The sequence below is a fragment of the Pseudomonas pharyngis genome, from assembly GCF_021602345.1.
In the GTDB taxonomy this organism is placed as follows: domain Bacteria; phylum Pseudomonadota; class Gammaproteobacteria; order Pseudomonadales; family Pseudomonadaceae; genus Aquipseudomonas; species Aquipseudomonas pharyngis.
Genome location: NZ_BQID01000014.1, coordinates 1 through 57,671, shown reverse-complemented (window position 1 = coordinate 57,671; position 57,671 = coordinate 1). Strand labels below are relative to the sequence as shown.

Annotated in this window: 49 protein-coding genes and 2 pseudogenes (1 of these 51 running past the window's edge); 24 read left to right on the top strand and 27 right to left on the bottom strand. The window is 61.2% G+C overall.

Features of this window, described 5'->3' with window-relative positions; translation table 11 throughout:
• A protein-coding gene (locus L6D74_RS24160; protein ID WP_236190744.1) for a hydrolase crosses the window boundary here: on the top strand, window positions 1-166 show its 3' portion. The gene continues 482 nt to the left of window position 1, outside the view; the window shows 166 of its 648 coding nt (coding positions 483-648); its start codon lies beyond the left edge, outside the window; it ends in the stop codon at window positions 164-166.
• 297 nt (window positions 167-463) lie between these two features.
• Entirely contained in the window at window positions 464-1,870 is a 1,407-nt protein-coding gene (gene gabP, locus L6D74_RS24155; RefSeq protein WP_236190743.1) for a GABA permease, read from the top strand.
• Between the two features lie 58 nt (window positions 1,871-1,928).
• Here gabP and L6D74_RS24150 read toward each other — a convergent pair whose 3' ends face one another.
• The 4 genes from L6D74_RS24150 to L6D74_RS24135 form a co-directional block, all read right to left on the bottom strand.
• Window positions 1,929-2,501 (bottom strand): eCIS core domain-containing protein, encoded by a 573-nt coding sequence (locus L6D74_RS24150; protein WP_373874488.1) that lies wholly within the window; start codon window positions 2,499-2,501, stop codon window positions 1,929-1,931.
• 25 nt (window positions 2,502-2,526) lie between these two features.
• The gene (locus tag L6D74_RS24145) at window positions 2,527-2,961 is read right to left on the bottom strand and encodes a DUF6130 family protein (protein WP_236190742.1); all 435 of its coding nucleotides are present in this window, start codon (window positions 2,959-2,961) and stop codon (window positions 2,527-2,529) included.
• 134 nt (window positions 2,962-3,095) lie between these two features.
• Window positions 3,096-3,602, bottom strand: coding sequence for a peptide-methionine (S)-S-oxide reductase MsrA (gene msrA / locus L6D74_RS24140; protein WP_011333723.1), 507 nt, complete (start codon window positions 3,600-3,602; stop codon window positions 3,096-3,098).
• 478 nt (window positions 3,603-4,080) lie between these two features.
• A complete protein-coding gene (locus L6D74_RS24135; protein ID WP_236190741.1) occupies window positions 4,081-5,682 on the bottom strand; it encodes a sensor domain-containing diguanylate cyclase in 1,602 nt (533 codons plus the stop codon).
• A gap of 219 nt (window positions 5,683-5,901) precedes the next feature.
• Between L6D74_RS24135 and ycaC the strand changes: the two genes are divergently transcribed.
• The gene (ycaC, locus tag L6D74_RS24130) at window positions 5,902-6,534 is read left to right on the top strand and encodes an isochorismate family cysteine hydrolase YcaC (RefSeq protein WP_007958138.1); all 633 of its coding nucleotides are present in this window, start codon (window positions 5,902-5,904) and stop codon (window positions 6,532-6,534) included.
• 88 nt (window positions 6,535-6,622) lie between these two features.
• Here ycaC and L6D74_RS24125 read toward each other — a convergent pair whose 3' ends face one another.
• From L6D74_RS24125 to xylA, 5 genes are all read right to left on the bottom strand, one after another.
• Complete coding sequence (locus tag L6D74_RS24125) at window positions 6,623-7,612, bottom strand: zinc-dependent alcohol dehydrogenase family protein (protein ID WP_236190740.1); 990 nt, start codon at window positions 7,610-7,612, stop codon at window positions 6,623-6,625.
• Window positions 7,613-7,721: 109 nt separating this feature from the next.
• On the bottom strand, window positions 7,722-8,858 hold the full coding sequence (locus L6D74_RS24120; protein WP_085649129.1) for a sugar ABC transporter permease: 1,137 nt from the start codon (window positions 8,856-8,858) through the stop codon (window positions 7,722-7,724).
• Window positions 8,859-10,415 carry a D-xylose ABC transporter ATP-binding protein gene (gene xylG / locus L6D74_RS24115; RefSeq protein WP_236190739.1) on the bottom strand — a complete coding sequence of 519 codons (1,557 nt, stop codon included), beginning with the start codon at window positions 10,413-10,415 and terminating at the stop codon, window positions 8,859-8,861.
• A 166-nt stretch (window positions 10,416-10,581) separates the two neighbouring features.
• Window positions 10,582-11,583, bottom strand: coding sequence for a D-xylose ABC transporter substrate-binding protein (gene xylF, locus L6D74_RS24110; protein ID WP_236190738.1), 1,002 nt, complete (start codon window positions 11,581-11,583; stop codon window positions 10,582-10,584).
• A gap of 142 nt (window positions 11,584-11,725) precedes the next feature.
• Window positions 11,726-13,042, bottom strand: a complete 1,317-nt coding sequence (gene xylA, locus L6D74_RS24105) for a xylose isomerase (protein ID WP_236190736.1) — start codon at window positions 13,040-13,042, stop codon at window positions 11,726-11,728.
• A gap of 188 nt (window positions 13,043-13,230) precedes the next feature.
• Here xylA and L6D74_RS24100 point away from each other — a divergent pair, with 188 nt between their 5' ends.
• Window positions 13,231-14,406 carry a XylR family transcriptional regulator gene (locus L6D74_RS24100; RefSeq protein ID WP_236190734.1) on the top strand — a complete coding sequence of 392 codons (1,176 nt, stop codon included), beginning with the start codon at window positions 13,231-13,233 and terminating at the stop codon, window positions 14,404-14,406.
• Between the two features lie 8 nt (window positions 14,407-14,414).
• On the opposite strand, the gene L6D74_RS24095 is transcribed toward L6D74_RS24100, so the two are convergent.
• The 5 genes from L6D74_RS24095 to L6D74_RS24075 form a co-directional block, all read right to left on the bottom strand.
• On the bottom strand, window positions 14,415-15,677 hold the full coding sequence (locus L6D74_RS24095; protein WP_236190732.1) for an NAD(P)/FAD-dependent oxidoreductase: 1,263 nt from the start codon (window positions 15,675-15,677) through the stop codon (window positions 14,415-14,417).
• Entirely contained in the window at window positions 15,667-17,259 is a 1,593-nt protein-coding gene (locus L6D74_RS24090) for an aldehyde dehydrogenase (NADP(+)) (protein ID WP_236190731.1), read from the bottom strand. Before L6D74_RS24090 ends, L6D74_RS24095 begins: the two co-directional genes overlap by 11 nt.
• An 80-nt stretch (window positions 17,260-17,339) precedes the next feature.
• On the bottom strand, window positions 17,340-18,287 hold the full coding sequence (locus tag L6D74_RS24085; protein ID WP_085649123.1) for a dihydrodipicolinate synthase family protein: 948 nt from the start codon (window positions 18,285-18,287) through the stop codon (window positions 17,340-17,342).
• 54 nt (window positions 18,288-18,341) lie between these two features.
• Entirely contained in the window at window positions 18,342-19,268 is a 927-nt protein-coding gene (locus tag L6D74_RS24080) for a 4-hydroxyproline epimerase (protein ID WP_236190730.1), read from the bottom strand.
• 22 nt (window positions 19,269-19,290) lie between these two features.
• The gene (locus L6D74_RS24075; RefSeq protein ID WP_236190729.1) at window positions 19,291-20,922 is read right to left on the bottom strand and encodes an APC family permease; all 1,632 of its coding nucleotides are present in this window, start codon (window positions 20,920-20,922) and stop codon (window positions 19,291-19,293) included.
• Window positions 20,923-21,145: 223 nt separating this feature from the next.
• On the opposite strand from L6D74_RS24075, the gene L6D74_RS24070 reads away from it, so the two are divergent.
• Entirely contained in the window at window positions 21,146-21,913 is a 768-nt protein-coding gene (locus L6D74_RS24070) for an AraC family transcriptional regulator (protein WP_236190728.1), read from the top strand.
• A 21-nt stretch (window positions 21,914-21,934) separates the two neighbouring features.
• Here L6D74_RS24070 and L6D74_RS24065 read toward each other — a convergent pair whose 3' ends face one another.
• Window positions 21,935-22,258, bottom strand: coding sequence for a hypothetical protein (locus L6D74_RS24065; RefSeq protein WP_082934460.1), 324 nt, complete (start codon window positions 22,256-22,258; stop codon window positions 21,935-21,937).
• A gap of 142 nt (window positions 22,259-22,400) precedes the next feature.
• On the opposite strand from L6D74_RS24065, the gene L6D74_RS24060 reads away from it, so the two are divergent.
• The 3 genes from L6D74_RS24060 to L6D74_RS24050 are packed head-to-tail and all read left to right on the top strand — an operon-like array spanning window position 22,401 to window position 25,552.
• Window positions 22,401-24,527, top strand: a complete 2,127-nt coding sequence (locus L6D74_RS24060; protein WP_236190727.1) for a TonB-dependent receptor family protein — start codon at window positions 22,401-22,403, stop codon at window positions 24,525-24,527.
• A 60-nt stretch (window positions 24,528-24,587) separates the two neighbouring features.
• Window positions 24,588-24,974, top strand: coding sequence for a hypothetical protein (locus L6D74_RS24055; RefSeq protein ID WP_236190726.1), 387 nt, complete (start codon window positions 24,588-24,590; stop codon window positions 24,972-24,974).
• A gap of 50 nt (window positions 24,975-25,024) precedes the next feature.
• Complete coding sequence (locus L6D74_RS24050) at window positions 25,025-25,552, top strand: hypothetical protein (protein ID WP_236190725.1); 528 nt, start codon at window positions 25,025-25,027, stop codon at window positions 25,550-25,552.
• Window positions 25,553-25,592: 40 nt separating this feature from the next.
• On the opposite strand, the gene L6D74_RS24045 is transcribed toward L6D74_RS24050, so the two are convergent.
• The 12 genes from L6D74_RS24045 to L6D74_RS23990 all read right to left on the bottom strand — a co-directional run bounded on the left by L6D74_RS24045 (window position 25,593) and on the right by L6D74_RS23990 (window position 40,722).
• Window positions 25,593-26,348 (bottom strand): ABC transporter ATP-binding protein, encoded by a 756-nt coding sequence (locus L6D74_RS24045; protein ID WP_085649118.1) that lies wholly within the window; start codon window positions 26,346-26,348, stop codon window positions 25,593-25,595.
• Complete coding sequence (locus L6D74_RS24040) at window positions 26,342-27,403, bottom strand: FecCD family ABC transporter permease (RefSeq protein ID WP_064595757.1); 1,062 nt, start codon at window positions 27,401-27,403, stop codon at window positions 26,342-26,344. The genes L6D74_RS24045 and L6D74_RS24040 overlap by 7 nt, the downstream gene beginning before the upstream one ends.
• On the bottom strand, window positions 27,400-28,587 hold the full coding sequence (locus L6D74_RS24035; protein ID WP_085667219.1) for an ABC transporter substrate-binding protein: 1,188 nt from the start codon (window positions 28,585-28,587) through the stop codon (window positions 27,400-27,402). Before L6D74_RS24035 ends, L6D74_RS24040 begins: the two co-directional genes overlap by 4 nt.
• 64 nt (window positions 28,588-28,651) lie before the next feature.
• Window positions 28,652-31,066 carry a TonB-dependent receptor gene (locus tag L6D74_RS24030; RefSeq protein ID WP_236190723.1) on the bottom strand — a complete coding sequence of 805 codons (2,415 nt, stop codon included), beginning with the start codon at window positions 31,064-31,066 and terminating at the stop codon, window positions 28,652-28,654.
• Window positions 31,067-31,159: 93 nt separating this feature from the next.
• Window positions 31,160-32,137, bottom strand: coding sequence for a FecR domain-containing protein (locus tag L6D74_RS24025; RefSeq protein WP_236190721.1), 978 nt, complete (start codon window positions 32,135-32,137; stop codon window positions 31,160-31,162).
• The gene (locus L6D74_RS24020; protein WP_039771138.1) at window positions 32,138-32,653 is read right to left on the bottom strand and encodes a sigma-70 family RNA polymerase sigma factor; all 516 of its coding nucleotides are present in this window, start codon (window positions 32,651-32,653) and stop codon (window positions 32,138-32,140) included.
• A gap of 83 nt (window positions 32,654-32,736) precedes the next feature.
• Window positions 32,737-33,921 (bottom strand): aminotransferase class V-fold PLP-dependent enzyme, encoded by a 1,185-nt coding sequence (locus L6D74_RS24015; protein WP_236190719.1) that lies wholly within the window; start codon window positions 33,919-33,921, stop codon window positions 32,737-32,739.
• A gap of 14 nt (window positions 33,922-33,935) precedes the next feature.
• The gene (locus L6D74_RS24010) at window positions 33,936-35,180 is read right to left on the bottom strand and encodes an MFS transporter (RefSeq protein ID WP_074690762.1); all 1,245 of its coding nucleotides are present in this window, start codon (window positions 35,178-35,180) and stop codon (window positions 33,936-33,938) included.
• Window positions 35,181-35,193: 13 nt separating this feature from the next.
• Complete coding sequence (locus L6D74_RS24005; protein WP_236190717.1) at window positions 35,194-37,047, bottom strand: IucA/IucC family protein; 1,854 nt, start codon at window positions 37,045-37,047, stop codon at window positions 35,194-35,196.
• Window positions 37,048-37,092: 45 nt separating this feature from the next.
• Window positions 37,093-38,241 (bottom strand): NAD/NADP-dependent octopine/nopaline dehydrogenase family protein, encoded by a 1,149-nt coding sequence (locus L6D74_RS24000; protein ID WP_236190715.1) that lies wholly within the window; start codon window positions 38,239-38,241, stop codon window positions 37,093-37,095.
• Between the two features lie 28 nt (window positions 38,242-38,269).
• Window positions 38,270-39,313 carry a PLP-dependent cysteine synthase family protein gene (locus L6D74_RS23995; protein ID WP_276574955.1) on the bottom strand — a complete coding sequence of 348 codons (1,044 nt, stop codon included), beginning with the start codon at window positions 39,311-39,313 and terminating at the stop codon, window positions 38,270-38,272.
• A 14-nt stretch (window positions 39,314-39,327) separates the two neighbouring features.
• The gene (locus L6D74_RS23990; protein WP_236190712.1) at window positions 39,328-40,722 is read right to left on the bottom strand and encodes a Y4yA family PLP-dependent enzyme; all 1,395 of its coding nucleotides are present in this window, start codon (window positions 40,720-40,722) and stop codon (window positions 39,328-39,330) included.
• Window positions 40,723-41,309: 587 nt separating this feature from the next.
• On the opposite strand from L6D74_RS23990, the gene L6D74_RS23985 reads away from it, so the two are divergent.
• From L6D74_RS23985 to L6D74_RS23915, 16 genes and pseudogenes are all read left to right on the top strand, one after another.
• The gene (locus L6D74_RS23985) at window positions 41,310-42,197 is read left to right on the top strand and encodes an HpcH/HpaI aldolase/citrate lyase family protein (RefSeq protein WP_236190710.1); all 888 of its coding nucleotides are present in this window, start codon (window positions 41,310-41,312) and stop codon (window positions 42,195-42,197) included.
• Window positions 42,198-42,212: 15 nt separating this feature from the next.
• Window positions 42,213-42,614: a ParB N-terminal domain-containing protein gene (locus L6D74_RS23980; protein ID WP_039771147.1), complete on the top strand. Its 402-nt coding sequence runs from the start codon at window positions 42,213-42,215 to the stop codon at window positions 42,612-42,614.
• Between the two features lie 160 nt (window positions 42,615-42,774).
• Window positions 42,775-44,979: a TonB-dependent receptor gene (locus L6D74_RS23975; RefSeq protein WP_236190708.1), complete on the top strand. Its 2,205-nt coding sequence runs from the start codon at window positions 42,775-42,777 to the stop codon at window positions 44,977-44,979.
• An 89-nt stretch (window positions 44,980-45,068) separates the two neighbouring features.
• Complete coding sequence (locus L6D74_RS23970; protein WP_064595782.1) at window positions 45,069-45,440, top strand: hypothetical protein; 372 nt, start codon at window positions 45,069-45,071, stop codon at window positions 45,438-45,440.
• Window positions 45,441-45,451: 11 nt separating this feature from the next.
• Window positions 45,452-45,583, top strand: a pseudogene (locus L6D74_RS30360) (dioxygenase family protein); the annotation flags it as partial.
• Window positions 45,570-45,680 (top strand): annotated as a pseudogene (locus L6D74_RS23965) (PAAR domain-containing protein); the annotation flags it as partial. The pseudogenes L6D74_RS30360 and L6D74_RS23965, both read left to right, overlap by 14 nt.
• Window positions 45,681-45,862: 182 nt before the next feature.
• Window positions 45,863-46,915, top strand: a complete 1,053-nt coding sequence (locus L6D74_RS23960; protein WP_236190707.1) for an isopenicillin N synthase family dioxygenase — start codon at window positions 45,863-45,865, stop codon at window positions 46,913-46,915.
• A gap of 58 nt (window positions 46,916-46,973) precedes the next feature.
• A complete protein-coding gene (locus tag L6D74_RS23955; protein ID WP_039771213.1) occupies window positions 46,974-47,783 on the top strand; it encodes a MetQ/NlpA family ABC transporter substrate-binding protein in 810 nt (269 codons plus the stop codon).
• Complete coding sequence (locus L6D74_RS23950; protein WP_085611878.1) at window positions 47,780-48,580, top strand: methionine ABC transporter ATP-binding protein; 801 nt, start codon at window positions 47,780-47,782, stop codon at window positions 48,578-48,580. Before L6D74_RS23955 ends, L6D74_RS23950 begins: the two co-directional genes overlap by 4 nt.
• Entirely contained in the window at window positions 48,577-49,248 is a 672-nt protein-coding gene (locus tag L6D74_RS23945; RefSeq protein WP_236190705.1) for a methionine ABC transporter permease, read from the top strand. The genes L6D74_RS23950 and L6D74_RS23945 overlap by 4 nt, the downstream gene beginning before the upstream one ends.
• An 8-nt stretch (window positions 49,249-49,256) precedes the next feature.
• The gene (locus tag L6D74_RS23940) at window positions 49,257-50,813 is read left to right on the top strand and encodes a sugar ABC transporter ATP-binding protein (protein ID WP_236190703.1); all 1,557 of its coding nucleotides are present in this window, start codon (window positions 49,257-49,259) and stop codon (window positions 50,811-50,813) included.
• Window positions 50,806-51,831 carry an ABC transporter permease gene (locus tag L6D74_RS23935; protein ID WP_236190701.1) on the top strand — a complete coding sequence of 342 codons (1,026 nt, stop codon included), beginning with the start codon at window positions 50,806-50,808 and terminating at the stop codon, window positions 51,829-51,831. The genes L6D74_RS23940 and L6D74_RS23935 overlap by 8 nt, the downstream gene beginning before the upstream one ends.
• A gap of 31 nt (window positions 51,832-51,862) precedes the next feature.
• Window positions 51,863-52,918 carry a substrate-binding domain-containing protein gene (locus L6D74_RS23930; protein ID WP_064595792.1) on the top strand — a complete coding sequence of 352 codons (1,056 nt, stop codon included), beginning with the start codon at window positions 51,863-51,865 and terminating at the stop codon, window positions 52,916-52,918.
• A 9-nt stretch (window positions 52,919-52,927) separates the two neighbouring features.
• Window positions 52,928-53,593: a sulfite oxidase-like oxidoreductase gene (locus L6D74_RS23925; protein WP_236190700.1), complete on the top strand. Its 666-nt coding sequence runs from the start codon at window positions 52,928-52,930 to the stop codon at window positions 53,591-53,593.
• Window positions 53,594-53,979: 386 nt separating this feature from the next.
• Complete coding sequence (locus tag L6D74_RS23920; protein ID WP_236190699.1) at window positions 53,980-56,367, top strand: TonB-dependent receptor plug domain-containing protein; 2,388 nt, start codon at window positions 53,980-53,982, stop codon at window positions 56,365-56,367.
• A gap of 42 nt (window positions 56,368-56,409) precedes the next feature.
• Window positions 56,410-57,671 (top strand): APC family permease (locus L6D74_RS23915; protein WP_236190698.1); only part of this gene is annotated, 1,262 nt, incomplete at its 3' end.

Genomic DNA, 57,671 nt, shown 5'->3' with positions numbered 1-57,671 from the left:
AATGGAGCAGGCGGGCGCAAAGCTCATCAGCCGCGTGCAGATGTACTGCGAACTGCAGCGCGACTGGGCGCGAGCAGTGACCGTGCCGGGCTTTATGGGCGTGTTCGAGAACTTCGACGGGTTCAATGCTGAAAAGGCTCTGGAAGAAGCAGGCAACAAGGCCTGATGAGCGGCAATTGATGAAGGTGGCACCTCGCGAAAGCGGGTGCTGCCTTTGTTTTTTGCGCGAGGTCGACTCATGTCGAAATCAGACTCGTCCATGCCGCTCCCAGGCTATTTGCGATCAACGCCGGGCACGTAAGGTGACGCATCATTTCATCGCCCTGCGTCGTCGTCCGACCGATTTGTAACGCTGCAGCGCTTGAGGTGCGCCGCTCTGGAGCAGGGCAAGAGGAAGAAATGATGATCGCCTGACACGTCGTCAGTACGCCCAAACGTCGATCACCAGAGAACAACAAAAACAATGAATAGCTTGAACTCGAAGGACTCGAACGGTCAGTTGGCGCAGGGCTTCAAGCCGCGTCACGTCACCATGCTTTCCATTGCCGGCATCATCGGTGCGGGGCTGTTTGTCGGCTCCGGCCACGCCATTGCCGCCGCCGGCCCGGCAGTCTTGCTCGCTTATCTGTTTTCCGGCCTGCTGGTTGTGCTGGTCATGCGCATGCTCGGTGAAATGGCCGTGGCCCATCCGGACACGGGATCGTTTTCCACCTACGCCGATCAGGCCATCGGCCGTTGGGCGGGGTTCACCATCGGGTGGTTGTATTGGTGGTTCTGGGTGCTGGTGATTCCGATTGAAGCGCTGGCCGCCGGGCATGTCTTGAATCAGTGGTTTCCCCAGGTCGATGCGTGGTTGTTCGCGTTGTTGTCGATCATTTTGCTGGTGGTGACCAACCTGTTCAGCGTGTCCAAGTACGGTGAGTTCGAGTTCTGGTTCGCGATGGCCAAGGTGGTGGCGATCATCGGGTTCATCGGGCTGGGTTTTGCGGTCTTGATGGGCTGGATTCCGGAGCGTGAGGCCAGCGGGTTGAGCCGCTTGATGGAAGAGCACGGCGGGTTTGCGCCCAATGGCCTGTCGGCGGTGGTTGGCGCCTTCATCACCATCATGTTCAGTTTTATCGGGACGGAGGCGGTAACCATCGCGGCAGCCGAATCGAGCAACCCGGCGCAGAACATCGCCAAGGCCACGCGCTCGGTGATCTGGCGCATTGGCGTGTTTTATCTGCTGTCGATTTTCGTGGTGATTTCCGTGGTGCCCTGGAACGATCCGCTGCTGGCGTCCGTTGGCTCTTACCAGCGCGCGCTGGAGCTGATGAACGTTCCCAACGCCAAATTCCTGGTCGATGTAGTGGTGCTGATCGCGGTGGCCAGTTGCATGAATTCCTCGATCTACATTTCTTCACGAATGCTGTTCTCGCTGGGTCGACGCGGCGATGCTCCGCAACCGCTGAAAGTGACCTCCGCGGCGGGCGTGCCGAGGGCGGCGGTGATCGCCAGCACCGTGATCGGTGCCGGGGTGACGCTGTTCAGCTATTTCATGCCGGCCGGATTGTTCCAGTTTCTGCTCGCCAGCTCCGGCGCAATTGCGCTGCTGGTTTATCTGGTGATCGCGGTTTCGCAATTGCGCATGCGCCGGATGCTGCGTCGGCAGAACGTCGAGCTGACGTTTCGCATGTGGCTGTTTCCATGGCTGACGTGGCTGGTAATCGCGTTCATCTGCGCCGCGCTCGCGGTGATGATGGTGACGCCCGAGCATCGTCTGGAAGTGACGTCGACCATTGGCCTGGCGCTGGCGATTTCCTTTATCGGGCTGGTGACCACGCGGCAGCACGGGCAGGCGAGGGCAGGGGTTGCGGCGGGCAAGGCCTAGGTTTTTCTGGTGCTTGAACGGTGGGGCTGGCCCCGGCATGGACGCAGGGGATGTCCGATCACCGGGCTTCGGCTCGCAGCCAACGTCTGACTTCGCCCTGTATCGCATACGCCGGTGCCTCGACCGCATTGAAATCCTGCGTGTAGCGCTGCGCAAACCCGTCGACTCCCCATTGCTGAAACTGCTGCACGTGCTTCAGTTCGTGCGCCCAGAGCGTGACGTTGTGTTCTGCGGTTTCAGCGTCGCGGAACAGGATGATGTCGATCAGCGTCACTGCACCGACATCCGGGTTCTGCAGGATGGCCGTGGCGGCGTTGTATTGGCCGTCGTTGGTGACCTTGTAATGCACGGCATCGAGGACGCCGGGGTCATACCAGCGCAGCAGTTGCTCCCGGATGTGCGGGGGAATCGGTTTGATCTCGGTTCTGGCGGCTTCGGCGCGGGCCTGAGTCAATCCCATGGCCAGAGCTGGAGCCGCGATCCGGAAGAGGCCTTCCGACAGTCGCCCCGGGTCCGGCAGGCAAATGCAGCTGTCGAGACACACTTGTTTTTCGCCGGCAGGGCAGGTGTCAGCCTGGGCAGGCGTTACAAGGGCAAGCCAGGTGACGAGGCTGATGAGCGTGGATGGCATGGGCGCTATTCGATGTATGGCCTCTTCAGGGCGTTTTCTCGGGAACGACAAAATCCACTGTCGCACGGGTGAGAATCCGGTGAGTCGGGTCCGCCACTTCAACCAGAACCTTGTGTTTGCCCGGTGTCAGCCCCACCAGGATGATCGGATCTTCACTGGTGTGCGCCCACGTGCCTTTCCAGTCGTCGACCGTGACATGCAGGTGACCGAGACGAGGTGACACATCCGCTGCCACTTTGCCAAACACCGGCATGATCCGGGCGTGTTCGGTTCGGTACTGAATGATGACAACGCCGCGCGCGAGCGGCTCGGGGAGCGGCGGGTAGGCGATGAGTTGCGGCGCCGATTCGGATGGCAGGGGAAGGATGGCTGGCGGCTGAAGCGGATCTGCGCCTTGAGCCTGCGCTGCCATGCAGACAAGAGTCAGCAGGACGAGCAGGTTTCGGGGAACGAGGGGCATGGTGTTCTACTCCCGCGTGATGTCCTTCAAGGCTAGATCAAGCTGGGAGGTTGTCTACGTATTACATGTCTGGCGAAGAAAGGGATCAGGCACAACGCGACGAACACCGCGTTGCGCACCGACCCCGCTGCACCTCAACCGCGTTTCGGCAGCTTCCAGTTCGGGCGAATGAAGTGGCAGGTGTAGCCATTCGGAATGCGCTCGAGGTAATCCTGATGCTCCGGCTCCGCTTCCCAGAACGGCCCCGCCGGTTCAATTTCGGTAACCACACGACCTGGCCACAGGCCTGATGCGTCGACGTCGGCCGCAGTGTCTTCGGCGATATCGCGTTGCTGCTCGTTCAGGTAATAGATCGCCGAACGATAGCTCGGACCGAGGTCGTTGCCCTGGCGGTTGGGCGTGCTGGGGTCGTGGATCTGGAAGAAGAACTCGAGGATCTGCCGATAACTGATCACGGCGGGGTCGAAGACGATTTCGATGGCTTCGGCGTGGTTGCCATGATTGCGGTAAGTGGCGTTCGGCACATCGCCGCCGGTGTAACCGACCCGCGTCTGCAGCACGCCGGGGTAGCGGCGCAACAGATCCTGCATGCCCCAGAAGCAGCCGCCGGCGAGAATCGCAGTTTCGGTTTGAGTGGTCATGGCATGTCCTTCCTCTCGAATGGGTCGCAGATGTTCCTTGATATGAGGGAGTGTGGGCCGATTCCAAGGTTGAGCCGGTAAATAAATCGTTACGGTGTCTTCCCGCAACCGGCGAGCCAACCATCAGGCTCCATTTCTTTGCCACACGTTGCGGCTACTTTCAAAAAAATGCGGCTGACTAGCGGAAACCCTGATGGGCAAACCGGGCTCTTCGGCACGAAGTCTGGAAGCAAGCGCTGGTTGAGCTTTTGGCTTCTTGTGTTTCATGGACACCTCTCGTGCCTGGTTGCTTGAGTCGATCTTATGGGGGGTCCAGTGGAAAGACGCCTTTTCTTCGCATCGTCTGTGTTCTGTCCGGAGCAGGCAGCAGACGGTATCGAAGGCGAGGGCGCCCACGTAATCAGGCGTTAGGGACGGCTGCTGTAGGACGCTGCTTATGTGAGTGAAGGACGCTGGAATTGGCTGGTTTTAGTCACACTCAGCGATCCGTCCGCGGCATCGCCGCAATCGGCTGGATTTGCCGGGAGGCCTGCGCCGAGCACCAGCGATTCCGCCCTTGCTGCTTGGCCTGATACAGACAAGTATCGGCGGATTTTAGCAAAGTGGCCGGGGTCACCGCATCGTCAACCGGATAGCGCGTGGTGATCCCCGCACTCGCGGTGACGTATCCCAGTGGATGCCCGGCATGTTCAAGCTCCAGTGAACGAATGGTCTGCAGAATGTCTTCGGCCACCTGAATCGCCCCGGCGTTGTCGGTGTTGGGCAACAGCACGGTGAACTCTTCGCCGCCGTAGCGCACGGCCAGGTCTGAGGGCCGCTTGAGCGCTTTGCGGATACCGTCGCCGACCGCGATCAGGCAGTCGTCGCCGGCAGCGTGACCGTACTGGTCGTTGTAGCGCTTGAAGTAGTCGACATCGAGCATGATCAACGACAGCGGCGAACCCTGACGCCGGGCCAGGCGAATCTCGTCCGTCAGCGCCGCGTCCAGGCGTCGGCGATTGCCGAGGCCTGTGAGGCTGTCGGTCAGCGCCATGTCGCGCATGGTCTTGTGCGCGGAACGGATCTCCCGTTCCATCGCCATCCGCTGACGCAGCTGGCTCAGGACGATAAGCCCGAAACAGGCCAGCACCAGAATCAGGAACACCAGCACGAAGCCGTTTTTCAGCAGGTCCTGGCGCCACGGCGCGATGATGGAGTCACGGGACAAACCGGCTTCGACCACCAGCGGGTAGGTGGTCAGCGCGCGATAGCCATAAAGGCGCTCGGTGTCGTCGACCACCGCCCTGATCTGGACAATGCCCTGGTTGGCGTTGGGCAGGTAGGTCTTGAAGATCTCGCTGTTCGCCAGGCTTTTGCCGACTACGGAAGCAATGAACGGCCGGCGCACGAGGATCGTGCCGTCGCGCATCGCCAGCACCAGCGCGCCTTTGTCATCGATGCGGAAGTCACCGTAGTAATCGACAAAATAGCTGACCTTGACCGTCCCCAATAGCACACCGGCGAACGAGCCGTCGGGATTGTTCAAACGTCGTGAGATCGGAATGATCAGGTCGTGGGTGGAACGGCTCTCCACCACCTGACCGATGCGCACGCGCCGGTCTTCATGGGTGCGGTGGTACTGAAAATAATCGCGGTCGGCGTTGTTGGCGGTTTCGGGCGTGACCTCCTTGTCGGTCACGATCCACTGGCCGTCCGGGCCGTAGATGAACAAGCCATGCAGCTGCGGCATGATTTTCGACTGCTGGATGAGCAGCTTGTGAATCCGTGCCACATCCAGGTTCTGCAGCCCATCGCCTTCAACCCGCTCGGCCAGCCCGGCGGTCAGCACATCGACCTGGCGGATGGTGTCCTCGGCGTGTTGCGCCGTGGCGCGGGCGAGGTTGGTCACCGAATCGCGTGCGGAAGCAAACACCGAACGGTAATCGCGCCACGTCCTCCAGCTCTCGACGGTCAGAAAAGCCACGACCACCATCAGCATGAAACTGACGGTCAGGCGAAAGGTCGAGCCGGCCTTCACGCCTTGGCGAGGCGCGCGCGGTTTTTCATCTGGCGTGGGCGCTTGCGTGTTGCGTCCGGGCATCAACATTCCCTGGCTGTCGTTGTGAGCGAGTGAACAGTATGACAAGGATCGGGGGGAAGGTCGGGCTGGCTGTGTGATCTGCCCGGCAGTTTGAACGAATTGTCCGTTTTGAGTTGACGGTGAAACGCTTTTCAGACGATTTATCGCTTTCAGGCGAGTCAGTAATCTGTGCCCATCTTGAACGCAAACGCACTTCCACAACTAAAAAGGGATTCACACATGAGCACTCCAACCTACAACCGCCTGAACAAAGACGACGCCGTAGTACTGCTGGTTGACCACCAGACCGGCCTGATTTCTCTGGTTCAGGACTTCTCGCCAAACGAGTTCAAGAACAACGTGCTGGCGCTGGCCGATCTGGCCAAATTCTTCGAATTGCCGACCATCCTCACCACCAGTTTTGAACAAGGCCCGAACGGCCCGCTGGTGCCGGAACTCAAGGAAATGTTCCCGGACGCGCCATACATCGCCCGTCCAGGCCAGATCAACGCCTGGGACAACGAAGACTTCGTCAAGGCGATCAAGGCCACCGGCCGCAAGCAGATCATCATTGCCGGTGTCGTGACCGATGTGTGCGTAGCGTTCCCGACCTTGTCGGCGCTGGCGGAAGGGTTTGACGTGTTCGTGGTGACCGACGCCTCCGGCACCTTCAACACCACCGTGCAACAAGCCGCATGGAATCGCATGACCCAGGCCGGCGCGCAGATGATGAACTGGTTCTCGGTGGCCTGCGAATTGCACCGCGACTGGCGCAACGACATCGAAGGCTTGGGCAACCTGCTGTCCCAGCGCATTCCGAACTACCGCAACTTGATGAACGGCTATGCCGCACTGACGGCGCATCAGAAATAACCGGATGCCGGATAGACGAAAGCCTGCTTTTTTCAAAGCAGGCTTTCGTCGTTTCTACCGCAAACAGAAGAGCAGGGGACTCGTCAACTCAAACCGTGACGACAATTTTCCCGACCTGCTGATTGGCCTCAAGAAAACGATGCGCTTCCTGAATGTCATCCAGACCAAATGTCCTGGCAATGATCGGTTGCAGCGCACCTGACGCCAGCCCATCGCCGATGAAAGTCTTGGCACGTGCCAGGGTGGCCGGGTCGGAGACGACCTCCGAGTAGAGGTAACCCTTGAGGGTCAGGCATTTTCCCAACACGGTGAACAGCGGGAACGGCGTTGGCTCAGGGCTCAGGGCACCGTACTCCAGCAGGATGCCGCCGCGCGCCATGCTTTGGGTCAGCGGTTCGAACGACGGGCCGCCCACCGGATCGAACACCACCCGTGCGCCTTTGCCGTCGGTCAGCGCCATGACGGCTGCAACCATGTCTTCTTCATCGCTGACGATCACGTGCGCGGCGCCGGCGTCGAGCAAAGCCTGTTTCTTGGCGCGGGTGCGGGTGACGGCAATCGAGGTGGCGCCGACCATTTTCGCGATCTGGAAGGCTGCCAGGCCGACGCTGCTGGAGGCGGCGGTGACGATCACGAAATCGTCCTTTTGCAATCTGGCCTGTTCGACTAGCGCACCCCACGCGGTGACGTATTGCATCCAGGACGCCGCCGCTTGTTCAAACGACAGGTTTTGCGGGTGTTTGACGGTGAGGTGGGCGGGCACGTTGGCCAGTTCGCCGTAAGTACCCCAGCGCGCGATGTCCAGCGGCGGAATCAGGCTGACGGCATCACCGATCTTGAATTCACTGACGTTGGCGCCAACCGCGACCACCACACCGGCGGCTTCGTAGCCGAGACGGCTGGGGAACTCCGCTTCCTGCAGATAAGCGTGGTTGCGGAACATCACTTCGGCGCGATTCAGGCCAAAGGCTTTGACCTCGATCTGCACTTCGTCCGCAGCGGGCGCCGGGACGTCGACGTTTTCCAGTTTCAGGACGCTCGCGTCACCGTATTCATGAATCCTGACAATGCGTGCCATCTGTACTTCCTCGGTTATCGATGAAATTGCACCGACTTGATCCGGTGCCATGGACGCTAATTTAGGCTTTGGTCTGCTCCGGATAAAGGCCTGTGACGGCAGCAGCCTGTCAACGCCGCCCAGTCCGCGTACTCACATCCACCCAGACAGCCAACACCAGAATGCTGCCCTTGACGATCATCTGCCAGTAACTGTCGACGTCGAGCATGGACATGCCGTTGTCCAGGCTGGTGATGACCAGGGCGCCGAGGAGGGCGCCGTAGACTGTGCCGGAACCGCCGCGCATCGAGGTGCCGCCGATGAAGCAGGCGGCGATGGCGTCGAGTTCGCCCATGCTGCCGGCCGAGGGTGAGCCGGCGGCCAGACGTGCGGTATTGACCACGCCGGCGAGGGCGCACATCACGCCCATGATCCCGAAGATCCACAGCTTCACGGCCTGCACATTGATACCGGACAGGCGCGTCGCTTCCATGTTGCTGCCCACCGAATACACGCGTCGGCCAAACACGGTCTGGCTGGTCACGTAACTGAAGCCGCCCAGCAGGATCAGCAAAAGCAGGACCGGCACGGGAATGCCGTCATAGCTGTTGAGGGTCTGGACGAAACCGGCCAGCACCGCGCCGATCAGCAACACGCGTGCCACGTCACGCACCAATGAATGCGCTGCCAGACCGTGAAGGGCGCGATTGCGCCGTTGTTTCCAGGTCAGGAACAACGTCAGTGCGAACAGCAGGATGCCCAGACCTGCGCCAACCGCATGTGGCAGATAACCCTGGCCGATGTAGACGAGTTCCGGCGACACCGGCGCAATGGTCGTGCCGCCGGTTATTCCCAGCAAAATCCCCCGAAAAGCCAGCATGCCCCCCAGCCCCACGATGAACGACGGAATACGCAGGTAGGCCGCCATGTAGCCGTTGGCGAGGCCGATCAGCAATCCGCACACCACCACAAGACTGAGATTCGCCAGCAGCGGTATGTGATAGACAACATCGAGAATGGCTGCCACGCCACCGAGCAGGCCCAGCAATGAGCCGACCGACAGATCGATCTCGCCGCTGATGATCACCAGCACCATGCCGCAGGCGAGAATCCCGGTAATCGACATCTGGCGCAGCAGGTTGGAGAGGTTGCGTGGTGTCAGGAATCCGCCCTCGGTCTGCCAACTGAAGAACAGCCAGATCAACGCCACGGCAAACACCAGTGCGAGCATCTTGTAGCGGGTGAAAAGTTGTTTGACCTGATTCATTTACGCGGATTTCCGATCTTTATTGTTATGGCTGTCAGGCTGGCTGAGTGCGGCGGCGAGCACCTGTTCCTGGGTGAGTTCATGGTTGATGAAATCGCCCTGCAACCGGCCTTCGCCGATGACCAGGACGCGGTCGGAAACGCCGAGCACCTCGGCCAGTTCCGAAGACACCATGATGATCGACACGCCTTCGGCGGCCAGCATCCCCATCAACTTGTAGATCTCATACTTGGCGCCGACGTCCACCCCTCGGGTCGGCTCGTCGAGAATCAGCACCCGGGGCCGGGTCAGCAGCATCTTCGCCAACACGGCTTTTTGTTGATTGCCCCCGGACAGGCTGGTGATCGGCAGGAACGGGCTCGCGGTCTTGAGGTGCAGGCGGGAAATTTCCCGATCGATGCTGCCCAGTTCGGCTTCGGCGTCGATGCGGGTCAGTTTCGAGAAACTGTCCAGCACGGCCAGGGTGATGTTCTGGCCGACACCCAGGTCGGGAATGATCCCCTGACGCTTGCGGTCCTCGGGCACCAGGCACACGCCGGCGCGGATTGATTTGAGCGGCGTGCAGGTGTCGATGAGTTGGCCGTCCAGCCAGACTTCGCCTTCGTGGCGACCGGGGTAGGCGCCGAACAGCGCGGTCACCAGCTCCGTGCGGCCGGCACCGACCAGCCCGGCGATGCCGAGGATTTCCCCGCGTTTGAGGCTGAAGGAAACGTCGTCGACCCGTTTGCGTTTGGGGTTGTCGACGTCGTAGCAGGTGATGTGGCGCGCCTCGAAAATCACCTCGCCGATGTCGTGGGGTTCGGTGGGGTAGAGGTTGCTCATTTCCCGGCCGACCATCTGGGTGATGATCTGTGGAATATCCATGTTTTCCATGGCGGTCGTGGCGATGTGTTGACCGTCGCGGATCACCGAAATGGTGTCACACACGGCGGCCACTTCATCGAGCTTGTGCGAGATGTAAACGCAGGCGACGCCCTTGGCCTTGAGGTCGCGGATGATGTCCAGCAGCACCTCGATTTCCGAACGGGTCAGGGCCGACGAAGGTTCATCGAGGATCAGCAGGCGCGCCTGTTTGTTCAGCGCCTTGGCGATTTCCACCAGTTGCTGATAACCGCCACCGTACTGCGAAACCGGCAGCGAAACGTTCATGTCCGGCACTTTCAGTTCACGCATCAGGGCTTCGGCGCGGTGGATCATCGCCGGGTAATTCATCCGCCCACCCGGCAGCGTCAGCTCATGGCCCATGAAAATGTTTTCGGCCACTGACAGGTCGGGAACCAGCGTCAGTTCCTGGTGAATGATGACGATGCCGGCGGCTTCCGTTTCGCTGATCGATTGCGCCTTGAGCGGTTGACCGTCCCAGAGGATTTCACCGTCCCAGGTGCCATGGGGATAAACCGCAGACAGGATTTTCATCAGCGTGGACTTGCCGGCGCCATTCTCGCCGCACAGCCCGACGCACTCACCCGGCCGGACCTTGAGGTCGATGCCGTTGAGCGCTTTGACACCGCCGAAGGTTTTGACGATGCCGTTCATTTGCAGCAGGTAGTCGGACATGGAGAGGGCTCGCATAGCAAAGACTCACATGGCACTGATCTTTGTGGGAGCGAGCCTGCTCGCGAAGGCGTCAGCACATTCAATCGTGATGCAGGCTGAACCACCGTCTTCGCGAGCAGGCTCGCTCCCACAAGAGGTTTCGCATAACCAGGGATTGATGCCTTGGTTACTGACCAGCGATCTGCGCCTTGGTGTAGAAGCCGTCCTGTTCCAGCAGGTCGATGTTGTCCTTGGTCAACGGGGTCGGGGTGAGCAGGATGGTGTCGACTTTTTTGCTGCCATTGTCGTACTGCGAGCTGTAGACAGGTTTCTCGTTACGCGCCAGTTGCACCGAGAGTTTGGCGGCTTCGGAGGCAATCAGTTTCAGCGGCTTGTACACCGTCATGGTTTGCGTGCCGGCGATGACCCGCTTGACCGCTGCCAGGTCCGCGTCCTGTCCGGAGATCGGCACCTTGCCGGCCAGTTGCTGAGCGGCCAGGGCCTGAATGGCGCCGCCCGCCGTGGCGTCGTTGGAGGCGACAATGCCGTCGATTTTGTTGTCGTTGCGGGTCAGGGCGTTCTCAACAATGCTCAGCGCTTCGGTCGGGTTCCATTCCTTCACCCATTGCTGGCCGACGATCTTGATATCACCCTTGTCGATGGCCGGTTGCAGCACCTTCATCTGACCTTCGCGCAGGACTTTCGCGTTGTTGTCGGTGGGCGCACCACCCAGCAGGAAGTAATTGCCCTTGGGCGCTGCGTGCAGTACGCCGCTGGCCTGCATCTCGCCGACCTTTTCGTTATCGAAGGAAATGTAGGCGTCGATATCGGCGTTGAGTATCAGACGGTCATAGGACACGACCTTGATCCCGGCTTTCTTCGCTTCGGCCACCGCATTGGTCAGCACGGTGGCGTTGAACGGCACGATGACGATGACATCGACGCCACGGGAAATCAGGTTTTCGATTTGCGAAATCTGCTTCTGCTCGTTGGCATCGGCCGACTGCACGAAGACCTTGGCGTCCATTTTTTCCGCTGCCGCAACGAAGTAATCCCGGTCACGGGACCAGCGTTCCAGCCGCAGGTCGTCAATGGAGAAACCGATTTTCGGGTGGGCAGCGTCGGCCATAACCGGCAGCGACAGCAACGCCAGGGCGCCGGCAAACAGCGTGCGTTTTACGTTCTTCATGGTGGTGCGTCCTTTTATTTTTGTTTGAAAGACACGGCCTGACGATGAATATCGGGCTGGTGGAACTGTAGAGAATCAGCTGACGCAACGGACTACAGATTTGTCGCGCAAATGTCACAGCGCCTGCATTCCCGTTTTGCGTTCAGCGATAGATAAACCGGTTCACGACGTTTTCGAGCATTTCCTGCCGCCCGCTGACGGCCTGCGGGTTCAGCTCGTTGGCGAAGGCGTGCTCGGCCAATGTCTGGAGGTTGAACTCACCTTCCAGAACCGACTGGCCGAACGGCTGCTGCCAGCCGGCATAGCGTTGGTCCTTGAGCCGCTGAAGCTGATCGTTCTGGACCATGGCGGCGGCCCGCTCGAGCGACAGGGCGAGGACGTCCATGGCACCGACGTGGCCGTGAAACAGATCGACCTCGTCGAGGCTCTGGCGGCGCACCTTGGAGTCGAAGTTGAACCCGCCATTGCCGAAGCCGCCGGCCTTGAGGATTTCATAGGTGACCAGGGTCATTTCCTCGACGCTGTTGGGGAATTGATCGGTGTCCCAGCCGTTTTGCGGATCGCCCCGGTTGGCGTCGATGCTGCCGAAAATCCCCAGCGAGACGGCCGTCGCCACCTCATGATGAAAACTATGGCCGGCCAGGGTCGCGTGGTTGGCTTCGATGTTGACCTTTATTTCCTTTTCCAGACCGAACTGCTGGAGAAAGCCGAACACCGTGGCGCTGTCGTAATCGTACTGGTGCTTGGTCGGCTCCTGCGGTTTGGGCTCGATCAGCAGGTCACCTTTGAAGCCGATCTTGTACTTGTGCTCGACCACCATGCGCATGAAGCGACCCAGTTGTTCGCGCTCGCGCTTCAAGTCGGTATTGAGCAGGGTTTCGTAGCCCTCGCGACCGCCCCACAACACATAGTTGGAGCCCTTGAGGCGTTGAGTCGCGTTCATGGCGCTGAAGACCTGGGCCGCGGCGCAGGCGAACACTTCAGGATCCGGGTTGCTGGCGGCGCCGGCGGCGAAGCGCGGATTGCTGAAGCAGTTGGCGGTGCCCCACAGCAGCTTGATTCCGCTTTCTTCCTGATGGCGTTCCAGGTGATCGACCATTTGGGCGAAGTGGTTGCGGTACTCCTTCAGCGAGTGGCCTTCGGGGGCGACATCCGTGTCGTGAAAGCAGTAGTAGTCGATACCCAGCTTGGAGAAAAATTCGAACGCGGCCTGCGCTTTGCCAATGGCCAGCTCCATCGGGTCACCGGCGTGTTGCCACGGGCGTTTGAACGTCCCTGCGCCGAACACGTCGGAGCCCGGCCAGACAAAGGTGTGCCAATAACAGGCGGCCATGCGCAGGTGTTCGCGCATGGGCTTGCCGAGGATGATTTTGTCGGCGTCGTAGTGACGGAAGGCAAGGGGAGAATCGCTGGCAGGACCTTCGTAGCGAATCCGGTCGACATCGGGGAAGTACGGCATTGGCAATGTCCTTGTTGTTCTTGGTTGTTGTTCTTGGGCGTGTCCCGATACTAGCAACGGCCCTGTGCCTGCCGATTACGAAAATCACCAACACGCAGTGCGATTTTGCGTATTGAGATTCGCCCTCTGCGCGCCTAGTCTGTGCAGACCGCCTCTACGGCAAGGGGCCCGGAACAAGCCTGAAAACAATGAAAACCGTACCGCCTGTTCACCGTATCGCCCTGTTGTTCAACGGGAGCAAGATCTATGACCGCGGCATCATCAGCGGCATCGGCAACTACCTGAGCAGCACGCGCGCGTCTTGGGATCTGTTTCTGGAAGAGGATTTTCTCTGCCGCTTGAAGGGCATCGAGCGCTGGCAGGGCGACGGCATCATTGCCGACTTCGACGACCCGTTGATCGGCGAGGCGCTGGCCGATATCAAGCTGCCCGTGGTGGCGGTGGGTGGTTCTTATCAGGATGAGCGGGCTTATCCGAAAGGAATCCCGTACGTCGCCACCGACAACAACGCACTGATCACACTGGCTTACGAACACTTGGTCGAGGCCGGGCTGCAACGGTTCGCCTGCTTCAGCCTGCCTGAGGCGCAGGCCAATCGTTGGGCTCAGGAGCGCGAAAAAGCCTTTCTACGATTGATGCAACGGGACGGCTTGCACGCCGAGGTCTATCGCGGCATGGGCACCAGTGCACCGCTGTGGGACAGCGCCGTCGAACAGTTGATCGCCTGGCTGCAAAGCCTGCCCAAGCCCATTGGCATCATCGCGGTCAGTGACGCCCGCGCCCGGCAGTTGCTGCAAGCCTGCCTGACCGCCGGCATCGCCGTGCCAGAGCAGGTGGCGCTGATCGGCATCGACAATGACCCGCTGACCCGCAGCCTGACCCGAGTGCCCCTGAGTTCAGTGATACAGGGCACCGAAACCATGGGCCGCACCGCCGCGCAACTGCTGCACCAGATGCTGCACGGCAAACCGTCAACGGGCGCGCATGTCCTGATCCCGCCTGAAGCGATCAACGTGCAGGTGTCGAGCCTGCATCAACCGTTGGGCAACCCCTACGTGATGCAGGCGCTGCTGTTCATCCGCCAATATGCCTGCCAGGGCATCAAGACCGCGCAAGTGGCGGCTTATGTCGGCGTGTCGCGTTCCTCGCTGGAGTCGCATTTTCGTGCGGTGCGTGGTTGCAGCGTGCATGACGAGATTCTGCGTTTCAAACTGGCGGCGGCCACCCGCGGGCTGGAAAAAACCGACACGGCGATTGCGGACGTTGCCCGCAGTTGCGGTTTCAAATCCGCGCAGTACCTGCACACGGTGTTTCGCCGAGAGTTCGGGTGTACGCCCCGTGAATACCAGCAGGGCGCCCGATAGACGGCCACTCAAAAGCGATCCAGTCGATAGGGCTCGCGCACCGGCAGAATGCGCGCCGTGTCCTGCGCCGATGGTGAAACCATCTCTTCAACCATCTCCGCCGTCACCGCCGCCTGCGTCAGCCCCAGATGCTGATGCCCGAACGCAAGCAACACCCTCCCGTCACACACCCGATCGATCACCGGCAGCGAGTCCGGCAGCGACGGCCGAAACCCCATCCACGGTGTGGCTGCTTCGACACTCAACTCATCACGAAACAAGCCCTTGCTCAACCGATGCAACTGCCAGGCGCGGGCCATGGTGGGTGGGGTTTCGAGGCCGGCGAATTCGACGGTGCCGGCCAGGCGCAGCCCGTCGGACATCGGGGTCATGATGAATTTGCGTTCCAGCGAGGTGACGGGGAAGGGCAGTCGGTTATGTTCGTGAGGCAGCATGAGGTGGTAGCCGCGCTCGGTGTCCAGCGGGACTTTTTTGCCGGTCAGTGCAGCGGTGAGTTTTGCCGAGTGGGCGCCGCAGGCGATCAGTACCTGGCGAGCGGACAGGGTGCCGCTTCCGGTCATCAGATTGACGCCATGCTCGTGCAGTTTTCCGCCCTGAACCGCCTGCTTCACAAACTGCACGCCGCTGGCTTTCGCCGCTTCCACCAACTCACGCACGACGCGGTAGGGGTCGATGAAATGCCCGGTGTTCGGGAAAAACAGTCCGCCCTGAATCTGTTCGCTGAGTTGCGGCGCGGTCTCGCGTACCGCTCCGGCCTGCCACCAATCGACTGGCACTTGTTGCTGTTGCATGCGTCGCTGCAGTGCTTCGAGTGCCGGGCGTGAGCCGGGTCGTTCGAACACCAGCAGCGAGCCTTCCATCTTCAACAGCTCGGGGCGCTGAATGTCATTCAGCGAGCGGTGCCAGGCACCCAGCGAGCTTTCATTCAGCGCGCGCAATCCGGCAACAGTGCGCTGGAACGGCGCCGAGCGCAGGTTCAGCAATAGCCGCGTAAACCAGGGCAGGGCGCGGGGCAGGTATTTCCAGTCCAGGCGCAGTGGCCCCATCGGGTCCATGAGCATGGCCGGCAGGCGCTTGAGGATCGAGCTGTCGGCAATCGGGAACACTTGCTCGGTCGCCAGATGCCCGGCGTTGCCGAACGAGGCGCCGTGGCCCGGTTCCTGCGGGTCGATCACCACCACCCGCAAACCCTGACGGGCAAGGCGCAGGGCACTCGCGACGCCGATGATGCCGGCGCCGACCACGGCGATGTCGTGCGGGTTATTCGGCATTTTTCGCGGTTTCCCTTTGGCCATCGAGCAAGCGACGCAGCGACAGTGGATTGGCGTGTTTGAGCGCGATCGGCAGCAAGCTGTCGGGAAAATCCTGATAGCAGACCGGGCGCAGGAAACGCAGGATCGCCGCCGTGCCCACCGACGTAGTGCGTGAATCGGAAGTCGCCGGGAACGGCCCGCCGTGCACCATCGCGTCGCAGACTTCAACGCCGGTCGGCCAGCCGTTGACCAGCAGGCGCCCGGCCTTGCGCTCCAGGGTTGGCAGAAATGCGCGGGCCTGTTGCAGATCCTCGTCATCGAGATGCAGCGTGGCGGTCAGTTGGCCTTCCAGCTGTTCGAGCACATGACGGATTTCAGCGTCGCTGGCGCATTGCACGATCACGGACGCGGCGCCGAAGGCTTCGGCCTGCAACGAATGATCGGCGAGGAAGTCGGCGGCGTCGGTGATGAACACATGAGCCTGGCCCTGATTCGGTTCCGTCGCGCGCTGGCCGACGGCGGCAATACGCGCTCGGTGGTTTTCCGCGAGGGCATTCACGCTGGATTCGTAGGCATTGAAAATTCCCGGCGTCAGCATGGTCTGCGCGGGGCTGCGCTGGATCAGTTCACTGGTGGCTGCAATAAAGGCGTCCAACGCCGGCCCCTTACGGGCGAGCACTAAGCCGGGATTGGTGCAGAACTGACCGGCGCCCAGCGTCAGCGAAGCCACAAACCCTTGGGCCAACGCCTCGGCGCGATTTTGCAACGCTGCCGGAAACAGCAAAACCGGGTTGATCGAACTCATTTCCGCGTACACCGGAATCGGCTCTGGCCGGGCTTGTGCCGCTTTAATCAGCGCGAGCCCGCCACTGCGCGAACCGGTGAAACCGACGGCCTTGATCCGTGGATCGCTGACCAGCGCGATCCCCACTTCACGACCGGAGCCGTACAACAACGAGAACACACCTTCCGGCAAATCACAGGCCTTGACCGCCCGCGCAACGGCGCGGCCAACCAGTTCGCTGGTGCCGGGGTGCGCGCCGTGGGCCTTGACGATCACCGGGCAACCGGCGGCCAGTGCCGAAGCGTTATCGCCACCGGCTACCGAGAACGCCAGTGGGAAGTTGCTCGCGCCAAACACGGCCACAGGGCCCAGTGGAATCTGCCGCTGACGCAGATCCGAACGCGGCATCGGCTGGCGCTGCGGTTGCGCGGTGTCGACTCGCACATCCAGCCATTCACCGGCCCGTACGGTGCGGGCAAACAAGCGCAGTTGCTGGCAGGTGCGGCCTCGCTCACCCAGCAGGCGTGGGCGTGGCAGGCCGGTTTCGGCCAGGGCGCGGTCGATCAGTTCGTCGCCGAGGGCTTCGATTTCGCTCGCGATGGTTTCAATGAACTTGGCCCGTGCCTCGAGCGATGTCTCGCGATAACGGTCGAGCGCCGCCCAGGCCAGTGCGCAGGCCTGCTCGACATGTTCGGCAGAGCCGCCGGCGTAGCCCGGCTCCAAAGGCAAGTTGGTGGCGGGGTTGATCCCGTGGATGACGTCGCGGTCGCCGGTGAGGGTTTGCTGACCGATCAGCAGTTGGCCCGTCAGGGTCATGGCGCATTCCTTATCAATAAAGCAGGTCACGAATAAGGCCCGCCGCCGTGGGTGGCGGCGGGCTTGAGCGCAGCGGCAGGTCAGGCGAAGTTTTGCTCCGCCGACCAGTTTTCGTACCAGTGACGGAACAGCGCGTACTGGGCTTCTGCGTAACGACGCTGTGAGTCGCTGAGGGCATCGGTTTCGTTGAAATGCAGGGTGTATTCCTTGTCGCCGTTGAGCACCATCAGGTGTTTGTAATACAGCACCAGATCCGTGCCTTCGTCGAAGGACGACAGCACCGCCAACGCTGATTCCAGCTCGCGGGCCTGACGCCGGGCCTTGGCGTCCCCCTTGGCGGCCTGCTTGCTCAGGGCCACCAGTTGCAGCACTTCGCGGGGCAGGGCGTTGCCGATGCCGGTGATGGCGCCGGTGGCGTTGCAGTTGACGAAACCGTGCACGACCTGGGTGTCGACACCGACCATCAGGGTCACGTCATCATCCTTGGAGGTGATGTTTTCAGCGGCGTAGCGCAGATCGGCGCCACCGCCGAATTCCTTGAAACCGATCAGGTTCGGGTATTCACGGCGCAGCTCGAAGAACAGATCGGCGCGGGTGGCGAAGCCGTAGTAAGGGCTGTTGTAGATCACCGCCGGCAGGTTCGGCGCGGCTTGCAGAATTGCCGCGAAGTGGGCTTTTTGCGCCGCCGCCGAAGCGCCACGGGACAGCACCCGAGGAATCACCATCAAGCCCTGCGCGCCGACTTTCGCCGCGTGTGCAGCGTGGGACACTGCTTCACGGGTGTTGACCGCGCCGGTGCCGACGATGGTCGGAATCCCGGCGGCCACCAGCCGCGCCACGCCTTCCTGACGCTCGGCTTCGGTGAGTAGCGGCCAGTCGCCCATGGAGCCGCAATACACGACCGCGCTCATGCCGATGTCGATCAGCTCGCGACCCTTGGCCACCAAGGCGTCGAAGTCCGGTTTGCGCGCGGCGGTGCACGGGGTCATCAGGGCGGGCATGCAGCCGGTGAAGATGTTGTCGCTCATTATTGTTCTCCTTGGAACGGTCATTCAGAGGGGTTTGAAGTGCAGCGCAGCGGCTCAGATGCCCCACGCGAACGGATCGGTTTCGTCGATCAGCAGCGTGCTGTCGGCGGTCATGTGGGCGCGGCCGGTGATGTAGGGGCGGATGCGCTCGCCTTCCCATTCAAAGCGGCTTTCGAACTGGCTGCCGGTGATGCTCGCCTGCACCCAGCGCTCGCCGGGCGCGAGTTTTTCGTCGGCGGCCAGGCACGCCAGTTTGGCGCTGGTGCCGGTGCCGCAAGGGGAGCGGTCGTAAGCCTTGCCGGGGCACATCACGAAATTGCGGCTGTCGGCCTCGGCGTCATCGGCGAACAGTTCGATGTGGTCGATGAGCGCGCCGTCCTCGCCATGGATGCCTTGCTCTTCGAGGGCCCTGAGCATTTTCCAGGTGAGGTCGGTCAGGGTATCGACGTTGTCCATCGTCAGTGTCTGGCCGTGTTCGGAGACCAGGAAAAACCAGTTTCCGCCGTAGGCCACGTCACCGAGGAAGCGACCGTATCCCGGCACTTCCACCGCCACCTGCTTGCGTGAGCGATAGGCGGGCACGTTGCCGAGCGTTACGGCGCCGTCTTCATGCAACGTTGCGCTGACCGGGCCGACCGGCGTGTCGATCTTGTGCACCCCCGGTGCGATCAGCCCCAGGTGCTGCAACGATGCAACGAGGCCGATGGTGCCGTGGCCGCACATGCCGAGGTAACCGGCATTGTTGAAGAAAATCACCCCGCAGGTGGCGTCCGGCGACACCGGCTCGCAATACAGCGCGCCCACCAGCACATCGTTGCCACGCGGTTCCAGCAGGCAGGCGCGGCGCCACTGGTCATGCTGATTGCGCAGGGCATCGCGCTTCTCGGCCATGGTGCGCCCGGGCAGATCGGGAAAACCTTTCATCACCAGACGCGTGGGTTCGCCGCCGGTGTGGGAATCAATGACGTGTACTCGTTTCATGGACAGGTCCCGTTGAGTGATTTCAGTAAGCGCCGGCAGCGCGAGGATTGGCGGCGTAGGCGGGGGACGGCGAAGCGACTTCGCTTTCATCCTCTTCCGATTCCAGACGCAGCAGGTGTGCCGGTACGCCGGTGGCGGCGCCCCAGTAATAGATGCCCATCGCACAGGCTGCGACGACCAGGGTGTCGAACGGATGGGTGAGGACGCCCAGGCCGCCGAAGGTGCCGAGTTTCGACAGGACGATGGTCACGGCGTAGAAGGCGATCAGCCACGCGGACGAGCGCACTTGGCGGGATAGGCTGAGGTGGGCGGTCGGCACGAAGCGGCCGCAGAGCAGGTAGACGACGAACATCAGGATTTGCAGGCCGAGCAGCCAGGACACGGTGTTCCAGCCCGACCAGTAAACGATCAGCGCAGCGATGATGAACGACACCGGCCCCAGCACGCTCATGCACTTGACCCGGAACGGGCGTGGCATGTCGGGGGCATTGCGACGCAGCGCGGCGACGGTCACCGGGGCGACGGCATAGCTCAGCACCAGCGCGGCGGACACCACGTTGATCAGCGCTTCCCAGGACGGGAATGGCAGGGTCCAGAATACCGACAGGGCGAAGGTCAGCCACAACGCCGGACGCGGGATGCCGGACTTCGCGTCGATGTGGGTGAAGACCTTGAAGAAGGTGCCGGTCTGCGCCCAGCCGTAGATCACCCGAGGGGTGGCGTTCATGTAGATGTTGCCGCAGCCGCTGGGGGAGATCACCGCGTCCGCGACGACCAGATACGCCAGCCAGCCCACGCCCAGTGCCAGGGCGATGTCGCGATACGGCAGGGCGAACTCCTTGGAAACCCCGGCCCAGCCATTGGCGAGCAGTTCGGTCGGGATGCCGCCGAGGAAGGCCGTTTGCAGCAATACGTAGATCGCGGTGGACAGCAGCACCGACAGGATCAGCGCAATCGGGATGGTGCGTTGCGGGTTCTTCACTTCGCTGGCCACCGAAATGATCGGGGTCAGTCCCAGATAGGCGAAGATCACACCGCCGGCGGAGACGGCCATCTCGATACCCGAGAGTCCGAATGGGGCGAAGCCCTGAACCTGAAAGTTTTCCGGTTTGAAGAAGGTGAACAGCACGCCGATCACCAGCAGCGGCACGATGAACTTGAACACGCTGACCAGATTGTTGGCCTTGGCGAAGGTCTTCACGCTGCGGTAGTTGAGCAGGAAGAACACGCACAGCAGGCCGAACTGCACCAGCCAGCCGAGCAGGGTCGGATCACCGCTGCCGGCCTTGGTCAGGCTCGGAAACCAGGCTGCCGCGTATTGGCGCGAAGCGACCACCTCGATCGCCACCAGACTGGAAAACGCGATCAGCGTAATAAAACCCATCAGGTAACCGAGCAGCGGCCCGTGGCTGTAAACCGGGTAGCGCACCACACCGCCAGCGCGGGGTAATGCCGCGCCCAGTTCGCAGTAGACGATGCCCAGCAGCAACACGGCGAACCCGCCCAGCAACCAGGAAAAAATCCCCGCCGGCCCGGCAATCGCCGACACGTGACTGGCCGCGAACAACCAGCCGGAACCGAAGATCGCCCCCAGTCCGATAAAGGTGAGGTCGATCAATGAAAGTTGTTTTTTGAACTTGCCTTGGCCTGACATGGCATCGCCTTCTTGTGAGTTATTGGATAGGCAGGTATGAGTCACTGGAACGGCTAAACAGTGAACTCATCGGGCGTCGGGCGATTGATGTTTTGCGCAGCTCCGGATGACGAATTCGGCACAGTTGCGAAGAAAGCCAGCGGCGCTCGACACGCTTCGAACGTTGCTGCAATCTGCACGCGAACGCCTCAGCCCGTTCCACTCACCGGGGAAAACCGTCACCATGCAGAACGCATTTGCGATCCTGAGCCAGGGCGATGCGCACAATCGTCCCTACACCCTCGAGGCGCTGCTGGCGGGAGTGGCGCCGCTGTTGCCGATGCTCGACGTGATTCCGAACGCGGCGATCTTCATCAAGGACGTGCAGGCGCGGTACGTCCTGGCCAATCGCACGCTGGTGCAGCGCTGCGGCCTGAAAGACCTGAAACCGCTACTCGGCAAAACCAGTGCGCAGGTGTTTCCGGCGCAACTGGGGCCGGGTTATACCGAGCAGGATCGGCGGGTGCTGGAAGAGGGATTGGTGCTGGAGGATCAGCTGGAGTTGCATCTGTACGGCAGTCGCGAACCGGGCTGGTGCCTGACGCACAAGCGTCCGCTGTACAACCGCGACGGCGATATCATCGGCCTCGCGGGGATTTCGGTGGACCTGCAATCGGCCAGCGAAACCCACCCGGCGTTTCAGCGCCTGGCGGCGGTCGACGAACACATCCGCGCGCATTTCAATCGTCGGGTGACGCTGGGCGAGCTGACCCGGATCGCCGGCATTTCGGTGGCGCAGCTGGAGCGCTACTGCAAACGGGTCTTTCACCTTACGCCGAGGCAGATGATTCAGAAAGTGCGGCTGGAACATGCCCATCGCTTGTTGCATACCGAACTGCCGATCACCGAGGTGGCGCTGCAATGCGGCTACACCGATCACAGCGCGTTCACCCGCCAGTTCAAGGCGTCGACCGGTTTCACCCCGCGTCAGTACCGGCAGGCGACAGAGTGATGAGCGGGTTTCGGTGGGCGATCAGCCCGCTCGTTTCAGCGTGTGTGCGACGTACAGTTTTGTGATCAGCCCGGCCATTGCCTTCGCTCCGAAACAACGGAAGTAAACGTAACCGTTGTCGGTCTCCAGACTGACGATCCGGGTAATGAATCCCCCCTCCAGAGTGACCTTGCGAATCGTGGCTATCGGGACTTCAACGTCCAGAACTCCGCCGGGCACCGCGCGGTTCATGGCATTGGCACTCATACGAATCCCGGACGGCGTGATCACCACTTTCCCACCCACCCAGAGTCCGCCGGGCACGAGAAAATTGGCCAGCCTGGACTTCAGCACTTCTTCAGCCACCTCAGACGCTCCCTTGTTTGATTGCTGTTGGAAAACCACAGGCCTGTTTACCTGACAAAAAACCAAATCGCCATGTGTTTCCTTCGTTCTTTCATGCGTCGCAGTTGTCACTGCCCGTTCCCGCCTGTCTGGAGTTCACCCGATGCCTTCGCTCAAAACCCTGCCCGCCGCCTTGCTGGGGCTGGCCCTTGTCTGTCCGGTCAAGGCGCAATCCCAGGGGCTGGAACTGGGGCAAGTGCTGATCGGGGCCGAGGATCAGAGCGGTGACGATCTGTCGGTGGAAGAGGCGAAGGCTCGTCTGGCCCAGGTGCCGGGTGGCAGCAACGTGGTCGATATGCGCCAGCCATTGCAGGGCCGGGTCGCGAGCAATCAGGACGTGCTGGCGTATCAACCGGGTGTCTATGCCCAGTCAGCGGGCAACGAAGGGACGAAAATCTCGATCCGTGGCTCGGGCATCAATCGCGCTCCCGGCGCCCACGCCTCGGGGCTGTACACGATGCTCGACGGCCTGCCGCTGACCGGCCCGGGCGGCACGCCTTATGAACTGCTGGAGCCGCTGTGGCTGGATCATGTGGAAGTGCTACGCGGTGCCAACGGTTTTGATCGCGGTGCGCTGGCCCTTGGCGGCGCCGTCGATTACGTCAGCCACACGGGCTACAACGCGCCGCTGCTGAATGTGCGGTACGTCATGGGCAGCCACGGTTACACTCAGCGACAAGTCAGCTCCGGCCAGGTGCTGGGCGATTTCGATTACTACCTGTCGATGACCAACGCGCATTCCGACGGTTATCAGGATCACACCGCGAGCAAGAGCCAGGGTGTGATCGCCAACTTCGGCTATCGCTTCAATCCGAATCTGGAAACCCGCTTCTACATCCGTCACCGCGAGACCGACAACGACCTCGCCGGGCGGGTGACCAAACATTCCATCGAGCACGATCCGCGCGCAGCCAACCCGGCGTACGTGACGCGCAACGACAGCCGCGACCAGCCCGGCAGCACCTTCATCGGCAACAAGACCACGTACTACATCGACGACGATTCGAGCATTCAGACCGGTCTGGTCTATCACGATTACCCGATGGACCTGCGCGAAGGCCCCAATCGCCTGAAGGTCGCCTACACCGATGTCAGCGGCACGTTCGACTACAAGCGCCGCGACACGCTCTGGGGGATGGAGAGCAACAGCACCGTGGGCCTGCGAGTCACCAAGCACCTGCCCAATGACGGTGCCAGCGAACTGGTGCGGACTCCCACCGGCAACACCGCCGGTTACGCGCCGGGCACCCACATGCGCAACTTCAGTTATCAGGGCTCGGATTCTGTCCTGCACGTGGGCAACGACCTGGAAATCGCCGATGACCTGTGGCTGACCACCGGCCTCGCCGCGATCTACACCCGCCGCGAAAGCGCCGTGACCTACCCGGAAGGTGGCGGCAAAACCAGCCTCGGCGACTGGGATTACGCGCCGCGCCTGGGCCTGCGCTATCAGGTGACGCCGGACCTGCAACTGTTCGGCAACCTGAGCCGTTCGGTCGAAGCGCCGCATCCGTGGTCGCTGATCTACAGCTCCAACGTACGGTTCCCGGCCGGCAGCGGCGCCGCCACCGGCACCCAGCGCGACCCGGTCAAGCTGCAGAATCAGACCGCGACCACCCTGGAACTCGGCGGCCGTGGCGACAGTGCGCTCGGTGAATGGAGCCTGGCCTGGTACTACGCTCAGGTGCGCCACGAATTGCTCTCGGTATTGCCGGACGCCAACGCGACCACGCCTTACGAACTCAACGCCAGCCCGACCGTGCACCAAGGTATTGAAGCCAGCCTGAACAGCAACCTGTGGTCAGCAAACGATGGCGGCAAGTTGAGCCTGCGTCAGGCCTACACCTTCAGCGATTTCCACTACCGCGACGACGACCGCTTCGGCGACAACCGCCTGCCGGGCTTGCCGATGCATTACTACCAGGGCGAACTGCGCTACGACTTTCCGCAGGGTTTCTTCGCGGCGGTCAACACGCAACTGGTCTCGAAAACCGCAGTGGATTATGCCAACAGTTATTACGCCGATCCTTACGCCACCTTCGGCGCGACCCTCGGTTACAACGCCCCCAAGGGCGACTGGCAGACCTGGCTGGACATGCGCAACCTGACCGACAAGCACTACGCCGCTACAGTTACGCCGGGCTATGACGATAAAGGACTGGACGCCGCACGTTCCACACCGGGTGAGGGCATGGCGATGTATGTCGGGGTGTCGTGGAGTCTGCTCTGACGCTGGTGTGTGAGTGTCGAACCCTATCGATCAGTTTCCTCTGGTGCATGGAACCAATAAATGAAATTGCGATTCTCCTGGGAAGAAGCGTTCGGCGACTTGTTTCCGCACTGTAGTTCAGACGTCGTGAACGAGGATGGCACGAGCCTTTTGTCCTGCATCCTGACCGATGATGGCGGCTGCCAGCTCATACATTCGCTGGAGTGGATAGACGTGGGTTTGGCGCGGATCAAATCGGTGAAGGAGTCAAAGGTCGAATTCGATCACTGGGATCGTGAAGATTGGGCTGCAGATTTTTCAAAGGACTGCGTGAAGCTCCATTTTCGGATGGAAGAAGATTATTGTGAATTTCTCAGTCTGGAATCCTTTGAAAAAGCCTTGATGGCATGGCGTGATTTTATTGGGTTGCCACCCGACAAAGCGGTGACACGAGAGCTGGAAATTTGAGCCTTCGTGGCAAGCAGTTCCCCTAATTCAAACGTTCTAAGGAAGGATTGATGTTCGGTAAATACAAGTTCGGTTGGTGCGCACTGCTGGCCGGATCGTTTGCACTCAGTGGTTGCACGTCACTGTTCATGGGCAAACAGTACGAGTTTCCCCGCCCGGATGAGCCTTCTGCGACCGTTCGCCTTAAATATGATCGTGGCACAACGCTGGACGCGATGACGTTCAACGAAAAAAGTTGTTATGCCGGCTTTACGCCGCTTTCCTATAACGGCGACTTCATCGAGTCCAAAGTCGCCGTCGGTAAAGAGCTGGTGCTGACTTACCGCGATGTAGTGGGCGGTACTCAGTGCCAGATACCTTTTTCCTTCACGCCTCAGGAAGGCGCTGTCTACACCATAAAGACCGGTTTCTGGAGCGAGACCAAGCCCGGCATCATTCCGGTGTTCAAGTACGACCAGTATCACTGCGGGATCGGTGTAGTGAAAAAGGTCGGCGATCAGGAAAGTGTCCAGCCCATCCAACAATTGCGTATCAAGACCGGTTTCGCCTGCCTGAAATTTCTACCCGTCACGAAATAGCTCTCGGCATCCCTGCGTTTGCGGTTTGACGGTGCAACCCTCAAACAATGTCATCGATCAGAATATGGTGCTGCCCGCGACTGCATTGCTCGATCCGCGCCTCGACCTTGTAGACCGTGCGCAGCATCGGCTCGGTGATGACTTCATGGCTGGGTCCGCTGCCATGGGCCGTGCCACCCGCGATGACCAGCACCTGATCGGCAAAACGCAGCGCCTGATTCAGGTCGTGGATGGCGATGAACACGATCACTTCGCGACGGCGCGCGAGGGCTTTCATGAAGTTCAAAACCTGAACCTGCCGGTGCATGTCGAGTGCGCTGGTGGGTTCGTCCATCAGCAGGATTTCCGGTTCGCGCACCAGCGTCTGGGCGATTGACACCAATTGCTGCTGGCCGCCGCTCAGCTCACCGAGGTTGCGAAACGACAGTTCAGTGATCCCGAGCGCTTCGAGAATCTCGTCCACCAGTTTCAGTTCATCATCGTGAACCGCCCAGTTGGGCGTCAGTTGCTTGCGCGCCAGCAGCACCGATTCGTACACCGTGAGCCGGGCGCTGGCGTTCAAGCCCTGGGGCATGTAGCTGATGCCTTGAGTGCCTTTTTTCGAGCCTTCCAGAATCACTTCGCCCGGCCCGTCGATCAGCCCGGCCATGCGCTTGAACAGCGTCGATTTGCCTGCCGCGTTGGGGCCGACGACGGCCACGACCTGGCCGCCGGTAAACGTTGCGGTACTGACGCCGGAAATGATCTCGCGCTGACCGTAGCGGGCGCCGAGGTTGTCGAGCCGGATCTTCACCATGAGTTTTTCTTACCGTTGAGAATCAGAGAAATGAAGAACGGCACGCCAATCAGTGACGTGACCACACCGATGGGGAATATCGCTCCCGGGATCAGGGTCTTGCTGACCACCGAACTGGCGGACAGGATCAGCGCACCGGTCAGCAACGAGGCCGGCAGGAAAAACCGCTGATCCTCGCCGATCAGCATCCGCGCGATGTGCGGCCCAACCAGCCCGATGAAGCCGATCGTGCCAACGAACGCCACCGGAAACGAAGCGAGCAGACTGACCATGATCAGCGTTTGAAAGCGCAGGCTGCGCACGTTGATGCCGAAACTCGCAGCCTTGTCGTCGCCCAGGCGCAGGGCCGTCATCGCCCACGCACGTTTGGCGAAGATCGGCAGGGTGATGAGGATCACCACGCAGATCACCCCGAGTTTCGGCCATGTGGCCTTGGTCAGGCTGCCCATGGTCCAGAACACCACGGCTGCCACGGCTTGTTCGGTGGCGAAAAACTGCACCAGCGCCAGTAACGCATTGAAGGTAAACACCAGGGCGATGCCGAGCAGCACGATGGTTTCGGCGGTCACGCCACGACGCATGCTCATGAAGTGAATCAACAGCGCCGAGAGCATTGCCATGATGAACGCGTTGAGCGGCACCATGTATTGCGCCGCCAGCGGAAACAGCGCCACGCCGAAGGCCAGCCCCAGCGCTGCGCCGAAACCGGCCGCCGCCGAAATACCGAGGGTGAACGGGCTGGCGAGCGGGTTGTTGAGGATGGTCTGCATCTGCGCCCCGGCGAGCGAAAGCGCCGCGCCGACAGCGACCGCCATCAACGCCACCGGCAGGCGGATGTCCCACATGACCACCCGCACTTGTGCCGATGCGGTTTCCGGCGAGAACAAAGCACCGAGCACTTCGCTGAGGCTGTAACGGGCCGGGCCCAGTGCCAGATCGAGCAACACGCTGAAGATCAGCAGCACGGCCAGCCCCAACAGAATCAGCCGTTTACGCAGCACCAGCCGCCGGTAGGTGACGCTCTGCACAATCGGTGCTTCGCCCAGCGAACTCATGGCTTGACCTCGGTTTTTTGCAGGCTGACGAAATAGCCCGGTTCATACGGCACCGGCAGGAAGCGCTCGTGCATCTCGCGAAATGCCGCATCGGGATCAAGATCGGCGAACAGTTCCGGGTGGAACCATTTGGCCAATTGCTGAATGGCCACGAACTGGTAAGGGCTGTTGTAAAACTGGTGCCAGATCGCATGAAACGCCTGAGTGTTTTGCGCCTTGATGCCGGCGTAGGCCGGGCGCTGGGTGTACCAGGCCAGTTTGCGCCGGGCTTCGGTCAGGTCTGCGCCCGGGCCGACGCCGACCCAATGGCCCCCCGGTGCAAAGGCTTCCCAGTCGGCGCTGGTAACCACCACATGGTCGGGATTGGCGACGATCACTTGCTCAGGGTTCAGTTGCCCGAAGGTGCTCGGAATGATCCGACGGGCGATGTTATTGCCACCGGCCATGTCGACGAACAGACCAAAGTTCTCGTTGCCGAAACTCAGGCAGCAATCATCGGTATAGCCACCGATGCGCTCGATGAACACGTTGGGACGGGCAGGATGGTATTTCTCGATCACGTCGGTGACGCGGTGGATCTGCTGGTTACGAAAATCGATGAACGCTTCGGCGCGCTCTTCCTTGCCGAACAACTTGCCGAACAGACGCATGGTCGGCTCGGTGTTCTGCATGGGGTTGTTGCGAAAGTCGACGTACACCACCGGGATGCCCAGGGCATCGAGTTTCTCGATGTAGCGGGCATCCTCGGTTGCGTGCTGCGCTTCGATGTTGAGGATGATCACGTCAGGCTTCTGCGAGATCGCCTGCTCGATGTCGAAGGTGCCGCTCTCGAAACCGCCGAAGGTCGGGATTTTCGCGATGTCGGGGAATTTGCGCAGGTAGGCGTTATAGGTGTCCGGGTCGGACTGGATCAAATCCTTGCGCCAGCCGACGATGCGTTCGATAGGGTTCTGCGTATCCAGCGCGGCCACCAGATACAGCTGGCGACCTTCACCCAGAATGACCCGGCGCACCGGCAGGTGAACCTTGACCGTGCGGCCCTGCAAGTCAGTCACGGTGCCCAGTGCCGGATCCGCTTCGCCAGCCTGTACGCGGCTTGGCATCAAGGAAGAAATCGACAAACCCAGCAGCCCGGCGATCAGCAGGGCGGCGAAGGTCTGGCGGCGGCGAAAAACATTAACCATGGTGTATGCCTTTGCAAAAGCCGGATCGGACCACGACGCCAGGCGCCGCTCCGGGCCGGACGTTTCAGAAATCGACAGTGGCCGAGAGCAATAAGGTTCGAGGCGCGCCCTGGGAGAACGCGCCGTAGGAGGCGACGCCCGACCAGTATTCACGGTCAAACACGTTCTGCACGGTGGCCCGCAAAGTGGTCGGCCGTTCGGCGATGCGAGTGGCGTAGCGCGCGCCGACATCGAAGCGGGTCCAGGCGTCCAGTTGTTGGGTGTTGGCCTGATTGACGTACTGGCTGCCGGTGTAGATCGCGCCGCTGGTCAATGTCAGGCCTTCGACTTGCGGCACGTCCCATTCGGCCCAGAGGTTGGCTTGCACTTCGGGAACCCCGACCGGTTTGTTGCCACGGTTGGCAGCGACACCGGTTCGGGTCAGTTCGCCGTCGAGCAGCGTCACTCCCCCGATCAGGCGTGTGCCTGTTGCAATCTCGCCCGCCATGTTCAGTTCGACGCCCCGGTTGCGCTGTTCGCCATTGACCGAGAACACCCCGGATGCCAGTTCACCGCTGGGCTTTTCAAGCTGGAACAGGGCGATGGTGGACATGAAACGGCCGTAGTCGAGCTTGACCCCGACTTCCTGCTGGCGCGACACATAAGGGGAAAAGATCTCGCCCGCGTTGGCAGCGGCGGACGGCGCGATGTCACCCTTGCTCAGGCCTTCGACGTAGTTGTAGTAGAACGAGACATGGTCCCAGGGCTTGGCGACGATCCCGAACAGCGGCGTGGATTTGCTTTTGTCGTAGGACGTGGTGATTGAGCCGGCCGTGTTGTAGTTATCCGACTTGATGTTCTGCTGGCGCACGCCGAGCGTGACCTGGAGGCGTTCATCGAGCACCGACAGGGTGTCGGCGAGGGCCACGCCCGACAGCTCGCTTTCGGAAACCTTCGGGGTATCCGGCTTGGCGATCGCGGGTTTCGGGCGATCGAGCGGGTGATAGATGTTCGACAGGATCGCCGGGCCGGAAATAATCCCCCGGGACAAGTTATCGCGGTAGCGGGTGACTTGTAGCGCCGTGCTATGACTGATCGGCCCGGTGTCGAACCGCAGCCGCGCACCGGCATCGACGGTGTAGCGCTGGACTTCGAATTTGTAATAGCCGGGGATCGACGAGGTGTCGCCCGCTTCGTTGATGATGGTCGGCGTCTGGTCGGACATGCGCGCGACATCCGATCGGCCACCGCCGGCGTGGGCGAACACTGTCAGGTTGTCGTTGAGGTCGTATTCGCCGCCGAGCAACGCCGATTTGTCGCGGGTTTCCGACCAGCCCCATTCCTGGCTGACGCTGGTGCGGCCGTTGGCTGCGGACGGAATCTCCACGCCGGAGGCAATCAGGAAGGGGCGGGATGCGGCGTCGAAACTCTCTTTCTGATTGATCAGGTCCAGGGTGGTACGCAGGCGTTCGCCCTGGTAGTCGAGGGACATCGCGCCGATACCGACCTCTCGGGATTGCTTGTCGATAGCCGTATCGCCTTGCTGGACGCTGCTGTTGATCCGCACGCCGAAGCGGCGTTCTTCACCGAAGCGTCGGCTGACATCGAGGTGGCCGCCGAGCTGGGTATTCAAGGCGTAACTGGTGGTGAAACGAGTCAGGTCTTCGTCCAGTGAACGCTTGGGTACCACGTTGATCACGCCGCCGACACCGCTGTTGGGCGACATGCCGTAGAGCAGGGCGCCGGGGCCTTTGACCAGTTCGATCCGTTCGGCGTACTCGGTGAACACCCGGTAGTTGGAGGCCACGCCGTACACGCCGTCGAACGCCAGTTCACCGAGGTTGCCTTCGCCGACCGGAAAACCACGGATGAAGAACGAGTCGACAATCCCCCCTGTCTGCCCTGTGGAACGCACCGATGAGTCGCGCTCCAGCAAGTCGCCGACGGTGACAGCCTGCTGGTCCTTGATCAGTGTCGAGGTGTAGCTGCTGACACTGAACGGAGCGTCCATCGCATCGCGGTTGCCCAGAATGCCAAGGCGTCCGCCGCGGGCGACCTGACCGCCCGCAAGCACCGGCGGCAAGCTGTCGGTGCGCGTGTCGATGCCTTCGACCGTGGTGTCCGCCAACGTGACCCGGCGCACTACCAGCGTCCAGGTCCCGTCGCTGCGAGCGACCATCTCCAGGCCACTGCCTTCGAGCAGTCGAGACACCGCTTCCTGCACCGAGTAGCTGCCGGACAATCCAGGGCTGACGAGGCCTTCGGTGATCGACGGCTGAAACGACAAGGCGATACCGGCGTCCACGGCAAAGCTCGAGAGGGTCACGCCAAGCGGGCCGGGCCCGATGTTGTAGGCTCGCACAGTGACCGCGTCCAGCTGCTCCGGCCTGGCTGCCTCGGCGAGGGCGCTGCTGGCCAGGCCCAGCACAACGCTGAGCAACACGCCGCGCATAACGGGCTTTAGCAGACGATCCGCAAGCAAGGGTCGTGCAACGAGCATGAAGGGATGACCCTATGGACGAGGTGGAATGGTTGTTCCTTTCATAGCCAGCCGAGATCAAAAAAAGTATCACCCGTGCGGTGATTTTTTTGCTCAGGCGGGTGAGAGCGTCACCCAGTAACCACTCAAGTGCCCGGAGACGCGCACGGGATAGGTCTGCGCCAGCATGTTCAGCGAGCGTTGGGTATCACTGATGGGAAAGGCCCCGGAAATGCGCAGGTCGGCAATGGCTGGATCGCACCGCACAAAGCCTCGGCGATAGCGCGCCAGTTCGACAACGAAATCCGCCAGCCGCATCTTGTCGGCCATCAGCATGCCCTCGGTCCAGGCGCCAACGTTGCGGTCGGTCGGGTTCAGCGAGCCAAAGGCCTGTGATGAAAAGTCGGTACGTTGCCCGGCGTTGACGATGATCGGCGCGCTCTGTGGGCTGTCGGCCAGCTCGACTTGCACAGCGCCTTCGAGCACTGCGAGTTGGGTGTGCGGCTGCCATTCACGAACGGTGAAGCGCGTGCCCAGCGCCTGCATCCCGCCCTGACGGGTGCTGACCAGAAAAGGTCGAGGCTGCGCGGCGTTGTCCGGCGCAGTCTGCACCAGGATTTCGCCTTCGCGTAAATGGATCAGCCGCTGTCGGGTGTCGAACAGAACGTCGATGGCCGTGTCGGTGTTCAGGGTGAGTTGCGAGCCGTCGGCCAGGGTCAGTTCGCGGCGCTGCCCGACGGCGGTGTGGTAATCGGCGGACCATTGCTGCGACTGCGCCAGTTTCCAGCTGCCCCAACCGGCGGGTATCGCCGCCAGCAGCAAGGCCAGTTTGCCCAGGGCTGCGCGGCGTTCCGGGTTACTCGGGCGATCCAGCGCCGACATCGCCAGCGACGGCGGCAGGCCGCCGAACTTGCTTTGCAGCAACTGCGCGCGGGCCCACGCCCGGTTGCGCTCGGGGCTGCTGACTTTCCAGTACTCCCACTCCGCACGCTCGGTTTCGCTGAGGTCGTTTTCGCTCAGACGCATCAGCCACTCGGCGGCTTCTTCGAGTATTTTCGGATCGAGCGGCGGTTCACTGCGGCGCGTAAGCATTCATTCCACCAGCATCAGGCACTGCACGAAAGCCTGTTTCATGTAGCGCTTGACGGTGATCAGCGAGACGTCCAGCTGCTCGGCAATGTCGGCGTATTTCAAGCCGCCGATCTGCGACAGCAGGAACGCGCGTTTGACCAGTGGCGGCAGGGTGTCGAGCATCGCGTCGATTTCGTGCAGGGTTTCCAGCACCACGAAGCGCAACTCGGGGGAGGGCACTTCCGGTGCGGGCAAATGCGCAAGGGCATCAAGGTAGGCGCGTTCCAGAGCCTTGCGCTGATACCAGTTGATGAGGATGCCCTTCGCCACGCAACTCAGGTAGGCCCGGGGTTGCTCGATGGTCGTGACCTGAGAAGCGAGGATCCGAGTGAAAGTATCCTGCGCCAGATCTGCCGCATCCATGGCGTTACCCAGTTTTTTCTTCAGCGTGGCGTACAGCCAGCCGTGATGGCCGCTGTACAGCGCTTCGATCACGCGCAGATGATTGTCGTTGTTCGCGGGAAGGGTTTCGCTCATGGCTGCAGTGTTTTGCAATTGAGAAGTATTCCCAATGCTAGTTTACAAAGAGCCTGCGACGCAAGCGCGATTCGTATCCGTTTTCAGGCGCGTGACATTCTCATCAACGCGTCCGCCATGGCATCGATTTCCGCCTCGGTGTTGTAGGCGTGCAGTGATGCCCGGCTGACTTCCAGCAGCTCCCGCTGCTGCATGTCGAGCAGCGTCGAGCGGAAAGTCGAGGTGGTGACATTGACGCGTTTTTCCTGCTGCGCCAGCCATGTCTGAACTTGCGCCGCGCTGGCGCCCTGGCAGGTGAAGGTGACGATGCCTGACTTGACCGCCCCTCGATCCTGCGGCGTCACCCCGGGCAGGTCTGTCAGGCGATTGCGCAAGTGTGCCGACAATCGTTGAATGCGCTGCCACATCGGTTCGATGCCTTGCGCCAGGGCGTAACGGGCCGCCGCCCCCATGCCCAGTTTCGCGGCAACGTTGCATTCCCAGTTTTCAAATCGTCGGGCATCGCCTCGGATCTTGAAGGTATCCGGGGTCAGCAATGAGGCCGCGTGCAGGTCGAGAAACGTCGGTTCGAGGTTTTCGCACAAGGTTTTTTCGACGTAGAGAAACCCCATGCCCCGAGGGCCACGAAGGTATTTGCGGCTGGTGGCCGCCAGCATATGACAGCCGATTTTCTGCACATCGATCGGCATCTGCCCGACGCCCTGGCAGGCATCCAGCAGAAACAGAACCCCGGCCGCGCGGGCGAGGGCGCCGATCTGCTCGATAGGCTGCACCGGGCCGCCGTTGGTGGCGATCACCGGCAGCGACACCAGGGCGACACGATCATCGCCGAGCATGTCCCGCAGCGCCGGCACTGACACCTGACCCTGTTCGTCGTTGGGAATCACCCTGATCTCGATGCCGCGCTGCTGCTTGAGTTGCAGGTAGGGAATGTAGTTGCCGGCGTATTCGGTGGTCGATGTCAGCACCACATCGCCAGGCCGCAGCGGCAATGAATAGAAGGCCATGTCCCAAGCGCGGGTCGCGTTTTCAATCACCGCGATTTCTTCGGGACGCGCGTTGATCAGTTGACCGATGGCGTCGTAAACGTCTTCCACTTCCCGGGCCTGTTGCCCGGCGGCTTCGTAACCGCCGATCCGGGTTTCAAGTTGCAAGTGACGGGTCACCGCTTCGATGACTGGATTGGGCATCAGCGCCGCGCCCGCATTGTTGAAGTGAATCAGTTGCTCGACACCAGGGGTGTCGGCGCGCAGTTGTTCAATGTTCAACGAAAACTCCTTGGTCAGTCGCCCGGCGGCATCTGGCTCGGTTGCATGACCATCGGCCGGTAACGCAAGGCAACGATGGGCATCAGCGCGAGCATGTAGGCGAGGCAGACAAACAGGTAGGTGTACTGCAAACCATAGACCTGGCTGAGTAACCCACCGGCCGAAATGCCGGCGATGGACGCGAATTGCGCAGTGCTTTGGGCAATGCCCAGCACGTAGCCCTGGCGCGAGCTGTCGGCGGTTTTGGAAATCAGGGCCATCAGCACCGGCGTGGTGGCCCCCAGCAATACGCCCCAGATGAAATAGGCACCGACGAACACGATCGGGTTGCGCGTGTAGCCGGCAAGGGCCGTCAGCGCAATACAGCCGAGGACGACATAAGTGATGCGTTGCAGGGTGTCCTGCTGGGTACGGTGCTCGAAGTAACGCGACCACGCGGTTGCCGACAGAATGAAACCCAGCGCCAGCAAGCCATAACACAGCCCGACCACCGAGTTGCTGACCTCGAACACCGAGCTGACGTACAGCGAGAACGACGTCTGCGGCAGCATCCGCGCCAGCAGCAGGATGCCCATGACGCCCAGCAGCGACAGCAGGGGCGTGCCTTGCCAGACGCTGGTGTTATGGCTGGCAGGAGCCGCTTTATCAGCGACCGGCGCTTTCTTCACTGGCGGTACATCCGGCAACGTCACGGCTGCGACCACGGTGCAGATGGCGCATAACACAGCGGCGATCATGTTGATCCAGAAGAATGTCGCGTAATCGAGGATCAGTCCGCCGACCACTGCGCCGAGCAACGAGCCGACGTTGGTGGAGATCTGCAGGATCGCGAACAGCCGTGCCCGCCGCGAAGGTGCTTCAATGCTCACGCCGTACGCCTGGGCCGGGGCGATGTAGCCGGCGAAGGCGCCTTGCAGGAAGCGCAGGATCAGGATCACCCAGATGTCACTGCACAGGGCCAGCCCAAGCTGGGTCAATGACAGGCCGGCGAGGGCGCGGATCATCATCAACTTGTGGCCGTAGCGGTCGCCGATACGGCCCCAGAATGCGCTGGTCAGAATAATGCCCAGCATCGGCCCGACGTACACGGCGATGCTGGCGAAGCTGAAAAGCGAGTCTGACGAGGTCAGCCCGCGCAGGTGGACAGGCCAGAATGGCCCGCTCATTTCCATCGCGCCCATCGAAATGAGCTGGATCGCGAACAGAAGATAAATCAGGACTCTTACGCGCGAACCCGCGATGGCACCTGCTTGGGTCATGAGTCAGCCTCGGTTATTGAACGACATTGAGCGGGTTGGTCAGCGTGTGCTGAATCCGGTAGTTGGAATACTGCATCATGTGCATGCGCAGCAACGAACGGGTCGGCCATGGATCATTGAGGAAGGCCTTGCGTTCGACTTCCCATAGATCCGGCGCGACACGCTCGCGCACCGCTGCGAACGCCTGCTCGGTTTCTTCACGCAGAATGCCCCACATCCGGTTGTTGTCCAGCGCGTACTCCTTGGTCAGCCACAGGGCCATTTCATGCAGGTGCGTGAGGAAGGCTGCGTCGAGCACGAACATGCGCACCGGCTCGATATCGCCCTCGAACACCGTTGGCAGAATGCCCGGCTGCACATGCGGTTGCAGGGTGTAGCCGCGTCCCTCCAATAATGGCGCGTAGGTCCTGCCATCGCCGAAATCGCGGATCAGCAGACTACGTGCTTTGCCATCCGGGGAAAACAGCACCATCGTGTTCTGCTGGTGCGCTTCGAGCCCGATCCCGTACATCAGGTAGATCGCCACTACCGGATGAGTGACCACTTTGGCGTACTGACGGAACCAGTCTTCCACCTGAGCGGCATTGGCCCGAACGCCGTCGCGCTCGATCAGCTCGGTGAACAGTGGTCGACCGTTGCCCGGCAAGCGAGTGAACAGAGACGCCACAGTGATCGGCAGACACTCGTCGTTACGCTCGAACGCTTGCTGGCTGGCACGGAACACCACCGACAGATGCCGGCCGGGATGGTCGTCCTGAGTGATCGCGTGCTTGTAACGCACGCCGATCTCCTCCGGGAAGATTTCCAGGCGTTGCTCGAAACCGTTTTCGACCTCGAGGATCTTCGTGATGACGGTGCTGATGCGTGGCCCCATGTGAATCGACTTGGCTTGCAGGCTGCGCAGTTCGCTGGTCATCCACACGGCAATCGGCAACTTGATCAGCGGCGCGCTCTCATTGAGCACCGGCATCATCGTGCGGTAGGACATGGTCGGCAGGGTCTGGATGTCCGGACCGTCGGTGATGAGAATGCCTTCTGCAATTTCCGCCGCAAAGTTTTTCAGCACGTAAGCCTGCAAATGCCATGAGTGAATCGGTAGCGGCAACCACTGGGATTCGTCCAGGCCCTTGTCGTTGAGCGACGCCTTCCATTGCGCCCATTGCGTTGGGAAGTTACTGGCGAACCAGCTGTGGTAATCGCTGACGTGAGGCATGCTTTCGCTTTTCGCCATGTCGGCCCGCAGCGCGGCAATGCGCAGCGGCACCTGGGCGTTAAACTCCGGTGACAGTTGCTCGACTTCCTCATCGCTGAGGCCCGGGCGGGCTTTCCAGGTTGGATAGTAGGGGTGACCTTCCAGCGAGCCCCACTGGTCGAGAAGGATCGCGGCGTCCTTGGTGCTGGCGTGCTGGCGCAGGTAATCGGTCAGGCTGTCGAGGCCCTGTTCCCGGGCGGCGGCGGCCAGTCGAGCGTTCCATTGCTGGCGATGCTGACGCGCGTGGGCGTCGTTCATCAGGCTGTTTTCCATGTCCGACTTGAGCCCGGCGATGCCTTCATCGGTGGGTTCGAAATCGAAGCTGTCGCGCAGCACATCCAGCAGGTCATGATGGGTGTAGATCACCTGGCGTACGCCTTCATCGGTCATCAGGATCACGTCGCCGTCATTGACTACGGTATCGGCCGGGCCCTTGGCGATGTTGGAAAAGAACACATGGGAACGACCGTCTTTCAGCGCGTACGTGGCCTCGTTACCGGCCTCAGAGAAGCGCAGGCCCGCGCGATCCAGAATGTTTTCGGCAAACAGGCAACGGATCATCCGTCGCAGGGCGTTCTTGCGGGAGTAGGCGATGAGTGTCTTGAAGTCATCCATATCAGCTATCTGCTCGTCGAGAAGTTAATGAAAAGTTGAACCCGCTCACGCGGTGCGCGGCCATTGGCTGGGGAAGTAGTCGAGCGCCGAGTCGCGCAGGCCCTGCATGTAGGAAACGCTCCATTGCAGGACTTCTTCGATGTAGGGGACTTTCAGTTCGAAGCGCCGGGCCATTTCCACCAGCAGCACGAGGCCGTAGGCAACGTCTTCGTTGAAGGCGCGGCTTTCGCGCTCGATCACGTAGCCGGCGCGGTTGTCGTCGGCCGGAATCATTGGCGCGAGGATGTCGTTGTAGGCCTGGTTGGTGCGCAGGATCGACAGCATGCTGCTCTGATCGCGGATCTGCTCGCCATAGGCCTCGACGATTTCCTGCTTGAGGGATTTGACCGATGACAGGTCGATGCCCATGCGCTGGCTGATCACGCTGCACAGTTCCTGACTTTCCTGATCCATGCGCTCCAGAAAATAGGCGCCCAGCTCGGGGCATTCGGTCCACCAGCACATTCGTTGCGGGAAGTTCTTGCGATGCCATTGGCCGTAAGGACCGATCAAACCGTAGATCACCGAGCTGTGCATGATCGGGTTGCCTGGTGTCAGGGTGATTTCCAGGTAGTGGTCGAGCATCGTCACGCAGGGGCCATAAAGCGTGGTGAGGATTTTTTCCAGGTGCTGCCGTGATTGCGCTGATTCGCGGTCGTGCAGCGCGACATACAACTGGCTCTTGCCGCCGCCCATCTTGACCGACACCCCTGGCTTCAGATTGAACGCGGTGTGCGGCACATCCTTCATGCCCCAGATCACCACGTTCGAACGTTCGCCCAGCGAAGCTTCGGCCAGCCAGTCGAAGCCGCAGAAACCCGGGATTGCGCCGACGTACACCGGTTTGCCTGAACTCAAATGCGGTGCGATGGCTTGCAGGGTTTGCGGTCGTGCGTGGGCCGGAACCGTAATGATCACGATGTCAGCGTCAGCAACTACAACACTCGCATCGCTGCTGACCTGGTCCGGTCGCGCGCTCAGCGTCGAGCCGTCCGGCATCAGCGCCAGCATCGGCAGATTGGCGAGGTGACGATCAACCACCTCTTGATTATTGGTGAGTATCGAAACGTGAACATTGGGCAACTGTTTAAACAGGATGGCATTCAGATGCCCGGTCCGGCCTGCGCCGCAGATGGCGACTTTCAGCGGTTTCATACAAAGACTTTCCTGTGTGGGAGACGCGTCAGGCGACGCTCAATTGCAAGGGAGTAGCGTCGGATTCCAGCCAGCGGGTCTTGCCCAGCCAGCGATCCAGTTGCGGTGCGACGTCCGGGTCCAGCAGATCCCGCTCTTGCAGCCATTTGTCGTCGAATACGGTGTGCAAGTACTTCTCGCCGCCGTCGGCAATTGGCACCACAACGTTGCCGGTCAACGTGCCTTTGTGAATCAGCTCCAGCGCCTTGAAGATCGCTCCGCCGGTGGAGCCGCCGACCAGCAGTGCCAGGTTGCGCGCGATGTAGCGGGCGGTTTCGAAGGCCTGGGAATCGGTGACCTGCAAGCCCAGGTCGATGCAGCTGTAGTCGAGCACCAGGCCAACGGTGTCGCCGGCCGGGGTGCCGGTTCCCGACTGGTAATAGGGATAGCCGGGATGGCCGAAGACGATGGAACCGGCCGGTTCGACGGCGACGGTAACGATGTCCGGGTTGTGCAGTTTCAGGCCACGGGCAATGCCGGTCATCGAGCCGCCGGTGCCGACGCAACCGACGTAGGCGCCAATGTGGCCACCGGCCTGGGCGATGGTTTCACGCACGAAGTCGCTGTAGCCGCCAGCGTTGGCCGCGTTGTCGGACTGGTTCATGAACACCGCGCCGGGGATCTGCGAAGCCAGTTCGGCCGCCAACCGTTGACGCTCGACCACGGCCACTTCGTCTTCGCGGTAAGTGCCGGCGACAAAACGGATTTCGGCGCCCAGAGCCTTCATCACCGCGATCTTGTCCTGCGCCGCATGGTGATCGACCACCGCAATGAAATGCAGGTCGAACTCCACGGCTACCATCGCCAGGCCGATGCCGGTATTGCCGGAGGACGATTCCACGACCACACCACCGGGTTTCAACTTTCCGGACTTGAGCGCCGCCAATACCATGTTGCGCGCCATACGGTCTTTAATGCTGCCGCCGGGGTTGTTCTTCTCTATCTTGAGCAAAAGTCGAGCGTTGCTATCCGGAACATCAATGCCCAACATTGGTGTATTGCCAATAAGATCCGAAACTTTATTCAGTATCATCTGGACGTCTTCCCTTAATAGTCAGGTGTGAATGCGTAGTTACCTTCCGTACAACAAGTCGCCATCAGTCGCCGTGGCAACGGGTGACGATGAAATTCGTTTTCCAGCAAGTCCATCTGATAACCGGCGGTATTGGCATAGATCAATAAATCGCCGGTTTTCGGTGTTGTTTCGAAGTTGATCAATCGATGAGTAATCACATCATCGTCCAGGCAACTATGTCCGGCGATGTAGGCTTGCATCGGAACGTGTCTCGATTCTTTCGAAGTGATCAGGATTGGATCGACAAGGTATTCAGATGAAAACCAGGTTTCGCACGCGCTGAAACTGCTGCCTTCGGCGAATATCACAACTTTGTTGTCGACCAATTGTTTGGTGCGCGTTACGCGAAAGACGGTGACCGCTGCTTGATCCACCAGACTTCGGCCGGGCTCCAGTGCCAGTTTTATATTCTGACTCTTCAAGTAACCGGCAATGGTTTTTTCCGGGGAATGCTCCGACGCCAGGAATAAGTCCAGCCACTGGCAAGCCGTCAGACTGCTGCCATAAGGGTAATAAGAGTGGGGTACTCGACGATTCTGATAATGACCAGGGTTGTTGTCGTTCTGCAAAAAACTGTCGTACTCCTGCGGGTCGACATAGCGCATCGGCAGGCCACCACCGATGTCAATCATGACCGGGTCGAGGCCCATTTCCCTGGCGGCATCGAAGAAGCCGGTCACTTCATGGAAGGCCTGTACCCGGGTTTCGTAGCCGTATCCGCCGAGGTGGAAATGGAACCCTTCGAAGTGCAACGACTCCCGATGTTCCGTCAGCCATTGCAGGCACTGAAACACGTCATCGGCGCCCATGCCGAAGCGGCTCGACGGGCAGTTTGTCGGTCTGTAACGCAGCAGGACTCGGGCTTTGGCCGGTGACGGCGAAGTGTCGAGCAACGCTTTTAGCTCGCTGAATTCCTCTCGGGAATCCACACAAATCAGCGAACCGCCTTGCACCAGCGCTTGATGAAACGCGTTGGTTTTGGCCGGCCCGGTTGCGCACAGATGTTCCGCTTCGGTCCCGGCGCGCAGCGCAGCTTGCAGTTCAAACAGGCTCGATACGTCAGTGCCGATGCCTGACGACGCAGCCGCAGCCAGCAGGCACTGGGACTTGTTGGCTTTGGCGCCGTAGAAAATCGCGTAGTCAACGTTGTGCTTCTTCAGCACCGATTGCAGCGCCTGGGCGTTGGCCTCAAAGGCATGTGGCCACACCAGATTCAGCGGCGATCCGTGTTGTTTAACAAGCTCAACAAGTTTTCCCGGTGAATGTTGAAGAAAGTTTTCGATAATAGGATCAAGTAACGGTTTCAGCACTTTTGTGTACTGAGCTACAGTTGTTTCTTTAATGGGCGGCGCAATTAATTCAGGCATAGAAAACCTCTGGCGTAAATAATCGCCATATGTATGTTGCGTGTTCTTGCTGCTCGTCAGATACGAATTTTTAAAAAGGTGGAGGCGGATGACAGATCCGCTCTGGAATTAAACAAGGGGCATGCTCTTTCATAAAATTTTCACAAATCTGTTTCATGAGAACCCCACTCCTTAAGGCTCAGGCAGGCAAGGAGAAGGCCAATAAAATATGGCCTTGTCGCTTTTGAAGTGCCATTGCCTGACATGTAAATGACATCATTGCGCCGAACTTTCCGTGAACAAAATCGCAAGTCTTGATTTGAGTCTCGACCCTGTCAGCGGCTCGAACAATATTGCGAACGGGAACGATTATCAAGTAAGGTTTTCAAATATTTTTGAATGAACACACACAACAGGGGAGTGCGAAGCCGTTTGTTCGCCTGCTCAAGTAAGCGCTCGCGTATTGATTAAAAATTCTCTTAACGCCTTGTTATTCAAGGTGTTGACGATTGATTCAATGCGCCTGAAATCAACCCGGTTTTTCCCCTGTAACAGGTGTTCGAATTTTTTTGAAAACCCACGACTGAAGCACGCTCAGGAGAGTCCCGATGACTGTTCGTCACAGCACCAACGCTACGCTTCCCATCAGCTACCTGTTCGTTCCCGGCAACCGCCCGGAGCGTTTTTCCAAAGCGGTCGACGCCGGGCCGGACGCGATCATTCTCGACCTCGAAGATGCCGTTCATCCGAACAGCAAAGCCGTGGCCCGGGCGTCGATCTGGGCCTGGCAACAGAGCACGCCTGAAACCGCCTGCCGGCGTTACATCCGGCTGAACAGCGTCGGCAGTTCGCTGTTTCGCCAGGACATGACGTGGCTGGGCGATATGCGCTACCCCGAGCGCTGCGCGGGGATTTTCCTGCCCAAGGCCGAATGCCCGCAGAGCCTGTCCCATGTCGTCAGGCGCCTGCTGGAATGGAACCCAGAGCTGCAGATCGTCGCCATCATCGAGACCGCCAAGGGCTTGCATCAGGTCGAGGCGATTGCGGCGATTCCCGGGTTGGCGCGGCTGGCATTCGGTTCGCTGGATTTTTCCCTGGACATCGATTGCAGCCAGATTCCCGAAGCGTTTCTGTTCGCCCGCAATCGCATCGTGCTGGCTTCGCGGGTGGCCGGGTTACCGGCGCCGATCGATGGCGTGACCCCGGCCATCAGCGACATGGAGGTGGTCGAGCGCGACTCGCGTTACGCCCGGTCGCTGGGGTTCGGCGCCAAGCTGTGTATCCATCCTTCGCAAATCACCAAGGTGCAGAAAGCCTTCCTGCCCAACGCCCGCCAACTGGCGTGGGCGGATCGGGTCCTGAGCGCGGTGGCCGGGGGCAGTCACGCGGTGCAGGTCGACGGCGAAATGGTCGATCTGCCGCTCATCGAACAGGCCCAGCGCCTGCGGGACATGGCCAGCCAGTACGCGTTGCTCGCCAACGCGGATGCCTGCTGAAACCGGGGGTGAAGCATGGGACATGGTTACCAGATTGCCTTGCGTGCGCTGTGCGACGTGCGGCAATCCGAGCAGGTCGATCCGCTCAACGTGCAACGTCTGCGCGAGGCGATCATCCAGGCCGGGCATTGGCTGGAACCGATCATCGTCGAGCGTTCCCGGGGCATCGTGATGGACGGCAACCACCGGTTCAACGCAGCGCGGGCACTGGGGTTGAAACGCGTGCCGTGCATCCAGCTCGACTACGCCGACCCACGGGTTTGTGTGCGTCACTGGCAAACCGGACAAGCGTTCGAAGTGGCGCAGATTTTCACCACCATCGAGCGTGGCGAATTGTTCCCGTACAAGACCACCCGCCACGCGTTCGACCCCGCGCTGCCGGTGGTCTCCATCCCGCTGCACTGCCTGTATGACTGATCGGCGTCGGAGGGTGGATTTCACTGTCCCATCCTCCGGCGTTTTCCCCTGCGGGCGATCCGCGCAAAAAAATATTCGGCCACGCTGATACTTTTTCGATTGTCGACTGGCAAATAGGAGTCATTACCATTTTCAGCCATTCGAGAAGGACCCAATCGTCATGTCTGTTGCACGCCGACCCTGCAGTGAACGCGCCCTCACACTGGCCATTCGCACCGCGATGCTGAGTTCTATCCTGGCCGCAGGAAGCGCCACTGCCTGGGCAGCAGACCCCAAGCAACCCGAGCAACAGGACGCCGCCGCCACCGAAGGGCTGACGCTGGACACCACCAACGTCAACGCCCGTTACAACGGCGCAACCGCATTGCCGGAAGTCCTCGCCGGCGGGCAGGTCGCCCGAGGCGCAAGGCTGGGGATGATGGGCAACAAAGACGTGATGGACACGCCGTTCAGCGTGACCAGCTACACCGCCAAAACCCTCGCGGATCTGCAAACGGTCACCGTGGCTGATGCACTGGAACGCGACCCATCGGTGCGCTCGACCGGGCAGACCGGTGGGATCGTCGATTCGTTTTTCATCCGGGGATTTGCGATAGGCGAGGGCAACCTCGGCGAGCTGGCCTATGACGGTGTGTACGGCGTTGCGCCCAACTATCGCGTGTTCACCGAATACGCCGAGCGCGTCGAAGTGCTCAAGGGTCCGGGCGCGCTGATGTACGGGATTTCGCCCAACAGTGGCGTTGGCGGCGTGATCAACATCGTACCCAAACGGCCGCTGGCCGAAGACCTGACCCGCTTCACCGGCAGTTACGCGTCGGACTCGCAAGTGGGCGGGCACCTGGACATCAGTCGGCGTTTCGGTGACGAAAACCAGTTCGGCGTACGTTTCAATGGCAGCCTCCAGGGCGGCGACACTGCGGTGGATGATCAGGAGAGGGCCCTCAACATCGGTGCCATCGCCCTCGACTACCAGGGCGAGCGCTTGCGTCTGAACCTGGATTTCATCAGCCAGAAAGAGAGTTTCGAGGCGGCGTCGCGCCCGTTCACCATCGCACCGGGCGTCGAGATTCCATCGGCGCCCAACGGCCGCACCAACCTGCCGCAGGACTGGGGCTGGTCGGACACCAAGGAGCAGTCGGCCTTGCTCGGCGGCGAGTACGACCTCAACGATAATCTGACGGTATTCGCCCACGCCGGCGGTGGCCGCTCCGACGTCAAGCGCATGTCCGACCAGGTGCCGCGAATCCTCAACGACGCCGGCGACACCAGCAACATCCCCGGCTACTACAAATTCAACGTCGACCGTTCGACGGCCGACGTGGGCATGCGTGCGCTGTTCGCCACCGGCCCGGTCACCCACACGACCACGATCATGGCGACCCGTTATCAGGACGAGTTGTCCCGTGGCATCAACAACGGCACAGAGATCCGCTCGAACATCTACCACCCGGTGGACGTGCCGAAGCAGTACATCAACTCGCCGAAAGTGCTGCGCGTTTCCGAATCGGAACTGTCCGGCATCGCGTTGACCGACACCCTGGGCTTTCTCGATGACCGGATCCAGTTGACCCTCGGCGTGCGCCGTCAGGACATCGAATCGCGTAACTACAACGCTTCGGGTGCAGTCAGCTCCCGTTACGACGACAACGCGACGACGCCGCTGGCGGGCGTGGTGGTCAAACCGTGGGACGACGTTTCGCTGTACTACAACTACGTCGAAGGCCTGAGCAAAGGTGACATCGCTCCGGGCACGGCGGCGAACTCCGGCGAAACCTTCGCACCCTACAAATCCAAGCAGCACGAAATCGGTGTGAAGTACGAACACGGCACGTTCATGACCACCCTGGCGCTGTTCCAGATCGAGAAGCCGAGCGGCGAAATCGGCGCCGGCAACGTGTTCTCGGTGCAAGCCGAACAACGTAACCGTGGTGTCGAGCTGAGCATGTTCGGTGAAGTCGCGCCGGGCACCCGCCTGATGGGCGGCGTGACCTTGCTCGATGGCGAACTGACGGATTCGGCCACCGCCGCCAACCGTGGCAACAAACCGGTGGGCGTGCCGGATGTCCAGGCCAACCTCTGGGCCGAGTGGGACACACCGTGGGTCGAAGGTTTCACCCTGACCGGCGGCGCGATCTACACCGACAGCCAATACGTCAATCAGGCGAACACCCAGGAACTGCCTTCCTGGACCCGCATCGACGCCGGCGCCCGCTACGCCACCAAGATCGAGGGTCGGCCAACGACATTCCGCGCCACGGTGCAGAACGTGTTTGATCGCGAGTACTGGTCGGGTGTGGCGTCCTATGGCGCGTTCTCCCCGGGCTACCCACGCACGTTGCAGTTGTCGGCGACCGTCGACTTCTGATCCGGGGGCGCACTGTCGGGTGCGCCTTCTTCTATATAGAGCTACGCACAGCGGTTGATCACAGAGCCTTCAAGGAAAGGAGTATTCGAATGTTAACCAGCCCGGCATCGACTTCCTCTGGTACGCCATTGCCGATCCCGAAAGTCCAGCGAGCCTTCGATTTCGAGCGCAGCACCAACGAGCATATCCGTGAGCTGCTGCATTATTACGGGCTGCGCACCAGCCTGATCCGGATCAAGGTGATCGATGCCTTGCTGGTTGCTACACGGGAAGGACGCGCCGTTGGCGGGCGCGGGGTGCATGGGTATCTGCAGGCATTTGTCAGGGGCATTCAGTTCATCAGCGTCAGGGAAGTGCTCAAGCGTTTGTGCGAGGAGGGCGTCATCGTGTTTCAGCCCGACAAAAGCTACCGTTTCACCGGCGAGGCCTATGCGATGCTGGAGCAGCATGCCGATCGCTGAGTGATCGGGTGTGCCGGCCAGATCAAACCACCTGTTCGCAGGTGGTTTTTTCGTTGGGGGCCGTCAATTCTGATTCGCGCAAACACGGCCAGCGCCCGGCTCATATTCACTTCTTCATTTCCGCACCGGGGCAGCAGCACCTATACCGTCGATGGCACGCCCATTGCGCTGGGTGGGATGAAAACTGCGTGTGGGGCGGCGCTTATCGCCAGCGGCCCGAAAGGCGTGGTGGTCAGCTGAGTCCCGTAGTCAGACAGACCTAAGCTAATGCAAAAAAGATATTTGTTCGGTGTTTTTAATATCGTTTAGTTTTGTTTCATAGACGAACCAAAAGCATCAAACCGACAGACCCCCGATTGCCATGACGGCACACGCTGAATCGATCACGGACTCTTCAGGTTTGATTCACACGGGAGTGAATCATGCCGCACACCTCAGACATCACCGCATTACCCATCCTCGACCTGTCCCAGCTCGACGGTACGCCGTCGCAACGCCAGGCATTTCTTGATGACTTGCGCCATGCCGCCCGCGATGTGGGTTTTTTCTACCTGACCGGCCATGGCATCGACGCCGGCCTGCTCGATCAAGTGCAGGACCACGCGCGCCAGTTCTTCGCCTTGCCTGACAGCGAGAAAACCGCTGTCGGCATGATCAATTCGCCGCACTTTCGCGGTTATAACCGCGCCGCTTCCGAGATCACTCGAGGCCAGCCCGATCAGCGTGAGCAATTCGATCTGGGCGCCGAGCGTGAGGTCTTGCCGTTGAACGCCGACAGTCCGTTGTGGGCGCGGCTGCAAGGGCCGAATCAATGGCCCGAGGCGTTGCCGCAACTCAAGCCGCTGTTGCTCGACTGGCAGCAGGCGATGACCCAAATGTCGCTGCGCCTGCTGCGCGCATTCGCTCAGGCGCTGTCCTTGCCGGAAGACGCTTTTGACCGGTTGTACGGCGACAAACCCAACGAACACATCAAGCTGATGCGCTATCCGGGGCAAGCCTCGACGGCGAGCAATCAGGGCGTCGGCGCGCACAAGGATTCGGGTTTTCTCAGCTTCCTGCTGCAAGACCAGCAGGCCGGTCTGCAAGTGGAAATCGAAGAGGGGCGCTGGATCGATGCGCTGCCTCGGGACAACACCTTGGTGGTGAACATCGGCGAATTGCTGGAGCTGGCCACCAACGGTTATCTGCGCGCCACGGTGCATCGTGTGGTGTCGCCGCCGGTGGGCAGCGAGCGCTTGTCCATCGCGTTTTTCCTCGGCGCGCAACTGGATGCGGTGGTGCCGCTGTATCCGTTGCCGACGGCGCTGTTGCGTGAGGCGCGCGGCCCGGCGAGTGATCCGCTCAATCCGTTGTTCCGTGATGTCGGCTGGAATTACCTGAAGGGCCGACTGCGCTCCCATCCCGATGTCGCGCAGCGCTTTTACGCCGACGCGTCGAACACCAGCACACCGCTTCGCAAGACCGCCAACGCCTGATCCATCACTCGCAAAAGGTCGCTTTCCCATGTTGAAAAAAGCAGTGTTGAAAAAAGCAGTGTTGAAAAAAGCAGGCCTGACCCTGGCCGTCCTCGGCGCGCTGGTGACTTCGTTCAGTGCTCAAGCGCTGGAGCCATTGCGCGTTGCCGCCGACCCGGTGCCCCACGCGCAGATTCTGGCGTACATCCAGAAACTCGATCCGCAGCTCAACCTCAAGGTGATCGAAATCCCGCAGGGCGTGAACTCCAACGAACTGCTGGTACACGGCGATGTGGACGCCAACTACTTCCAGCATCTGCCGTACCTGCAATCCCAGGAAAAGGCCCTCGGCGAGAAACTCGCGGTGGCCGCCACGGTGCACATCGAGCCGTTGGGGATTTACTCCCATCGCCACAAAACCTTCGCCCAGGTGCCGGACAAAGGCACGGTCGCGGTGCCGAACAATGTCACCAACCTGAGCCGCGCGCTGTACCTGTTGCAGGACAACGGCCTGATCAAGCTCAAGCCTGGTTTCAATGACCCGGCGGCCGATCAGGCAACGCCCAAGGACATCGCCGAAAACCCGAAACAGCTGAAGATCCTCGAAATCGAATCGCCGCAATTGCCCCGTGCGCTGGATGACGTGGACCTGGCAGTAATCAACGGCAACTACGCGCTGGAAGCGGGGTTGGTGCCGGCCAGGGATGCGCTGGGGCTGGAGAAGGCCGAGCACAACCCTTACGCCAACATTCTGGTGACCACGCCGAAACTGGAAAACGATCCGCGCATTCAGCAATTGGCCAAGGACCTGACCTCGCCGCAAGTCGCCAAGTACATCGCCGAGAACTTCAAGGGCTCGGTGATCCCGGTGGCGGATGCCAAGCCATGATCGTCGTCGAGCAGTTGAGCAAGACCTATCCGTCAGCGTCGGCTCCGGCGCTGGATCAGGTGTCGCTGAGCATTCCCGATGGCGCGATCTACGGGATTCTCGGGCGCAGCGGCGCGGGTAAATCGACGCTGCTGCGTTGCCTCAATCTGCTCGAACGCCCGGATGCCGGGCGGATTCTGCTGGACGGCGAAGACCTCACGGCGCTGTCCGACCGTGAGTTGCGCCGCCAGCGTCAGCGCATCGGCATGATCTTTCAGGGCTTCAACCTGCTGCATTCGCGCAACGTGTTCGACAACGTCGCGGTGCCGCTGGAAATCGCCAAAGTCGCCAAGCCACAGCGCCATGAACGGGTTCGCGAGCTGCTGGATCTGGTGGGGCTGGGCGACAAGGCCGAAGCCTTTCCATCGCAACTGTCCGGCGGGCAGAAACAGCGGGTGGGCATTGCGCGGGCCCTGGCGGCACGGCCGGCGTACCTGCTGTCGGACGAAGCCACCAGCGCCCTCGACCCGGAAACCACAGCGTCGATTCTGGAGCTGTTGCGCGACATCAACCGCCAGCTCGGTTTGACCATCGTCCTGATCACCCACGAGCTGGACGTGGTGAAGTCGATCTGCGATCACGCCGCGTCCATGGCCAACGGAAAACTGGTGGAGGCGGGGCCGGTGGCCCGATTGCTGGCCGATCCGCAGTCCGCCCTTGGCGCTTCACTGCGGCCTAGTTGCGGCTTGCCGCTGGGGCATGACGCGCCCGGTTTGAGCTTTCTGCGGCAATACGGCGTACGGGCGGCCCACTCATGAACCGCGTGATCGACTGGAATGAAATCCTGCAACTGGTGCTCAACGCTACCGGCGAAACCCTGTACATGGTGCTGCTCGCCGGGTTGTTCACGTTACTGATCGGTTTGCCGCTGGGGGTGTTGCTGTTCATCAGCCGCCGTCAGGGTCTGTACCCGTTGCCGAGGCTCAATCAGGCCTTGGGCGCGGTGATCAACCTCGGTCGTTCGCTGCCGTTCGTGGTGATGCTGATTGCCCTGATCCCGCTGACCCGCCTTGTGGTCGGCACCACACTGGGCAGCACCGCCGCCGTGGTACCAATCACCATCGGTGCCTTTCCGTTTTTTGCGCGGATCGTCGAGAACGCTTTGGACGAAGTCGAAAAGGGCCGGATCGAAGCGGTCCTCGCCATGGGCGGTGACATCCGCCACGTGATTTTCAAAGTGCTGTTGCCCGAAGCGCTGCCGGCCTTGCTGGCGGGCGTCACCCTGACGCTGGTGATGCTGATCGGTTTTTCTTCCATGGCCGGGGTGATCGGGGGCGGTGGACTGGGCGATCTGGCGATCCGCTACGGCTATCAACGATTCAACAATGAAGTGATGGTTGCCACCGTCGTGGTGTTGGTCATCCTCGTCCAGGGTGTGCAAAGCCTGGGCGATCGACTGGTGCGTTCGCTGGCTCATCGACGTTAAGGAATTTTATGGGTGCGCCTGTCGCCGTGGTCTCCGAGCCACTGATTCGTGTACGTGAACTGAGCAAGACCTTTGGCTCGAACCGGGCGCTGGACCGGGTCAGCCTGGATATTTTTCCCGCCGAAGTGGTGGCGCTGCTCGGCGCCAACGGTGCGGGCAAATCGACGCTGGTGAAAATCCTCGCCGGCAGCCAGACCCACGATGGCGGCGAGATCTGGATCGATGGTCAGCCCCGGCATTTCAGTTCGCCGCTGTCGGCGCGCCGCTTTGGCATCGTCGCGGTTCATCAGCAGATCAATGAAGGCATCGCGCCCGGCTTGAGCGTGGCGGAAAACCTGCTGCTCGATGAACTGTGCCGGCCCGATGCGGACTTCTGGCTCAATCGCAGACGCCTGCTGGAGCGCGCCGCGAGCATCGCCGCTGGCCTCGGGCTGGTGCTGCCGCTGGAGCAGCCGATCGAACACCTCGGCCAGGCCGAGCGGCAACTGGTGGTGCTGGCCCGCGCCTTCGCCCTGCAACCACGTCTGTTGATTCTCGACGAGCCGACAGCGGCCCTGTCGGATGCCGAAGCGCAGCGCCTGTTCGGGCTGATCGACACCTTGCGCAGCCGTGGCGTGGCGATTCTGTACATCTCCCATCGCCTGTCCGATCTGCAACGAGTGGCTGACCGCGCCGTGGTATTGCGCGACGGGCAACTGGCCGGTGAGTTCAGTGCCCTGCAATTGCCCGAGGCACTGGAAGCGATGCTTGGTCAGGCGCTGGAAGCCCACGTCTACGCACCGCGAGCGGCGGGGCGCGAAGTGCTGAAACTGCGCGACGTGAAGATCCTGCCGCGCACCCAGGCTTTCGATCTGACCTTGCACGAAAACGAAGTGGTGGTGCTGACCGGATTGCTCGGCGCCGGCAAAAGCGAAATCGCCGAAGTGCTGTTCGGGCTGCGCAAACCGTTGTCCGGCTCTCTGCAACTGGATGGCATCGAGTGGCAACCGGGCTCGCCACGCCAGGCAATCCAGAATGGCGTGTTCTTCGCCGCCGAAGATCGCGCGAGCCAATCGCTGGTGGCGGATTTTTCATTGCGCCGAACCCTGACCTTGCCGTTCCTCGAACGCTTCACCCGTGGCGGTTTCATCCGCAACCGTGCCGAAGCGGCGGCGGTGGAGGCGCAAGTCTCGGCGCTGGGAATCAAGACCGCCGGCATCGATGTGCCGATGAGCGCGTTGTCCGGCGGCAATCAGCAGAAAGTCGTGCTCGGTCGCTGGCTGCTCGGCGAGGGCAGGGTGCTGATCCTCGACGAGCCGTTTCAGGGCGTCGATGTGCGTGCCCGGCGCGAGATCGGCCAGTTGCTGCGCGACAGCGCCGCTGGCCGCGCCACGCTGGTGATCTGCTCGGATGTCGATGAAGCGCTGGAGATCGCCGACCGGATTCTGCTGGTGCGCGATCACGCGGTGGTGGCCGAGTACCCGCGTGCCGGGCTGGATCGCGCCACTCTGGTCGCAGGGCTGGCCGGCAGCGATCCGCAAAATTCTGTTGTTCACGCCGCGCCAAGGAGTAGAGCGAGTGCCTGATTCGAGTTCCCTGTTGTCATCCGCCCCGGCGCCGTCCGAGCGATTCGTGCAAGCGCTGATCCGCTACGGCCTGCTGTGGGTGCTGGCGTTGATCGTGGTGTTTTTCAGTGTGGCGGAACCGGCGTTCCTGCGGGTCGGCAACCTGTTCAGCATTTTGCAATCGGTATCGATTGTCGCGCTGCTGGCGCTGGGCGTGACGCTGACCATGGCCGTGGGCGGGCTGGATCTGTCGATCGGCGCGGTGGCGGCGATGAGCCTGATGATCGCCAGTTACGTGATGGTGGTGCTCGGTTGGGGCGCGGTGCCGGCGGTGCTGATCAGCCTGGCGGGTGGCGCACTGGTCGGGCTGCTCAACGGCTGGTTGATCGTGAAGATGCGCGTGCCGGACATTCTCGCGACGCTCGGCAGCATGTTCCTGGTGATCGGCGTGCAACTGATCCCCACGGGCGGCCGCTCGATTGCGGTGGGCATGACCCTGCCCAATGGCGACGAAGCCGAAGGATCGTTCAGTGCGGTGTTTCTGGCACTGGGTCGCGGGCGACTGTGGGACATCGTGCCGATTCCGGTGTTGATCACGGCGGTTGTCGCGCTGGCGGTGTGGCTGTTTCTCGAGCGCACGCGCATCGGCCGGCTGTTCTATGCGATTGGCGGCAACGAGCAGGCGGCGCGTCTGGCCGGTGCGCCGGTGCAGCGTTTCAAGTTGCTGGCTTATGTGCTCTCGGCGCTGCTGGCCTCGCTGGGCGGTTTGTTGCTGGCGGCGCGATTGGGGCGCGGTGATGTCAGCTCTGGCAATGGTCTGGTGCTCGATGCACTGGGCGCTGCGCTGATCGGTTTTGCCGTGCTCGGGGCGAAGAAGCCCAACGCGTTCGGCACGCTGGTCGGCGCGCTGCTGGTGGCCTCGTTGCTCAACGGCCTGACCATGCTCAACGCGCCGTATTACGCGCAGGATTTCGTCAAGGGACTGGTGCTGGTGCTGGCCCTGATGTTCACCTTCGGCCTCGCGCATCGGGCGCGCTGAGCCGGTTCATTGAAGCTTCAAGGAAAGATCCATGCACGGTTCAATCAAACAGTTCGCACGTCATTGCCTCGCCGGGGCGCTGCTCTCGGCGCTGGCCTTCAATGCCCAGGCCAAGGCCTTGCCCGGTGCGCCGGCGCCGTTCGATAAAGGTCAGGTACAGATCGCGCTGGTGGGCTATCTGTTCTCCGGGGATTTCCCTGAAGCCTATCTGCGCGGGGTGGAGAAACAGACCGAAGCGCTGGGCGCCAACCTGCGGGTGTTCGACGCGCGGCAACAGGCGGCGAGCCAGGGCGAGATGATCGATCAGGCCGCCGATCTCGGTGTCGACGGGATCATCGTGCAACTGGGGCTGGCGGAAACCCTCAAAGGGCCGATTGAGCGGGCGCTGGCCAAAGGCATCAAGGTCGTCGCATTCGACGTCGACCTGAACACGCCGCAAGTGACTCAGGTCGAGCAGGATCACCACGCACTGGCGCGGCTGGCACTCGATCAAGCGCTCAAGGACAACGGCACCCGCTTCGACGCCGGGTATGTCTACATCAGCGGCTTCACGCCGATGGAGCGCCGCGACGAGATCTGGAGCCAGGTCAAGGCGAGCAATCCGGGGATCATCGAGAAGGCGCGCTTCGGCACGCTCAATCCGCCGATTGCCAACTCGGTGGCGGATCAGGCCAGCGCCGTGTTGCGGGCCAATCCGGGGATCAGCGTGATCTTCGCGCCGTTCGACGAGTTCGCCAAAGGCGCGAAGATCGCCGTCGATGAGGCCGGTCTGAGCCGCAAGGTGAAGATCTACAGCGCCGATATTTCCACTGCCGACATCCAGATCATGAAAGAACCGGACAGCGCCTGGGCCGCCACCGCTGCGGTCAATCCGCAAGTGGCCGGGGCGATCAGCGTGCGCAGTCTGGCGATGCTGATTGCCGGGGAAAATCCGGGGCACAAGGTGCTGGTGCCGCCGACTCTCATTACCCGTCAGCAACTGCTGGATCTGGACGTGAAAAACGTGCGCGACCTCGGGCAAAAACTGCCGGCCTTCGGTGACACCGCCAATGTCGCGCGGGCACCGTGGATTCCCGTGGCGAACTGAGGAATCGACATGCACGACAAGGCTGCGCGCCTGCGCAAGAGCCGTTCGCCGAAAGCCGATGTGGCGCTGGGCGAACGGCTGCCGCCGGGGCAGGTGCTCACGGAGCGTTTCCCAATCCTGCACGAAGGCGAGGTGCCGGCGTATGACCTGGCGACGTGGTCGCTACGACTGTTCGGCACTTTGGCCAACCCGGTCGAGCTGACCTACGCCGATCTGCAAGCGCTGCCACAACGCTCGTTGCAATGCGACATTCATTGCGTGACACGCTGGTCGAAGTTCGACACCCGCTGGAGCGGCGTGCACCTGCAAGACCTGTTGCAGGCCCTGGACATTCGGCCGACATCATCCTTCGTCATGGCCCACGCCGATCACGATTACCAGACCAACCTTCGTCTCGATGACCTGCTGCACCCGCACAGCCTGCTGGCCACCCATTACGACGGTCAGCCGCTGACCGCGCAGCATGGCTGGCCGCTGCGGCTGGTGGTGGCGGGGCGGTACTTCTGGAAAAGTGCGAAATGGCTGCGCGGGCTCGAATTCACCGATCAGGAACAACCTGGCTTCTGGGAGCGCAACGGCTTTCACTTGCACGCCGATCCGTTCATTGAACAGCGTTTCAGCGGCGATGCGCTGGACATTGCCAAAGATGCCTGGCGGGAAAAGGACTTCGACTGACGGCATCTAACTTCGCACCGAAAAACACAGATTAATAATGCTCTCTACAACAACGTGGAGTGTGTTTTTGTGCGTGATTAGTTGTTGGTTAGTTGGGTATTCATGTTGTTGCGCAAACACAAGTGTTGCTCAGGCAACACTCCGTTCGTCGGGCATAACCTAAGCGTTATTGGTTCTTTTGCGGCAGAGGACCGCTCGTCTAGCATCGGTAAACAGGGGGTTCTACTAACTTTGGGGTTCTTGCGCTCTAACAGCCGATAGTTGTTCAACACACCTGGCTGCCTTTCTGAATATCAAAACTACAGCAGAAATTGCCGTGCACCGATTGCCGACACTTCATGATTCGGCAGCGGCCGGTTATTAACTGCGATTCAAGGAGCTGTCGCATGATTCACCGTTCGCGTTCATTACTCGCCATCGCTGTTGTCAGTGCAATCTGGCAACTTCCTGCGCAAGCCGAAGAGACTTCCGCGCGCGTCGACGATGACACACGGCTGGGTACCGTGCTGGTCACCGGCACCCGGGGCACCGCACGCACGGTGCTGGATTCGCCGGTGCCGGTGGATGTCTTGACTGCCGAGGATTTGAAGACCGCCGGCGCCAGTGGCGGTGAGTTGGGCCAGGCGTTGCAGACGCTGTTGCCGTCGTTCAGTTTTCCGCGCCAGTCCAACTCCGGCGGCGCCGACCACGTGCGCGCCGCACAGCTGCGCGGCATGAGCCCGGATCAGGTGCTGGTGCTGGTCAACGGCAAGCGCCGCCACACCTCGGCAGTGGTCAACGACTCGTCGAAAATCGGGCGCGGCACGGCGCCGGTGGATTTCAACTCGATCCCGATCAGCGCGATCAAACGCATCGAAGTACTTCGCGACGGCGCGGGTGCGCAGTACGGCTCGGACGCGATTGCCGGGGTGATCAACATCATCCTCGACGACGCCCCCGAAGGCGGTGAAGTCTCCACCAGTTACGGCGCCTACCACACCCACCAGGACGCCATCGGCAAAACCACCACCGACGGCCAGAACAGCGTGACCACGGCCAAGATCGGTACGCGGCTGGGCGAGGAGGGCGGCTTCATTCGTGGCGGCACCGAGTACAAGGATCGCAACCCGACCAACCGCGCCGGCTACGACGGCTTCGCCGACACCCCGGGCCAGCGCAACTACGTGATGGGGGACGGCGTGGCGCGGGACGTCAACGCCTGGTTCAACGGAGAATTGCCGTTGGCCGGCGGCAAGGCCTACAGCTTCGGCACCTACAACGAACGCCACACCACCGGCGCCGAGTTCTATCGCTACCCGTCCGAGCAGCCGCAGTTCTATCCCAACGGCTACTTGCCGCAATCGTTGGGTGACAACACCGACATCTCCGCCACCGCCGGCTACAAAGGCCTGATCGGCGACGACTGGGATTTCGACAGCAGCGTCACCCACGGCCGCAACCGCTTCGAATCGGCGACCCGCCGCACCCTCAACGTCAGCCTCGGCGCAGACTCGCCGACCCGTTTCGACACCGGCGATTACGAGCTGCGCCAGACCACCACCAACCTGGATTTCAGCCGCGAATTGCGCCTCGGCGGCCGCTCGTTCGTGCTGGCGGTGGGCGGCGAATATCGCTACGAAAACTACCTGACCTTCGCCGGGGACGAGGCCTCCTACATTGGCTCCGGAGCCGATGGCGCCAACGGTCTGCGCCCGAGTGAAGAGTCGGATCTGGATCGCAACGTGTTCGGCACCTACGCCGAATTGTCCGGTGATCTCACCGACCGCTTCTTCGTCGACGCCGCCACGCGCTGGGAACATTACGACGACGCCGGGAGCAAACTCACCGGCAAGCTCAGCGGTCGCTACAAACTGACCGATCAATGGGCGTTGCGCGGTGCGGTGTCGAACAACTTCCGCGCGCCGTCGCTGGTCCAGAGCGGCTTCCAGAACACCACCAGCAACTTCGGCGACGGCGGCACGCTCACCGACATCCGCGTGTTGTCGGTCAACGACCCGATTGCCCGTGCCCTGGGCGCGGAAAAACTCGATCCGGAAACCTCGAAGAACTTCAGCCTCGGCCTGACGTTCCAGTTGAACGAACGCTTCGATGCGTCGCTGGACGTGTTCCGCATCGACGTCAAAGACCGCATCACGCTGTCTCAACGAATCGGCAGCGACGCGCTGGAAAGCTACATCAATGACAACTTCGGCGTGCCGGGCGTGCACGACGTCAACTTCTTCACCAATGCCGCCGACACCCGCACTGACGGCGCCGAACTGGTGCTCAACTACCATCAGCCGTTCTACGACGGGCAACTGGGTCTGACTACCGCGTACACCTACAACCACACCAAGGTCACCAGCACCAAGGGCACGCCGTCGCAGCTGACCGCCTTAGGGATCGGCAATGACGCGCTGGTGGGCGTCGAGGAACGCAACACCCTGACCGATGCTGCGCCCAAGGATCGTTTCGTGTTTTCCGCCAACTGGACCAGCGAACATTGGGGTTTGCTCGGGCGTCTGACCCGTCAGGGCGAGACCACCCGGGTGTTCGATTTCGGCGACTCGCAGCCTGAGCAAACCTACGGCGCGGTGTGGCAGCTGGACGCCGAGGTGACCTACAAATTCACCCCGAAATTCAGCATCGCTCTTGGCGGCAACAACCTGACCGACAACTACCCGGAACGCTCCGGCTCGGCCATCAACTACGGCGGCAACCTGCCGTACGACGTGCTGTCGCCGATCGGCACCAACGGCGCGTATTACTACGCCACCGCCACCTACGGCTTCTGAGTCTTTTCCGCCATGGATGGCGGATCATCAGCGGGAACCTTCATGACTCAAACCAATGGCCCCAAGCGGCACCTGCCGGTGTTCCAGGCATTGCTGATCACGCTGGGCATGGTCATCACCACCGATATTCTCAAAACCGCACCGACCGTTGCCTTGAACGTCGGGCCGGAACATTTCTATTGGGTCTGGGTGCTCGGCGGATTGGCGTCGATGGCCGGGGCCTTGTGCTTTGCCGAGATGGCCACCGCGTTCCCGCATCCGGGCGGTGACTATCATTTCCTGCGCACCGCTTACGGCGAGCGCATGGGTTTCCTGTTTGCCTGGTCGCGATTCTCGGTGATGCACACCGGGTGGATCGCGTTGTCGGCGTTCATGTTTGCCGACTACTTCAATGCGGTCGTGCCGTTGGGGCATTACGGATCGGGAGTGTTTGCCGGTGCGATCATTGCCGCGTTGGTGCTGTTGAATCTGACGGGCAAGCACATCGGTTTCATTACTCAGACTGTGTTGGTCGGGCTGCTTGCTCTCGGGTTTCTGAGCATCGCCAGCGCCGGGGTCTGGCTGGCGTGGCAAGGGATCGAACCCGCGCTGCCCAGCGATCCGGTCGTGCCCGAACACACTGGCGCGGCGGGATTTTCAGCGGCGATGATCTTTGTGTTTCTGGCCTTCGGCGGCTGGAGCGATGCCGCGACATTGTCCGCCGAAGTGCGCGACGGTCGACGCGGGATCTTCATCGCCATGCTCGGTGCGCTAACAGTGCTGATGGCGATCTATCTGGCGCTGAACTGGGCGTTCGTCCAAGGGCTGGGATTCGAAGGCCTGGCGGCGAGCAACGCGCCGGCGGTGGAACTGTTGAACCGCGCTTTCGGTGCCCCCGGTGTTTTGCTGATCCTGCTGATGGTCGGCATCGCGGCCATCGCCACCATCAACTCGACCTTGCTGGTCGGCGCCCGCACCACCTACGCCGCCGCCCGCGATGTGCCGCAACTGCGCCGCTTCGGTGAATGGGACGAACGCGACGGCGTGCCGCGCAAGGCGTTGCTGGCGGAGGGGGCAGTCGCGTTGTTGCTGGTGTTGTTTGGCAGTTTTACCCAGAGCGGTTTCAACACCATGGTCGAGTACCTGACACCGGTGTACTGGTTGTTTTTGAGCTTGAGCAGCCTGGCGTTGATCATTCTGCGGCGGCGTTTCCCCGAGATCCCCCGGCCGGTCAGGGTGCCGTTTTATCCGGCTTTGCCGCTGCTGTTTTTTGGCTTGTGCGTTTACATGCTTTATTCCAGCATGACAGTGGTGGGGTTGGGGGC

Bases quoted from the DNA above. Each gene is read 5' to 3' on its own strand.
- msrA (WP_011333723.1), bottom strand. From the start codon at position 3,602: ATGACCACTCAAACCGAAACTGCGATTCTCGCCGGCGGCTGCTTCTGG.
- L6D74_RS24020 (WP_039771138.1), bottom strand. From the start codon at position 32,653: ATGAGCGAAACCCTTCCCGCGAACAACGACAATCATCTGCGCGTGATC.
- L6D74_RS24070 (WP_236190728.1), top strand. From the start codon at position 21,146: ATGCAGAACGCATTTGCGATCCTGAGCCAGGGCGATGCGCACAATCGT.
- xylG (WP_236190739.1), bottom strand. From the start codon at position 10,415: ATGTCCGACTACCTGCTGCAAATGAACGGCATCGTCAAAACCTTCGGC.
- L6D74_RS23930 (WP_064595792.1), top strand. From the start codon at position 51,863: ATGCACGGTTCAATCAAACAGTTCGCACGTCATTGCCTCGCCGGGGCG.
- L6D74_RS24000 (WP_236190715.1), bottom strand. From the start codon at position 38,241: ATGAAACCGCTGAAAGTCGCCATCTGCGGCGCAGGCCGGACCGGGCAT.
- L6D74_RS24125 (WP_236190740.1), bottom strand. From the start codon at position 7,612: ATGGCACGCATTGTCAGGATTCATGAATACGGTGACGCGAGCGTCCTG.
- L6D74_RS23945 (WP_236190705.1), top strand. From the start codon at position 48,577: ATGAACCGCGTGATCGACTGGAATGAAATCCTGCAACTGGTGCTCAAC.
- L6D74_RS23925 (WP_236190700.1), top strand. From the start codon at position 52,928: ATGCACGACAAGGCTGCGCGCCTGCGCAAGAGCCGTTCGCCGAAAGCC.
- L6D74_RS24035 (WP_085667219.1), bottom strand. From the start codon at position 28,587: ATGGTTAATGTTTTTCGCCGCCGCCAGACCTTCGCCGCCCTGCTGATC.
- L6D74_RS23975 (WP_236190708.1), top strand. From the start codon at position 42,775: ATGTCTGTTGCACGCCGACCCTGCAGTGAACGCGCCCTCACACTGGCC.
- L6D74_RS23985 (WP_236190710.1), top strand. From the start codon at position 41,310: ATGACTGTTCGTCACAGCACCAACGCTACGCTTCCCATCAGCTACCTG.
- L6D74_RS23990 (WP_236190712.1), bottom strand. From the start codon at position 40,722: ATGCCTGAATTAATTGCGCCGCCCATTAAAGAAACAACTGTAGCTCAG.
- L6D74_RS24030 (WP_236190723.1), bottom strand. From the start codon at position 31,066: ATGCTCGTTGCACGACCCTTGCTTGCGGATCGTCTGCTAAAGCCCGTT.
- L6D74_RS24100 (WP_236190734.1), top strand. From the start codon at position 13,231: ATGAAAACCGTACCGCCTGTTCACCGTATCGCCCTGTTGTTCAACGGG.
- L6D74_RS23970 (WP_064595782.1), top strand. From the start codon at position 45,069: ATGTTAACCAGCCCGGCATCGACTTCCTCTGGTACGCCATTGCCGATC.
- L6D74_RS24010 (WP_074690762.1), bottom strand. From the start codon at position 35,180: ATGACCCAAGCAGGTGCCATCGCGGGTTCGCGCGTAAGAGTCCTGATT.
- L6D74_RS24120 (WP_085649129.1), bottom strand. From the start codon at position 8,858: ATGAATCAGGTCAAACAACTTTTCACCCGCTACAAGATGCTCGCACTG.
- L6D74_RS24050 (WP_236190725.1), top strand. From the start codon at position 25,025: ATGTTCGGTAAATACAAGTTCGGTTGGTGCGCACTGCTGGCCGGATCG.
- L6D74_RS24060 (WP_236190727.1), top strand. From the start codon at position 22,401: ATGCCTTCGCTCAAAACCCTGCCCGCCGCCTTGCTGGGGCTGGCCCTT.
- L6D74_RS24075 (WP_236190729.1), bottom strand. From the start codon at position 20,922: ATGTCAGGCCAAGGCAAGTTCAAAAAACAACTTTCATTGATCGACCTC.
- xylF (WP_236190738.1), bottom strand. From the start codon at position 11,583: ATGAAGAACGTAAAACGCACGCTGTTTGCCGGCGCCCTGGCGTTGCTG.
- L6D74_RS24150 (WP_373874488.1), bottom strand. From the start codon at position 2,501: ATGCCATCCACGCTCATCAGCCTCGTCACCTGGCTTGCCCTTGTAACG.
- L6D74_RS23920 (WP_236190699.1), top strand. From the start codon at position 53,980: ATGATTCACCGTTCGCGTTCATTACTCGCCATCGCTGTTGTCAGTGCA.
- gabP (WP_236190743.1), top strand. From the start codon at position 464: ATGAATAGCTTGAACTCGAAGGACTCGAACGGTCAGTTGGCGCAGGGC.
- L6D74_RS23960 (WP_236190707.1), top strand. From the start codon at position 45,863: ATGCCGCACACCTCAGACATCACCGCATTACCCATCCTCGACCTGTCC.
- L6D74_RS24025 (WP_236190721.1), bottom strand. From the start codon at position 32,137: ATGCTTACGCGCCGCAGTGAACCGCCGCTCGATCCGAAAATACTCGAA.
- L6D74_RS24080 (WP_236190730.1), bottom strand. From the start codon at position 19,268: ATGAAACGAGTACACGTCATTGATTCCCACACCGGCGGCGAACCCACG.
- L6D74_RS23980 (WP_039771147.1), top strand. From the start codon at position 42,213: ATGGGACATGGTTACCAGATTGCCTTGCGTGCGCTGTGCGACGTGCGG.
- L6D74_RS24090 (WP_236190731.1), bottom strand. From the start codon at position 17,259: ATGACCCTGACGGGCCAACTGCTGATCGGTCAGCAAACCCTCACCGGC.
- L6D74_RS24085 (WP_085649123.1), bottom strand. From the start codon at position 18,287: ATGAGCGACAACATCTTCACCGGCTGCATGCCCGCCCTGATGACCCCG.
- ycaC (WP_007958138.1), top strand. From the start codon at position 5,902: ATGAGCACTCCAACCTACAACCGCCTGAACAAAGACGACGCCGTAGTA.
- xylA (WP_236190736.1), bottom strand. From the start codon at position 13,042: ATGCCGTACTTCCCCGATGTCGACCGGATTCGCTACGAAGGTCCTGCC.
- L6D74_RS24055 (WP_236190726.1), top strand. From the start codon at position 24,588: ATGAAATTGCGATTCTCCTGGGAAGAAGCGTTCGGCGACTTGTTTCCG.
- L6D74_RS24040 (WP_064595757.1), bottom strand. From the start codon at position 27,403: ATGAGTTCGCTGGGCGAAGCACCGATTGTGCAGAGCGTCACCTACCGG.
- L6D74_RS24045 (WP_085649118.1), bottom strand. From the start codon at position 26,348: ATGGTGAAGATCCGGCTCGACAACCTCGGCGCCCGCTACGGTCAGCGC.
- L6D74_RS23940 (WP_236190703.1), top strand. From the start codon at position 49,257: ATGGGTGCGCCTGTCGCCGTGGTCTCCGAGCCACTGATTCGTGTACGT.
- L6D74_RS24135 (WP_236190741.1), bottom strand. From the start codon at position 5,682: ATGCCCGGACGCAACACGCAAGCGCCCACGCCAGATGAAAAACCGCGC.
- L6D74_RS23950 (WP_085611878.1), top strand. From the start codon at position 47,780: ATGATCGTCGTCGAGCAGTTGAGCAAGACCTATCCGTCAGCGTCGGCT.
- L6D74_RS23995 (WP_276574955.1), bottom strand. From the start codon at position 39,313: ATGATACTGAATAAAGTTTCGGATCTTATTGGCAATACACCAATGTTG.
- L6D74_RS24095 (WP_236190732.1), bottom strand. From the start codon at position 15,677: ATGCCGAATAACCCGCACGACATCGCCGTGGTCGGCGCCGGCATCATC.
- L6D74_RS24005 (WP_236190717.1), bottom strand. From the start codon at position 37,047: ATGGATGACTTCAAGACACTCATCGCCTACTCCCGCAAGAACGCCCTG.
- L6D74_RS24145 (WP_236190742.1), bottom strand. From the start codon at position 2,961: ATGCCCCTCGTTCCCCGAAACCTGCTCGTCCTGCTGACTCTTGTCTGC.